This is a genomic window from Streptomyces sp. NPDC006655, from assembly GCF_040703965.1.
In the GTDB taxonomy this organism is placed as follows: domain Bacteria; phylum Actinomycetota; class Actinomycetes; order Streptomycetales; family Streptomycetaceae; genus Streptomyces.
Map to the genome: position 1 here is coordinate 1 of NZ_JBEYJU010000024.1, position 56,609 is coordinate 56,609.

At 72.9% G+C, this 56,609-nt stretch carries 49 protein-coding genes (1 of these 49 running past the window's edge); 26 read left to right on the forward strand and 23 right to left on the reverse strand.

Annotated elements, in window-relative coordinates; all coding sequences use genetic code 11:
• Window positions 1–68: 68 nt before the first annotated feature.
• Entirely contained in the window at window positions 69–1,097 is a 1,029-nt protein-coding gene (locus tag AB0958_RS16215) for an SDR family oxidoreductase (RefSeq protein WP_366891078.1), read from the forward strand.
• Window positions 1,098–1,337: 240 nt separating this feature from the next.
• Here the strand turns inward: AB0958_RS16215 and AB0958_RS16220 are convergent, their stop codons facing one another.
• From AB0958_RS16220 to AB0958_RS16230, 3 genes are all read right to left on the reverse strand, one after another.
• Entirely contained in the window at window positions 1,338–1,559 is a 222-nt protein-coding gene (locus tag AB0958_RS16220; protein ID WP_366891079.1) for a hypothetical protein, read from the reverse strand.
• Between the two features lie 73 nt (window positions 1,560–1,632).
• Window positions 1,633–2,922 carry an ROK family transcriptional regulator gene (locus AB0958_RS16225; protein ID WP_366891080.1) on the reverse strand — a complete coding sequence of 430 codons (1,290 nt, stop codon included), beginning with the start codon at window positions 2,920–2,922 and terminating at the stop codon, window positions 1,633–1,635.
• Window positions 2,923–3,129: 207 nt separating this feature from the next.
• Window positions 3,130–6,306 carry a cytochrome P450 gene (locus AB0958_RS16230; protein ID WP_366891081.1) on the reverse strand — a complete coding sequence of 1,059 codons (3,177 nt, stop codon included), beginning with the start codon at window positions 6,304–6,306 and terminating at the stop codon, window positions 3,130–3,132.
• A 190-nt stretch (window positions 6,307–6,496) separates the two neighbouring features.
• Between AB0958_RS16230 and AB0958_RS16235 the strand changes: the two genes are divergently transcribed.
• Complete coding sequence (locus AB0958_RS16235) at window positions 6,497–7,162, forward strand: PAS domain S-box protein (protein ID WP_366891082.1); 666 nt, start codon at window positions 6,497–6,499, stop codon at window positions 7,160–7,162.
• On the opposite strand, the gene AB0958_RS16240 is transcribed toward AB0958_RS16235, so the two are convergent.
• Window positions 7,072–8,025, reverse strand: a complete 954-nt coding sequence (locus AB0958_RS16240; RefSeq protein WP_366891160.1) for a DUF3626 domain-containing protein — start codon at window positions 8,023–8,025, stop codon at window positions 7,072–7,074. The two genes, AB0958_RS16235 and AB0958_RS16240, sit on opposite strands and share 91 nt — an antisense overlap.
• 231 nt (window positions 8,026–8,256) lie before the next feature.
• Between AB0958_RS16240 and AB0958_RS16245 the strand changes: the two genes are divergently transcribed.
• From AB0958_RS16245 to AB0958_RS16255, 3 genes are all read left to right on the forward strand, one after another.
• Window positions 8,257–9,513 (forward strand): FUSC family protein, encoded by a 1,257-nt coding sequence (locus AB0958_RS16245; RefSeq protein WP_366891083.1) that lies wholly within the window; start codon window positions 8,257–8,259, stop codon window positions 9,511–9,513.
• 164 nt (window positions 9,514–9,677) lie between these two features.
• Window positions 9,678–10,733, forward strand: a complete 1,056-nt coding sequence (locus tag AB0958_RS16250) for a hypothetical protein (RefSeq protein WP_366891084.1) — start codon at window positions 9,678–9,680, stop codon at window positions 10,731–10,733.
• Window positions 10,734–10,842: 109 nt separating this feature from the next.
• Window positions 10,843–12,045 carry a lactonase family protein gene (locus AB0958_RS16255; protein WP_366891085.1) on the forward strand — a complete coding sequence of 401 codons (1,203 nt, stop codon included), beginning with the start codon at window positions 10,843–10,845 and terminating at the stop codon, window positions 12,043–12,045.
• Here AB0958_RS16255 and AB0958_RS16260 read toward each other — a convergent pair.
• On the reverse strand, window positions 12,013–12,738 hold the full coding sequence (locus AB0958_RS16260) for a DUF2470 domain-containing protein (RefSeq protein ID WP_366891086.1): 726 nt from the start codon (window positions 12,736–12,738) through the stop codon (window positions 12,013–12,015). The genes AB0958_RS16255 and AB0958_RS16260 overlap by 33 nt on opposite strands.
• A gap of 87 nt (window positions 12,739–12,825) precedes the next feature.
• Window positions 12,826–13,431, reverse strand: coding sequence for a TetR/AcrR family transcriptional regulator (locus AB0958_RS16265; protein ID WP_366891087.1), 606 nt, complete (start codon window positions 13,429–13,431; stop codon window positions 12,826–12,828).
• 107 nt (window positions 13,432–13,538) lie between these two features.
• Here AB0958_RS16265 and AB0958_RS16270 point away from each other — a divergent pair, with 107 nt between their 5' ends.
• Entirely contained in the window at window positions 13,539–15,077 is a 1,539-nt protein-coding gene (locus tag AB0958_RS16270) for a cytochrome P450 (RefSeq protein ID WP_366891088.1), read from the forward strand.
• Here AB0958_RS16270 and AB0958_RS16275 read toward each other — a convergent pair.
• The 10 genes from AB0958_RS16275 to AB0958_RS16320 all read right to left on the reverse strand — a co-directional run bounded on the left by AB0958_RS16275 (window position 15,036) and on the right by AB0958_RS16320 (window position 26,017).
• Window positions 15,036–15,869 carry a pentapeptide repeat-containing protein gene (locus AB0958_RS16275; protein WP_366891089.1) on the reverse strand — a complete coding sequence of 278 codons (834 nt, stop codon included), beginning with the start codon at window positions 15,867–15,869 and terminating at the stop codon, window positions 15,036–15,038. The genes AB0958_RS16270 and AB0958_RS16275 overlap by 42 nt on opposite strands.
• An 84-nt stretch (window positions 15,870–15,953) precedes the next feature.
• Window positions 15,954–16,850, reverse strand: a complete 897-nt coding sequence (gene sigJ / locus AB0958_RS16280) for an RNA polymerase sigma factor SigJ (protein ID WP_366891090.1) — start codon at window positions 16,848–16,850, stop codon at window positions 15,954–15,956.
• 79 nt (window positions 16,851–16,929) lie between these two features.
• Entirely contained in the window at window positions 16,930–18,231 is a 1,302-nt protein-coding gene (locus AB0958_RS16285; protein ID WP_366891091.1) for an alpha/beta fold hydrolase, read from the reverse strand.
• Window positions 18,232–18,328: 97 nt separating this feature from the next.
• Window positions 18,329–19,354, reverse strand: a complete 1,026-nt coding sequence (locus AB0958_RS16290; RefSeq protein WP_366891092.1) for a LacI family DNA-binding transcriptional regulator — start codon at window positions 19,352–19,354, stop codon at window positions 18,329–18,331.
• A 111-nt stretch (window positions 19,355–19,465) separates the two neighbouring features.
• Entirely contained in the window at window positions 19,466–20,890 is a 1,425-nt protein-coding gene (locus AB0958_RS16295; protein ID WP_366891093.1) for a BNR repeat-containing protein, read from the reverse strand.
• A gap of 28 nt (window positions 20,891–20,918) precedes the next feature.
• The gene (locus AB0958_RS16300) at window positions 20,919–21,239 is read right to left on the reverse strand and encodes an L-rhamnose mutarotase (protein WP_366891094.1); all 321 of its coding nucleotides are present in this window, start codon (window positions 21,237–21,239) and stop codon (window positions 20,919–20,921) included.
• Window positions 21,240–21,256: 17 nt separating this feature from the next.
• The gene (gene rhaS / locus AB0958_RS16305) at window positions 21,257–22,339 is read right to left on the reverse strand and encodes a rhamnose ABC transporter substrate-binding protein (protein WP_366891095.1); all 1,083 of its coding nucleotides are present in this window, start codon (window positions 22,337–22,339) and stop codon (window positions 21,257–21,259) included.
• 120 nt (window positions 22,340–22,459) lie between these two features.
• Window positions 22,460–23,437, reverse strand: a complete 978-nt coding sequence (locus AB0958_RS16310) for an ABC transporter permease (RefSeq protein WP_366891096.1) — start codon at window positions 23,435–23,437, stop codon at window positions 22,460–22,462.
• On the reverse strand, window positions 23,430–24,503 hold the full coding sequence (locus AB0958_RS16315; RefSeq protein ID WP_366891097.1) for an ABC transporter permease: 1,074 nt from the start codon (window positions 24,501–24,503) through the stop codon (window positions 23,430–23,432). The genes AB0958_RS16310 and AB0958_RS16315 overlap by 8 nt, the downstream gene beginning before the upstream one ends.
• On the reverse strand, window positions 24,500–26,017 hold the full coding sequence (locus tag AB0958_RS16320; protein ID WP_366891098.1) for a sugar ABC transporter ATP-binding protein: 1,518 nt from the start codon (window positions 26,015–26,017) through the stop codon (window positions 24,500–24,502). The genes AB0958_RS16315 and AB0958_RS16320 overlap by 4 nt, the downstream gene beginning before the upstream one ends.
• Before the next feature lie 260 nt (window positions 26,018–26,277).
• Between AB0958_RS16320 and rhaI the strand changes: the two genes are divergently transcribed.
• The 7 genes from rhaI (at window position 26,278) to AB0958_RS16355 (ending at window position 35,224) form a co-directional block, all read left to right on the forward strand.
• Window positions 26,278–27,438: an L-rhamnose isomerase gene (gene rhaI / locus AB0958_RS16325; protein ID WP_366891099.1), complete on the forward strand. Its 1,161-nt coding sequence runs from the start codon at window positions 26,278–26,280 to the stop codon at window positions 27,436–27,438.
• Window positions 27,439–27,583: 145 nt separating this feature from the next.
• On the forward strand, window positions 27,584–29,623 hold the full coding sequence (locus AB0958_RS16330) for a bifunctional aldolase/short-chain dehydrogenase (RefSeq protein WP_366891100.1): 2,040 nt from the start codon (window positions 27,584–27,586) through the stop codon (window positions 29,621–29,623).
• On the forward strand, window positions 29,620–31,068 hold the full coding sequence (locus AB0958_RS16335; RefSeq protein ID WP_366891101.1) for a rhamnulokinase family protein: 1,449 nt from the start codon (window positions 29,620–29,622) through the stop codon (window positions 31,066–31,068). The genes AB0958_RS16330 and AB0958_RS16335 overlap by 4 nt, the downstream gene beginning before the upstream one ends.
• A gap of 71 nt (window positions 31,069–31,139) precedes the next feature.
• Window positions 31,140–31,895 carry a (Fe-S)-binding protein gene (locus tag AB0958_RS16340; protein ID WP_366891102.1) on the forward strand — a complete coding sequence of 252 codons (756 nt, stop codon included), beginning with the start codon at window positions 31,140–31,142 and terminating at the stop codon, window positions 31,893–31,895.
• The gene (locus AB0958_RS16345) at window positions 31,892–33,370 is read left to right on the forward strand and encodes a LutB/LldF family L-lactate oxidation iron-sulfur protein (RefSeq protein ID WP_366891103.1); all 1,479 of its coding nucleotides are present in this window, start codon (window positions 31,892–31,894) and stop codon (window positions 33,368–33,370) included. Before AB0958_RS16340 ends, AB0958_RS16345 begins: the two co-directional genes overlap by 4 nt.
• The gene (locus AB0958_RS16350; RefSeq protein WP_366891104.1) at window positions 33,367–34,065 is read left to right on the forward strand and encodes an LUD domain-containing protein; all 699 of its coding nucleotides are present in this window, start codon (window positions 33,367–33,369) and stop codon (window positions 34,063–34,065) included. Before AB0958_RS16345 ends, AB0958_RS16350 begins: the two co-directional genes overlap by 4 nt.
• A gap of 4 nt (window positions 34,066–34,069) precedes the next feature.
• Entirely contained in the window at window positions 34,070–35,224 is a 1,155-nt protein-coding gene (locus tag AB0958_RS16355) for a betaine/proline/choline family ABC transporter ATP-binding protein (protein ID WP_366891105.1), read from the forward strand.
• 20 nt (window positions 35,225–35,244) lie between these two features.
• On the opposite strand, the gene AB0958_RS16360 is transcribed toward AB0958_RS16355, so the two are convergent.
• Genes AB0958_RS16360 through AB0958_RS16375 form a run of 4 tightly spaced genes read right to left on the reverse strand, consistent with a single transcriptional unit; the run spans window position 35,245 to window position 38,180 of the window.
• The gene (locus AB0958_RS16360; RefSeq protein WP_366891106.1) at window positions 35,245–35,850 is read right to left on the reverse strand and encodes a hypothetical protein; all 606 of its coding nucleotides are present in this window, start codon (window positions 35,848–35,850) and stop codon (window positions 35,245–35,247) included.
• Between the two features lie 43 nt (window positions 35,851–35,893).
• A complete protein-coding gene (locus tag AB0958_RS16365; RefSeq protein WP_366891107.1) occupies window positions 35,894–36,835 on the reverse strand; it encodes an ABC transporter substrate-binding protein in 942 nt (313 codons plus the stop codon).
• Window positions 36,832–37,503, reverse strand: a complete 672-nt coding sequence (locus AB0958_RS16370) for an ABC transporter permease (RefSeq protein ID WP_366891108.1) — start codon at window positions 37,501–37,503, stop codon at window positions 36,832–36,834. Before AB0958_RS16370 ends, AB0958_RS16365 begins: the two co-directional genes overlap by 4 nt.
• Window positions 37,500–38,180: an ABC transporter permease gene (locus AB0958_RS16375; RefSeq protein WP_366891109.1), complete on the reverse strand. Its 681-nt coding sequence runs from the start codon at window positions 38,178–38,180 to the stop codon at window positions 37,500–37,502. The genes AB0958_RS16370 and AB0958_RS16375 overlap by 4 nt, the downstream gene beginning before the upstream one ends.
• 135 nt (window positions 38,181–38,315) lie before the next feature.
• Here AB0958_RS16375 and AB0958_RS16380 point away from each other — a divergent pair, with 135 nt between their 5' ends.
• Together AB0958_RS16380 and AB0958_RS16385 are read left to right on the forward strand one after the other, a co-directional pair.
• Window positions 38,316–39,173, forward strand: coding sequence for a MoxR family ATPase (locus AB0958_RS16380; RefSeq protein WP_366891110.1), 858 nt, complete (start codon window positions 38,316–38,318; stop codon window positions 39,171–39,173).
• Entirely contained in the window at window positions 39,170–40,552 is a 1,383-nt protein-coding gene (locus AB0958_RS16385; protein WP_366891111.1) for a VWA domain-containing protein, read from the forward strand. Before AB0958_RS16380 ends, AB0958_RS16385 begins: the two co-directional genes overlap by 4 nt.
• Before the next feature lie 55 nt (window positions 40,553–40,607).
• Here AB0958_RS16385 and AB0958_RS16390 read toward each other — a convergent pair whose 3' ends face one another.
• A complete protein-coding gene (locus tag AB0958_RS16390; RefSeq protein ID WP_366891112.1) occupies window positions 40,608–40,973 on the reverse strand; it encodes a cupin domain-containing protein in 366 nt (121 codons plus the stop codon).
• Window positions 40,974–41,175: 202 nt separating this feature from the next.
• Between AB0958_RS16390 and AB0958_RS16395 the strand changes: the two genes are divergently transcribed.
• The 6 genes from AB0958_RS16395 to AB0958_RS16420 are packed head-to-tail and all read left to right on the forward strand — an operon-like array spanning window position 41,176 to window position 46,748.
• A complete protein-coding gene (locus AB0958_RS16395) occupies window positions 41,176–42,327 on the forward strand; it encodes an FAD-binding oxidoreductase (RefSeq protein ID WP_366891113.1) in 1,152 nt (383 codons plus the stop codon).
• Entirely contained in the window at window positions 42,324–42,623 is a 300-nt protein-coding gene (locus tag AB0958_RS16400) for a (2Fe-2S)-binding protein (RefSeq protein ID WP_366891114.1), read from the forward strand. The genes AB0958_RS16395 and AB0958_RS16400 overlap by 4 nt, the downstream gene beginning before the upstream one ends.
• The gene (locus AB0958_RS16405) at window positions 42,616–44,037 is read left to right on the forward strand and encodes an FAD-dependent oxidoreductase (protein ID WP_366891115.1); all 1,422 of its coding nucleotides are present in this window, start codon (window positions 42,616–42,618) and stop codon (window positions 44,035–44,037) included. The genes AB0958_RS16400 and AB0958_RS16405 overlap by 8 nt, the downstream gene beginning before the upstream one ends.
• 33 nt (window positions 44,038–44,070) lie before the next feature.
• Complete coding sequence (locus AB0958_RS16410; protein ID WP_366891116.1) at window positions 44,071–44,970, forward strand: dihydrodipicolinate synthase family protein; 900 nt, start codon at window positions 44,071–44,073, stop codon at window positions 44,968–44,970.
• Between the two features lie 46 nt (window positions 44,971–45,016).
• Entirely contained in the window at window positions 45,017–46,018 is a 1,002-nt protein-coding gene (locus AB0958_RS16415; RefSeq protein ID WP_366891117.1) for a proline racemase family protein, read from the forward strand.
• A 31-nt stretch (window positions 46,019–46,049) separates the two neighbouring features.
• On the forward strand, window positions 46,050–46,748 hold the full coding sequence (locus AB0958_RS16420; protein WP_366891118.1) for a GntR family transcriptional regulator: 699 nt from the start codon (window positions 46,050–46,052) through the stop codon (window positions 46,746–46,748).
• Between the two features lie 27 nt (window positions 46,749–46,775).
• Here AB0958_RS16420 and AB0958_RS16425 read toward each other — a convergent pair whose 3' ends face one another.
• Complete coding sequence (locus tag AB0958_RS16425) at window positions 46,776–49,076, reverse strand: MFS transporter (protein ID WP_366891119.1); 2,301 nt, start codon at window positions 49,074–49,076, stop codon at window positions 46,776–46,778.
• Window positions 49,077–49,240: 164 nt separating this feature from the next.
• The gene (locus tag AB0958_RS16430) at window positions 49,241–50,263 is read right to left on the reverse strand and encodes a LacI family DNA-binding transcriptional regulator (RefSeq protein ID WP_366891120.1); all 1,023 of its coding nucleotides are present in this window, start codon (window positions 50,261–50,263) and stop codon (window positions 49,241–49,243) included.
• Window positions 50,264–50,549: 286 nt separating this feature from the next.
• Between AB0958_RS16430 and AB0958_RS16435 the strand changes: the two genes are divergently transcribed.
• The 5 genes in view from AB0958_RS16435 to AB0958_RS16455 are tightly spaced (at most 47 nt apart) and all read left to right on the forward strand, a layout consistent with a single transcriptional unit that may run on beyond the window.
• On the forward strand, window positions 50,550–52,478 hold the full coding sequence (locus AB0958_RS16435; RefSeq protein WP_366891121.1) for a beta-L-arabinofuranosidase domain-containing protein: 1,929 nt from the start codon (window positions 50,550–50,552) through the stop codon (window positions 52,476–52,478).
• 32 nt (window positions 52,479–52,510) lie between these two features.
• Complete coding sequence (locus AB0958_RS16440) at window positions 52,511–53,749, forward strand: extracellular solute-binding protein (protein WP_366891122.1); 1,239 nt, start codon at window positions 52,511–52,513, stop codon at window positions 53,747–53,749.
• A gap of 7 nt (window positions 53,750–53,756) precedes the next feature.
• A complete protein-coding gene (locus AB0958_RS16445; RefSeq protein ID WP_366891123.1) occupies window positions 53,757–54,716 on the forward strand; it encodes a sugar ABC transporter permease in 960 nt (319 codons plus the stop codon).
• A gap of 44 nt (window positions 54,717–54,760) precedes the next feature.
• Entirely contained in the window at window positions 54,761–55,522 is a 762-nt protein-coding gene (locus tag AB0958_RS16450) for a carbohydrate ABC transporter permease (RefSeq protein WP_366891161.1), read from the forward strand.
• Between the two features lie 47 nt (window positions 55,523–55,569).
• Window positions 55,570–56,609, forward strand: the 5' portion of a protein-coding gene (locus tag AB0958_RS16455; protein WP_366891124.1) for an RICIN domain-containing protein. The gene runs 694 nt beyond the window's last position; only the first 1,040 of its 1,734 coding nucleotides appear in the window; the start codon lies at window positions 55,570–55,572; its stop codon lies off the right edge, out of view.

Here is a 56,609-nt window from a genome sequence, read left to right on the forward strand (position 1 = left end):
ATACGCGGGAGCCGTCGGTCCGCGGGGTCACGAAGCGGGTTCGCTCCGGAACCGGAAAGGAGTGACAAGTGACCAGCTCAGCGGGGCGTCACATCGTCGTCACGGGGGCCACCGGCAACGTCGGCACGAGCGTGGTGAAGGCGCTGGCCGAGGATCCCGGCATCGGATCGATCACGGGGCTGGCCCGGCGGACGCCGGACTGGGCACCGCCGAAGACGCAGTGGGCGGCGGCCGACATCGGCGCCGGGCGGACCCAACTGGCCGACCTGTTCGCGGGCGCGGACGCGGTCGTCCATCTCGCCTGGGCCTTCCAGCCGACGCGCGATCCGGCGCGTACCTGGCGTACCAACGTGCTCGGCGGCATCCGGGTGTTCGAGGCGGTGGCGGCGGCCGGCGTGCCGGTGCTGGTGCACGCCTCCTCGGTCGGCGCCTACGCGCCCGGCCCCAAGGACCGGCCGGTGGACGAGTCCTGGCCGACGCACGGCTGGCCGGACGCCGCCTACTGCCGGGAGAAGGCCTACCTGGAGCGGGCCCTGGACATCTTCGAACGCGACCATCCGGAGATCCGCGTGGTGCGGATGCGGCCGGCCTTCCTGTTCAAGCGGGAGTCGGCGAGCGAACAGCGCCGGATCTTCGGCGGCCGGCTGCTGCCCGGTCCGCTGGCCCGGCCCGAGCTGCTGCACTTCCTGCCGGACGTGCCCGGCCTGCGGGTGCAGGCGCTGCACACCGACGACGCGGCCGAGGCGTACCGACTGGCCGTGGCGACCGGGGTCCGGGGCGCCTTCAACCTGGCCGCGGATCCGCCGCTGGACGCGGGTGTGCTGGCCGAGCGGTTCGGTGCGCGTCCGGTCCGGCTGCCGCGCACCGCGGCCCGGTCGGCGATCGCCGCGGCCTGGGGGCTGCACCTGCTGCCCGCCTCCCCGCACCTCTTCGACGCGGTGCTGCGGCTGCCCCTGATGGACTGCACCCGGGCCCACGAGGAACTGGGCTGGCGGGCGAGCCGTACGTCGACCGAGGTCCTCGACGAGTTCCTGGAGGGCATGCGCGAGGGCGCGGGAGCGGCGACGGAGCCGATGCGGGGCCGCAAGGTCGGCTGACCGCCACCCCGGGCCGGTGCGTCGAACCGGACGACACCGCGCCGCACCGGCCGGGACGGCGCCGTGGCGTGCGGCCCGGAGACGGCCGGATACGGAAGGCTCCCCCTTCACCGGTTCCCCTACGGCGGAGAACGCTTCCGGGCCGAGGGGCGGGCACTCGGCCGGGCCGGTGGCGGTGGGCCTGGGGCTCGTCCCGCTCGGAGCCTGCGCACGACCCGTTCAGGTGCGGCTCAGGCCCGGTCAGGCCGGTGGTTCGTCGGGGATCGGGGCCTCGGGGTGCACCGTTCCCGAGCGGGGTGCGCCCTGCGGGCCCGCGCCGGCCTCGTCGGGTTCGGGGACTTCGGCGTCCTCGCCGCGTCGGTCCGTGGGGCGCCCCTCGGCCGCGTCCCACGGATCCTGGCCGGCGCCGGCCTGCTGGTCCTGCATGTCCCGCGGGACGGGCCTGCCCTGCTTCTCGCCCATGGCGTACCTCCCTCACGACGTCGTTCCGGGGTCCGGCGGGTACCTCGCAGGGCACGGGCCAAACGAGGAGGGCTCAGCGAGGGGTGCGCTCCTCAAGGGCCGCGCGCCAGGCCGGGAGCCGGTCCTCGGCCGCCCGCTCCACGCGCCGACCACCGCGGCTGAAGAAATCGGCCAGGGGCAGGATCGCCGCGCCGACGGTGACCGCGTCCGGGCCGAGCCGGCCCAGGTCGATGGTGACCTGCTCGGCCGGGTGGCGCAGCGCGTACCTGGTCGCGTAGCGCCGTACGGCGGGCAGGAAGCGGGCGCCGAGCTGGAGGCCCGCCCAGCCGCCGATCAGGATCCGCTCGGGCTGGAAGAGGTTGATCAGGTCGGAGAGGCCCGCGCCCAGGTACTCGGCGGTCTCCTCGAGGACGGCGAGCGCGACCGGGTCGGGCGCGGTGCCCTCGGGCGGATAGGCGGCGGCGAGCATGGCGGTGAGCGCGGTCTCCTCGTCGAGCCCCTCGGCGGGCCGGCCGCCCTCCTCGCGCCAGCGGGCCAGCAGCGACTCCGCGCCGGCGTAGGCCTCCAGGCAGCCGAGCGCGCCGCAACGGCAGCGGCGGCCCCGCACCCGTACCGTCAGGTGCCCCCACTCCACGGCCCGCCCGTGCTCCACCTCCGCGGTGACCAGACAGGCGCCGACCCCGGAGCCGAACAGCACCACCACCGCGTTGTCCGCGCCCCGCCCGGCCCCGAACCACATCTCCGCCTGGCCCAGGGTCTTGGCGCCGTTGTCGATGAAGTACCGCACCGATTCGGGGAGTTGACTGCGGGAGCGGAGCAGCTCCTCCAGCGGGACGGCGTCCCAGCCGATGGTCTGGCCGTGCACGACGGCACCCCGGTCGCCGGTGTGCTCCACGATGCCCGGGACGCCCACGCCGACGCCGAGCAGCAGTTCGGGGTGGGCGCCTTCGGTGGCGAGGACCTCGGCGATGCCGTCCCGGATGTGACCGACGATCACCTCGACGTCGTAGCCCTGCTGCTCCAACGGCCTTTCGGCGCGCGCGAGTTCGGTGAGGGTGAGGTCGAACAGCTCGACGCGGACGCGGGTCTCGCCGACGTCCACGCCGATCATGTGGCCGCTGTGCGGGGCGACGCGCAGGAGGGTGCGCGGGCGTCCGCCGTCGGAGTCGACGCTGCCGGCCTCCTCCACCAGGCCGTCCGCGACCAGGTCGGCGACCACGTTGCTCACCGAGCCGGAGCTCAGGCCCGTGGCCGGACCGAGCTCGAAGCGGCTCAGGGGGCCGTCGAAGTAGAGCCGCTGCAAGACGGCCGTGCGGTTGGCCCGCCTGAGGTCGCGCACCGTGCGCCCGTTCCGCCCCGCCATGTGGCTACGCTCCCTTCACGAACCCTGCCCGACCTGCAACATACTCCTTCGGGGGACCAGAAAGCGATATTTCCACAACCCTTAGTTCACGATGTGAGCTAAGGGATGCGGGAACCGTGGGCACGGGCGGGGCGCGAGCCGTCGGCCGGTGGGGCCCGACGCGCAGTCCCCCGCGCCCCTTTCGAACGCTCCGACCGGCGGCACCGATCAGTTCGCCGCGTACACATCCTCCACGTAGCGGCCCTCCGCCACCAGGGAGTTCAGCCATTGCTCGGCGTCGCCTCCCGGCGTGCGGTCGCGGTACATCGTACGGAACGCCTCCCGGACGCCCGGCGCCATCCTGCCGCCGTCACCGCAGACGTACACCTTCGCGCCCGCTGCCAGCAGGGCCCACACCTCGTCGGCCTCGGCGGTGACGCGGTGCTGGACGAAGGTGCCCGACGTGCTGAAGGCCGGGCGCAGGGAGACGGCACCGGCGGCCTGTGCCGTGCGCAGCTCGCCCGCGTGCAGGAAGTCCGCGTCGGCCGCGTCGCAGCCGAAGTAGCAGAGGGCGGGCGGGAGTTCGGCGCCCGTGGCGCGGGCTGCCGCACGGTCGGCGACGGCGCCGCGGAACGGGGCCAGGCCGGTGCCCGCGGCGATCATGACCACCGGGACGGTGTGGTCGACGCGGAAGGCCTCCCGGCAGGACTGCACGCGGGCGAGCACGGTGTCGCCGGGGCGCAGCGACGTCAGGTGGCCGGAGCCGGTGCCCCGGTAGCGGCCCTTGCCGGACCTGGCCGGGGCCTCCAGGAGGGAGATCATCAGGTCGGCGTGGCGGGGGTCGGCGGCCGGGGACGACGAGATCGAGTAGTGGCGCGGCCTGAGCGGGGTCAGCAGGTCCAGCAGGCGGGGCCAGTCGAGGGCGCCGCGCAGCGCCGGGTGGTCCTCGACGACCTCGACCAGGGTGCGCGGGTCGTCGGCCAGGGTGCGCGGGTCGTCGGCCAGGGCGGCGAGCGCGGCCCTCTCCGGCGGGCAGGGGTTGGCCTCGGCCAGCAGGGACAGCTGCCCGGCGTTCGGGCGCTCCTGCAACTCGACGTGGTGGGCGAGGACCTCACGTACCGTCAGTGGGCGGTCGACCGCGAGTCCGGCGCGCCGGGGCCGGGCGGCGCGGATGTCGAGCACGGCGTCGGGGTCCACACCGAGGGCGGTGGCCGCGCGGGTGACCAGCGCCGGTGCGTTGACGGGGAGCACGGTCAGGTGGTCGGCGGTGCGGTAGGTGACGCCGTCCGGCAGCGCCACCCGCAGGAAGCGTTTGGTGCGGGGGTGGCCGGCGGCGGTGAGGTCGTACGCCTCGGTGACTGTCATCGGGACCAGACCGTGGCGTGCGGCGACGGCGTCGAGGGGGCCGCCGGTCAGGGTCCTGACCTGGTACGCGGTGGTGGGCTCCGGATCCGTCGAGGGGGCCGCGTCGGGGTCGCCGTACCGCTCCAGCAGGGCGGTGCGCAGCCGTGCGGTGAAGTCGCGGACCGTGCCGGGCAGGTCGCCGGAGGCGTCGGCGGTGCCGCGGTCGGTGAGTCGGCGGGCGCCCAGCTCGGCCAGGCGGGTGTCGATCCGGGTCGGGAAGTGCTGGTAGGTGGCGGCCCAGTTGCGGTCGCCGACGCCGAGCACCGCGTAGGTGACGCCGGTCAGGTCCGGGGCGCTGTCGAGCCAGGCCGCGAAGGCGGTGGCGTCATCGGTGGGGCGGCCGTTGTAGGAGGCGGCGGTGATGACGACGGGGCGGTTCGCCGGGAGACCGGTGGCGTACGCGTCCAGCGCCGCCACCTCGGTGTCGCAGCCGAGGTCGGCGGCCTCCTCGGCGAGCCGGGCGGTGAGGTCCCGGCAGGTGCCGTAGTTGCTGCCGTGCAGCAGGAGGGCGCCGGTGCCGGTGCGGACGCGGGCCGGGAGCGCGGCTGTCTCCCCCGGGTTCCGGTCGGCGGTCGGCGCGGTGCCGGGCAGCGCCGGGTGGACGCGGTCGGCGGGGGTGCGCGGGACGAGGGTCAGGGTGAAGCCCTCGGGCTTGAGGGTGAGGGTCTCCTTGACGGTGAGGGCGTACCGCGCGTGGTCCTGGATCCGGTAGCGGTGCACCAGCAGGGCCAGCAGCATGGTCGCCTCGTGCAGGGCGAACTGCCGTCCGATGCAGGCGCGTTCACCGGTGCCGAAGGGCTTGAAGGCGTGCACCGGGCGGGCCGCCTCGGCCTGGGGGGTGAACCGGGAGGGGTCGAAGCGCTCGGGGTTGTCGCCCCAGACCGGCTGCCGGTGCAGCATCGGGGCGAGCACGGTGACGGACTGCCCCGCCGTCAGCGGCACCCGTCCGCCGAGCAGGGTGTCGTCGAGGGCGTGCCGGCTGAACGCGGCGGCGGTCGGCCACAGCCGCAGTGCCTCGTTGAGCACCTGACGGGTGTAGGCGAGGCGGCCGACCTCGTCGTAGGTGGGCTCGGGGTCGGGCGTGTCGCCCCACAGGGCGTCCGCCTCGCGCTGTACCAGCCGGAGCGCGGTGGGGTGCTTGGCGAGGTAGTACAGGGCGAAGGACATCGCGCCGGAGGTGGTCTCGTGCCCGGCGATGAGGAAGGTGATGACCTGGTTGCGGATGTTGGCCCGGTCCAGGGTGGCGCCGTCGGCGGGGTGCCGGGCGGAGAGCATCAGGCCGAGCAGGTCCTCGGCCGTGCTCTGGTCGGTGCCGGTGCGGGAGGCGATGACGTCGTCCACGACCTGGGCGAGGTGGTCGGCGTCGTCCCGGAAGGCGGCGTCGGCGGCCGAGTGGTCGGTGCCGGGCGTGCGGGCCAGGCGGGTCATGCTCCACTCCAGGCAGCGGACCATGGACTCGACGAAGGGGTGGGGTTCGGTGCGTTCGAAGGAGCCGAAGTCGTAGCCGAACCCGGCGAGGCCGATGGTGTCGAGGGTCATCCGGGTCATGTCGTCCGGCACGTCGACCGGGCGGCCGTCGCGGGCGGCGCGGTCCCAGGACTCGATCAGGCGGCGGGCGACCGTGAGCATCACCGGGTGGTAGGTGCGCATCGAGCCGAGCGCGAAGGCGGGCATGAGGATGTCGTGCGCCCTGGCCCAGTTGGGCTCGTCGTTGTAGGCGGTGAACAGCCCGTCGGCGGCGAAGGCGCGGACGTTCTCCAGGGCGGGCCCGATGTGCTTGGCGAACCGCTGCTCGTCGGCGAGGTCCGCGACCAGGTCGGTGTCGGCGACGAACAGGGTGTCCCGTCCGTGCAGCCGTCGTACCAGGACCGGGCCGTGCTTCCGCATCAGGTTCATGACCTGCTGAACGGGGGTGCGGCCGGGTCCGGTGGCGGTGATGTCCACGACGGGGACGCCGGGGAGGGTGCCTGTGGTGTCGGGGTGCGGCGCGGTGGGGGGCATGGCGCGACAACTGCCTTTCGCGGTACGGAAGTCCTGCGATCCAGCCTGGTCCTCGGAGAGCGGGCCACGGGGCCGTGGCACTACACGAACGTGCAGTCGAAAGTCGCCTTCGGTTCTTGCGCGGAGCCGATGGAGTTGCCTCTGACCTCGGTGGCCGCCTTGGATGAGGGTGAGAGGAGCGGTGGTGGGCATGGCGACGGGCGGGCTCGACGGCGTGGTGTGGCGCAATCGCGCGCTGACGCTGTTCGACCGGGTGGCGGTGCCGGTGGCGGTGTGCGACGTGTACGGGCTGGTGGTGCTCGCCAACCCGGCGATGGCCGCCGAGTGCGGTACGGCTCCGGGGCGGCTGCGCGGCCGGGATGTGCTGGAGCTGTTCCGGCCGCAGGAGGAGGCCCAGGTGGAGCGGATCGCCGAGGCGCTGCGGCTGCGGCACCGCTCGCGCTACCAGGTGTCGGTGCGGTGGCGGGCGCCCCACGGGGCCGACCGGTACGGGGAGCTGACGGCGGACCCGGTGAGCGAGTCCGTGGGCGGGACGCCGTCGCTGCTGGTGATGCTGCGGGTGGACGGCGAGCGGGAGGCGCCCGAGACGGGGCCCGCGCGGGTCAGCCCGGTCGAGGGCCGGGTGCTGGCCCTGCTGGCCCGGGGTGCCACCACCGCCCAGGCCGCCCGTGAACTGGGGCTGACCAGGGACGGCGTCACCTACCATCTGCGCCGGCTGTCGGCCCGCTGGGACGCGGCCAACCGCACCGAACTGGTCGCGCGCGCCTATGCCTTGGGCGTGCTCAGGCCGGGTGCGTGGCCGCCGGCCCCGGCCGGGTCGCGGACCGCGGCCGGATTGGAGACCTCGGCCGAGTAGGCCGTGCCCGCGCCTTCCGGGGCGCCGAAGCGGGCCAGGGTGTGCCACACCATTTTGAGGTCCTGCACCTCGTACCTCTCGGTGCGGGCCGCGTCTCCGATGATCCGGGGGTCCACGACGCCCTTCTCCGCGATCCGGGCGCCCAGTTCGGCGTACTGAGCGCCCCGGTAGGGGGCGTGGCGGCGCAGCTCCGGCACGCTGAGCCGGTAGCCGGGGTGCCATTCGACCGGGAACGGCAGCGACCGGGCGGCCCGCTCCACGGGGGTGCCCCGGTAGCAGGCGTCCAGGACGAGGGCCTCCACGTCCCGGTCGAGCCGTACCCCGCCGTGCACCTGGGTCTCGATGTAGTCGTTCAGGGCGTCCTGCTCGTCGGCCTCGGCCAGGGCGATGAGGTGGGTACCGGCGGCCACTCCGAAATCCGTCGGCTCGGCCGCGCTGTCGGGGTAGCAGAAGGTGGCCCGGTGCAGTGCCGGACCGGTCAGCCGCAGGTGCGAGGAGCCGAACCGCGGGGCCGCGCCCACGACTTGGCGGCGGAAGTTCAGCGCCCCGTACACCGGACGCTCGGCGGGGTCGGCGTCGTCGTAGCTCCCGCCGAAGATCCGGCTCTCCCAGCGCCAGCGGTCGCCGCCGGGGTGCGCGGTGAGCCCGCCGTTGCCGGAGCCGGTGACGAACTGCGAGTGGTAGGCGCCGTCGCGGGCCAGCGCCCGCAGGATCGGCCGTCCGGCGGACAGCCGGTCGGGGTGGAAGTTGAGGGTGATCCGCAGACCGGGGTCGAGGGCCGGTCCGGAGGACAGCGCGGCCACATGCCGCAGCGCCGCCACGGCCCGCACCGATCCGAGGTCCGCGTAGTCCGCGAGTCCCATCCGCCACCCCCTGCGCTCCGCCCGAGGCGCGCTGCCCACGGCCCGCTCCCGGTGCCCGCCGACCGTATCCGATCACCCTCGTCCGGGGCACGGCGATTTCCGCGCGCGCCCCAGGGGACCCGGCCGCCGGGCACCCTCCGTAATCGGCTGTGGTCATCCGGGTACTAGCGCGCGTGAGTGATCTGTGGACAATACGTTCGACGTGCCGCGCGAAGGGGAACAGGCCAAGGGATGCAAGACGTACGGAAGTGGGCCGAGAGCCTGCCGCGGCTGTTGCGGCGGCATCGGGACCCGGTGGTCGTCCAGACGCTGCGATCGGCCACCGCGGCCACGATCGCCTACGTCGTCGCGCTCCGCCTGAGCCCTGAACCGGCGCCGCTCACCGCCCCGCTGACCGCGCTGCTGGTCGTGCAGGTGACCCTGTACGCCACATTGACCAACGGCTTCCGCCGGGTCAACGCGGTGGTGGCCGGTGTGCTGGTCGCCATCGCCTTCAGCCAGCTGGTGGGGCTGACCTGGTGGAGCCTGGCGCTGCTGATCGTGGCCTCGCTGGGGGTGGGGCACCTGGTGCGTGTCGACGAGTACATCCCCGAGGTGGCGATCAGCGCCATGCTGGTGCTCGGGGTCACCACGATCAGCAGTACGGCCTGGGCGCGGATCGTGGAGACCCTGATCGGCGCGGTGGTCGGCATGGCCTGCAATCTGCTGCTGCCGCCCCCGGTGTGGGTCGACGAGGCCGGCGAGTCCATCGAGGGGCTGGCCCGCCGGCTGCGCCAGCTGATGCTGCGCATGGGCGACGAGGCGGCGGAGCTCACCCCGTGGCAGCGGGCCGCCGAGCGGCTGCACGAGGCCCGCCAGCTCGATCACGCGATCGTCGAGGTGGACGCGGCGTTGCGGCAGGCCGAGGACAGCCTGCGGCTCAATCCGCGGGTCAGGGAGGGGCTGCTGCACCGGGTGGTGCTGCGCACCGGTCTGGACACGCTGGAGATCTGCACAGTCGTGCTGCGCGTGCTGGCCCGGACCTTCACCGACCTCGCCAAGGCCCGCGAACCCGAACCGATGTTCGCGTCCGACGCGGGGGCGGCCGTGGAGCAGCTGCTGTCCCAGATCGCCGACGCCGTGGTCAGCTTCGCGGTGCTGGTCACCACGAGCATCAGCGAGAACGCGGAGTCGGCCGAGGCCCGGCTGGCCGCCGAGCTGCACACCGCGACCGGTACCCGTGACAAGCTCGCCGAACTGCTCCAGGACGAGATCCGCCGCGACGACCGGAACTGGCAGCTGCTCGGTGCCGTACTGACCGAGGTCAACCGGATGATCGACGAGCTGGACACCGAGCACCGCACCCGCCGGCTGCTGGAGGAGCTGGACCGGGTCTCCAGCGAGCAGCGCGCCAAGCGGCCGCCGTGGCTGACCTGGCTGCGCGAGCGGATCGGGGTGCCGGAGCAGCTGCGGCGGAACCGGACGGGTGGCCCGGGGCGTTCTCTGTGAGGGACGCGGACGGACCGCGCGGGACGGGCGGCGGAGGCCGGACGGCGACGGCTGCGCACGGTGACGTCCCCGGCGGCGAGGTACGGCACGGTGCCGGACGGCACGGCCGGCTCCGCCCGGGCGGCACACACGACGGCGATGCGGGACGGGAAGGGGGCACGTCGATGACCGGAGCGGCGGTGCGGATCGACGGGAACACTCTGCGGCTGCCCGGCGGGGCGGCGGTGCGGTTCGTCCGCACGCTGCGGCTGCCGGAGTCGGGCACGCACCCGCTGCCGCCGGGGCTGGGCGAGTTCCCGGTCCGGCGGGTGGCCGACCATCCGGAGACGGTCCCGGCCGAGTGGCGGGCCCGGGGCGGCGTGATGCTGCCGGTGTACCTGCGTGAGGCGATGTGGCTGAGCTTCGCGGGTACGGCGCGGCCGGTGGCACTCCAGGTCGGCGTGGGCAAGGTGTGCGCGGTGTCCGGCGAGCCGTGGAGCGACCGGCTCTCGCAGCGGCCGCAGAACTATCTGGTCCTCCCCCGGCAGCCGTGGCTGGACGGCATCAACTCCGGCAGGGGCACGGTCCGCCAGTTCGTGTCCGTGCCGCTCGGCCTGGGTGCGACGGTGGAGGGGCAGGTCACCGGCGAGGAGGTGTGGGGCGGGGTGCAGCTCCGGTCCTTCCCGCTGTCCGAGGAGGCGCTCGCCGAGTACCACCGCCAGGAGCGGCGGCGGCGGGAGCGGCTGATCCGGCAGCGGACCCGCAGCTCACGCTCGGCCGGGGGCTTCGGCGCGGCCCTGCCCCTGGCGGCGGCCGCACCGGGAGCGGCTCCGGCGGCCCGGGGCCGGGTGCCGGCCCCGGCGGCGATGGGGCTGGGTGCCGGCGGCTCGATGCGCCAGGAGGTGTACCGGGACGACCGGCCGCTGCGGGACTGGTCCGAGTCCCCTGCGGGGCGCGTCTTCGTCCACCTGGTCACGCCCCCGCAGTGGCGTCGCATCACGGGGGAGGAACCCCCGCCGTCCCCGGTGGACCGGGCGGCCTACACCCGTGCGGGCCTGCCCTGGTACGACTACTACGACGAGGACGCTCGCGATCTCGCCCCCACGGACACCCTGCGAGCGGTGAAACCGGTCGGTGACTGGCTCGGCGACGACCTGGAGCCCTGGCAGCAGCCGTCCCCCGAGCAGGTGGTCCCGCTCAAGGACGCGGCGGACAAGCCGGTGGAGGACGGCGACTGGTGACCTTCGTTGCATGATGCGCAACGCGCGTTGCCCTTCTTGCGCTCGGCCGTGGACGCACGCCAAGGTTGCCGTGACGACCGGGGGGTGACCGACGACCTGAGGTGCGGGCATGGGCAGTGGTACGGAAGCGGCGCGCGGCGGCTGGAGCAGGCGCCGGTTCGTCGGCGCGACGGCGGGCGCCGCGGCGGTGGTGGCGGTCCCGGCACCGGCGGCGCCACCCGCCCGGGAACCGCGTGCCGCGCCCCGCCCGGTGGCGAAGTCCCCGGCGCAGCCGGCTTCCGGCCCGCGCCCGCTCTACCTCGGCACCTACACCTCCGTGACCGGCGGGGGCACCGGCATCGGCCTGGCCGACTACGACCCGGCGACCGGCGAGATCACCGGCACCGGCACGCTCACCGGCGTCACCGACCCGTCCTACCTGGCCGTCCACCCCGACGGCCGCACGCTGTACGCGGTGGACGAGCACGCGAACGGGAGCGTCACCGCCGTGCGCCTCGCGGACCGGAAGGTGCTCGGCAGCCGGAGCACGGGCGGGGCGGGGCCGTGTCACCTCTCGGTGCACCCCACCGGCCGCTGGCTGCTGAGCGCCAACTACACCTCGGGCAGCGTGGCCGTGCACCCGATCGACGCCACGGGCACCCTCGGCGAGCGCACGGCCCTGGTCACGCACTCCCGTCCGGCGCCCGGACCCGGCCAACAGGGCCCGCACGCACACCAGGTCCTCACCAGTCCGGACGGCGGGCACGTCCTCGCCGTCGACCTGGGCACGGACACCGTCTACGGCTACCGCCTCGACCTCGCGACGGGCACGCTCACCGAGGTCTCGCAGGCGCACACGAAGCCGGGGGCGGGCCCGCGCCATCTGACCTTCCATCCGGGCGGACGGTACGCGTACCTGGCCGACGAGGTGGCCGACACGGTCACGGTGTGCGGTTACGACCCGGCCGACGGGCGGCTCACGGTCGGCGAGCCGCAGTCCTCCGGCAGCAGGGCGGGCGCCACCAACTACCCGGCGCAGATCCTGGTCACGGCGGACGGCGGCTACGCCTATCTCGCCAACCGGGGCGACAACACGCTGGCGCGGTACGCGGTCGAGGCGGACGGGGCCCGGTTGCGGCTCCTCGACACCGTGCCGGTGCACGGGGACTTCCCCCGGCAGATCGCCTTCTCCCCCGACGGCCGGCTGCTGTTCGCGGCCAACCAGCGGTCCGGCACGGTGAGCGTCTTCACCGTCGACGCGGGCAGCGGTGCCCTCCGGCTCGCGGGCGCGCCGTTCGCGTCACCGGTCGCCGTCTGCGCGCTGCCGCTGTAGCGTCCGCGGGCAGGACGCGGCGGCTGCCTGGGCCAGCAGGACGTGTACGCGTTCGGTGAGTTGGGCGACGTCGTCGGCGGGCGCGTGGAAGGTGAGCCGTACGTCGCCGTGGCCCCGGGTGCGTTCGACGCGCAGGGTCAGCCCGTGCCGGTCCACGGCGAGGGGCCGGACGCGCGTCGCGGCGTGCAGGCTCTCCGGTGCGACGAGCCGGGTGAGCCGTTCGACGGCGTCCGGGTGGGCGTCGGCGAGGTGGGTCAGCAGTCGCGCTTCGGCACCGGCCAGCGGGTCGGGGCGCGCGGCGGCGAACTCGTCGAGGTCGACGGCCACCGGGCCGGAGGGCCGGCGCAGCACCACGCGGGTGGGATGGAAGACGAGGGGTCCGTCGGCGGGCACGAACCGGCCGGCCATCCGGAGCCGGGCCCGGATCCGGCCCCGTACCGGGACGGGTGCCACGTCGGCGAACTCCAGCACCGCGGACGGCTCGCCGCGCGGGGCGAGGACCGCCGCGAGCAGGACGCCGTCCTCGGGCACGCGCAGCAGCACCCGGCCGTCGTCGGCGACGGTGTGCGCACCGACGAGCTCCTCGCGTCCGCCGTCCGCGGTGACCGTGCACGACCACGCGACGGCCAGCAGGGAGCGGGCTCGCTCCGCCGCGCCGGGCCCGGCCGACCAGGCCGCCTGTTCGTCACCCATCCCGAACCTCCTTAGGTAAGCCTCACCTAACCTATCGGAGTTCGAGAGGTACGCCAACCGCGCCCCGGAGGCGGGCGGCACGGCACGTCAGGACAGGACACCCAGCAGGGCCCGGGCGCACAGGTCCCGCACCTGTTCGCGCGTCAGCTCCTCGGTGCGCAGCCACTCCAGGCAGACGTGCGTGGTGAAGGCGAGCCAGCCGCGCACCGCGAGGCGGGCGTCGGGGCGCCGCTCCAGGGCGGGACCGAACTCCGGGTCGGCGGCGAGGGCGGCGAGGATCTGCCGCTCCTGGGCGGTCTGGGCCTGCCGGTACACCCGGCGCACCGCCTGGTCGCCGGAGGCCTCGGCGCGGTGGAAGGCACGGAAGCCGTGGGCGTGGGCGCGGACGTAGTCGAGGTAGACGTCGAGCCCCGCGGTGAGCTGCTCCCGGGCGGGGACACCGGGCTCGGCCGCCGTCATCCGCAGCATCCGCTCGCTCTCCCGCTGCACCACCGCCGCGAAGAAGTCACGCTTGGTCGGAAAATAGTGGTACAGCAGACCGCGGGAGACCCCCGCGATCTCGGCGACCTGCTCGATCCACACGTCGTCGTACGGGCTCTCGGAGAAGAGCCGGGCCCCGACCGAGAGGAGTTGCTCACGGCGCTCCGCGGTGCTGAGTCTGCGGCGGCTGCGCTCACCCTGGTTCGCGACCATGTCGGCACTTTACTTGACGCGGGTTCAACAACGGGACGAGACTGAACCGCCTATTGAACCCACGTACAACTGGCTCAACCTGCCGCAGCACCGAGGGAGATCGCGTCATGGCGGAGACGGTCACGCAGCCGGGGACGGGCACCGGCGGCCCACTGCCCAAGGGGTTCCGGGGCGCCGAACAGGGCTGGCCCGAGCTGCACCGGATACCGCACCCGCCGCGCCGGCTGCCGTTCCTCGGTGACGTCCTCGGTGTCGACCGGCGCACCCCGGTCCAGGACTCGATGCGTCTGGCCGGTCAGCTGGGCCCGATCTTCCGGCGCAAGGCCTTCGGCAACGAGTTCGTGTTCGTGTGGGGCGCCCGGCTCGCCGCCGACATGGCCGACGAGTCACGTTTCGCCAAGCACGTCGGCCTGGGCGTCGCCAACCTGCGCCCGGTCGCCGGGGACGGCCTGTTCACGGCGTACAACCACGAGCCGAACTGGCAGCTCGCGCACGACGTCCTCGCCCCCGGTTTCAGCCGGGAGGCCATGGCGGGCTACCACGCCATGATGGTGTCGGTGGCGGGCCGGCTGACCGACCACTGGGACCGGGAGCAGGCCGCCGGGCACTGGGTCGACGTGCCCGGTGACATGACCAGGCTGACCCTGGAGACGATCGCGCGCACCGGGTTCGGGCACGACTTCGGCTCGTTCGAACGGGACCGTCCGCACCCCTTCGTGACCGCGATGATCGGCACGCTCAGTTACGCGCAGCGCCTCAACAGCGTGCCCTCCCCGCTGGCCCCGCTGCTGCTGCGGGAGGCCTCGCGGCGCAACGCGGCCGACATCGCCTTTCTCAACCGCACGGTCGACGGCCTGGTCGCCGAGCGGCGCCGGACCGGCCGCGGGCAGGGCGACCTGCTGGACCGGATGCTGGAGACGTCCCACCCGGAAACGGGCGAGCGGCTGTCCGCCGAGAACGTGCGCCGCCAGGTGATCACCTTCCTGGTGGCCGGCCACGAGACCACCTCCGGCGCGCTCTCCTTCGCCCTGCACTACCTCGCCCTGCACCCCGAGATCGCCGCCAGGGCCGCCGCCGAGGTGGACCGGGTCTGGGGCGACACCCCCGCGCCGGGCTACGACCAGGTCGCCAAGCTGCGCTATCTGCGCCGGGTCCTCGACGAGTCGCTGCGGCTGTGGCCCACTGCCCCCGCCTTCGCCCGCGAGGCCCGCCGGGACACCGTGCTCGCCGGGGAGCACCCGATGCGCCGGGGCGGCTGGGCGCTGGTCCTGACGCCGATGCTGCACCGGGACCCGGAGGTGTGGGGTCCGGACGCCGAGCGCTTCGACCCGGACCGTTTCGAGCCGAAGGCCGCGCGGGGCCGCGCCCCGCACACCTTCAAGCCGTTCGGTACCGGCGCCCGCGCCTGCATCGGGCGCCAGTTCGCGCTGCACGAGGCCACCCTGGTCCTCGGTCTGCTGCTGCGCCGCTACGAGCTGACGCCCGACCCCGGCTACCGGCTGAAGGTGACCGAGCGGCTGACGGTCATGCCGGAGCGGCTGCGGCTGCGGCTCGAACGGCGCCGCGCCGCCCCGGCGCCGGCGCCCGTGCCGGACACGGCCGCCTCAGCGGGCGGCGGCTGCCCAGTGCACGGGGCGGGTGACTGACTCCGGCAGCCGGGTCCCGGCGCTCCCCCGCGCCGCGTCGGTCTGCGGCTGGGTCAGGAAGAACGCACCCGTCAGGTCCGCGTCGGTGAGATCGGCGTCGCGCAGGTCGGCTCCGATCAGGTCCGTGTCGCGCAGATCCGCCCCGGTGAGGTCGGCCGCGATGAGGTAGGCCCCGCGCAGGCTCACACCCCGCAGGTCGGCTCCCTTGAGCCGGGCACCCATCAGATCCGCGCCCCGCCGGTCCTTCCGGCGCCCCCGGACCCCCGCGCGGGCCAGCTCACTGGCGCGCAGCAGCAGCACGTCGGCCTCCCGCCGGCGCGCGGCCACGTCCAGGGCGGCGAGTTCGCCGGGCGTCCCGAGGGCCAGTGCCTCGACGGTTTCCGACAGCACCCTCAGTTCGGCGTGGACGAGACGCGCGGCGGGCAGGTCGAGCGCGGCCGTGAGGTACCAGAGCAGTTCGTGCAGCTGTCGCACGACCGGGAAGGCGTCGAACATCCGGCGGGCCTGCTGCGCGGAGCCGGTGCGCCAGTCCTGGCCGCCGAAGGTCACCTGGGACACCCGCTGACCGGCGCCGAAGCAGTCGTAGACGGTGCAGCCGGGGAATCCCCGCTGCCGCAGCTCGGCGTGGATGCCGCAGCGGTGGTCGCCGCCGAGGTTCCGGCAGGGCGTCCCGGCGGGCTTGGACACCGCGAAGTCGGCGGAGGCGGTGAACGGCAGGGCGACACAGCACAGCCCGAAGCAGCGGGAGCAGTCCCCGCGCAGCCGCGACCGGTCGGACATCTGTTCTGGCATCGGCCCAGCTTACGGACCTGCGCGTCCGTCGTCTCCTACGTTTCTCGGCGCCACCGAGCGGCGCCCTGCCGCCCGAGGCGTCCGTCAGTCCTCCTTGCCGGTGAGCTCCAGGCGGTCCAGCCGCTCGGGGTCGGCGAGGATGTACATCCCGGTGATCCGGCCGTCCTCGACGGTGACCGCCATGACCGACCGCGGGCCGCCCTCCGGCGCGTTGACCAGGCCCACCGTGCCGTTGACCAGGGCGAGCCGGGCGGTGCCGGCGAACCGCCGGAAGGTGAAGGCCCCTTCGGCCACCGGCTGGGCCCCGCGCACCACCTTGGAGGCGGCCGCGCCGCGCACCAGGGCACCCGAGTCGACGCGCAGCACCACGTCCGGGTGGAGCAGGGCGACCAGTGCCTCGAAGTCACCGCCGCGGGAGGCGGCCAGGAAGGCCTCCAGGACCTGACGCTGCCGGCCCAGGTCGGGGTCGGCCGACGGGGCGGCGCCCTGCACCCGGCGGCGGGCCCGGCTGGCCAGCTGCCGGGTCGCCGCCGGGGTGCGTTCCACGATCGGCGCGATGTCGTCGAAGGGCACCGCGAACATGTCGTGCAGGACGAACGTCAGGCGCTCGGCGGGCTCCAGCGTCTCCAGGACGATCAGCAGCGCGAGCCCCACCGAGTCGGCCCGGAGCACCTCCTGTTCGGGGTCGACGCTCGTCAGCGGCCTGATCACCGGGTCCGGGACGAAGGTGTCGTCCATGGGCTGCTCGCGGCGCGCGGTGCGGGAGCGCAGCAGGTCGAGGCAGACCCGGCCGACCACCGTGGTCAGCCAGCCGCCCAGGTTCCGGATCTCGTCCGTGTCGGTGCGTCCGAGCCGGAACCACGCCTCCTGGACCGCGTCCTCGGCCTCGGCGAGCGAGCCGAGCATCCGGTAGGCCACCGCGCGCAGGTGGTCGCGGTGCTCCTCGAAGCGCTCGGCGAGTCGTTCCGTGTCCGTGGTCATGTCCCGGTGCCTCCCCTGTCGGCCGATCGGTCCATCCTGGCTCCTCGCGCGGTCACCCGCGCCCCTTCGGACGCGTGTTTCACGCCTCGTCGCGCGCCAGGGCCAGCAGCCGGTCCAGTACCCGCGGCGCTCCGGTGCGCAGTCCGTCGTGCTCGAACTCGTCGGTGACCCAGGTGCGCAGCCCCCGGACGGCGCGGGCGGTCCGCAGCGAGTGCCCGGCGTCGACGTACAGGTCGTCGTGGTAGACCGCGGCGGCGACCGGGACCTCGTTCACGGCGAGACGGGCCGGGTCGTACAGCGGCTGCCAGTCGGTGCGGGCGGCGAGCAGGTCCGCGGCCTCCTTCAGGGGGCGCAGCGACGGGTCGGTGTCGAACACCCAGGGGTGCACGGTCTCGCCGGTGAAGAGCACCGGGGTGGCGTCCGCGACCGCCTTGGCGGCGTCGAACTGCGGGAACTCGGCGCGGACCCGCTCGGCCGCCCAGGCGGTGGGGCGCGCGTCCTGGCCGTAGAGGGGCTCGTGCAGGAGGGCGTAGAGCGGGTTGCTCGCGTACGACAGGAGGCCCTGGACCTGCTCCTGGAAGGCGTCGGAGAGTTCGGCGCCGGCCGGGGTGCGGACGAAGGCGTCCTCCAGGAGGAAGTGGAGGCGGTGGCTGCCGTCGCTCATGCCGAGCATCAGGCCGAGGGACTGGAAGGCCTCGACGGTGAGCCGGTAGCCGTTCGGCAGCACCGTCTCGTGGTCGAGGAGGTGCTCGGCGATCCGGCGGGCCCGCTCGACGTCCATCGGGTAGCGCGCGTAGTGCGCGGTGACCTTGCGCTCCATGCGCGGGTAGGCGGCCCGGTAGACGTCGTCGGCGTGCGCGTCGAGGGCGGGCAGACCGCCGGTGATCACGGAGGTACTGAGCCCCTCGGGGAAGAACGACAGGTAGGTCAGGGTGCAGAAGCCGCCGAAGCTCTGGCCCAGGGTGGTCCACGGGGCACCGCCGGTGAGCTGCGGGCGGATCGCCTCGCAGTCCCGGACGATCGAGTCGGCACGGAAGCGGGCCAGGTGGTCGGCCTGGGCGGCCGGGCCGCCGCGCAGCGGGAGGGTCTGCCGGTTGACCGGGGTGGAGCGGCCGGTGCCGCGCTGGTCGAGCAGGAGGACGCGGTACTCCTTCAGGGCCCGGTCGAGCCAGGCCTGCCGCCCGACGAAACGATTCGCCCCGAAACCGGGTCCACCCTGGAGGTACAGCAGCCAGGGCAGTTCCCGGTCCGCCTTGTCACTGGCGACCGCCTCCCGCGCATACAGCTCGATGGTCTCGCCGCCGGGGTCGGCGTGGTCCAGCGGCACGGTGAAGTGGCGGTCGGTGAGGACGACGCCGGGCTGACGGTAGCTGAGGCTCAACGGTTCTCCCGGGACGGTCGGACGGACGCGTCCCAGTTCAGCACATGTCAGGCGGTGGCCCGCCCCCGGGATCATGCAATCGTTACTGAATCTCCGATCAGCGGGCCGCGAGGCTGGAGCGGCGGACCACGAGTTCCGGCTGGAGCACCACCCGGCGGTGCTCGTGGGGTCGCGGTCCGTCGTGTTCCTCGGTCTCCTCCAGGAGGAGGTCCGCGGCCATGGCGCCCATGGTGACGGCGGGTTGGCGCACGGAGGTGAGGGGGACGGCGGCGGCCGCGGCGAACTCGATGTCGTCGTAGCCCACGATGGCCAGGTCGTCGGGGACGACCACGCCGGCCGCGTACATCGCCTGGAGGACGCCGAGGGCGAGCAGGTCGTTGGCGCAGAAGACCGCGGTGGGCCGGTCGGAGAGGCCGAGCAGCCGGGCCCCCGCGTCCCGGCCCGCGGCCACGTCGAGCCGCTCGGTGGGCAGCTCGCGCAGCGCGTCGGGACTGAGCCCGGCCTCGGCCAGGGCGTTCAGCGCGCCGGTGCGTCGGTCGCGCACCTGGTTGAACCCGGGCGGTCCGCTGACGTACGCGATGGAGCGGTGACCGGCGTCCACGAGGTGCCGGACGGCCAGCGCGCCGCCCGCGACGTCGTCGACGCTGACCGAGCACTCGGTGGTGCCCTCGGCGACCCGGTCGACCAGCACGAAGGGGATGCCGTGCCGGCGGAACGTCTCGATGTTGCGGCCGGTGGCGTCCGCCGGGGTGAGCAGGACGCCGCGCACCCGCTGCTCGGCGAAGAGCGCGAGGTACTCGGCCTCCTCACCTGCGCTCTGCGCGCTGTTGCAGACCATCACGCCGAGTCCGGCGTCGCGTGCCGCCCGCTCGGCGCCCCGGGCGACGTCCACGAAGAAGGGGTTGCCCATGTCGAGGACGAGCAGCCCCATGATCCGGCTGCGGCCCGCGCGCAGCTGCCGCGCGGACTCGCTGCGGACGTAGCCGAGCCGGTCTATCGCCGACTGCACCCGTGCCCGCGTCTCACTGGCGACCGTGTCCGGGCGGTTGATGACGTTGGAGACCGTGCCCACCGACACTCCGGCGGCGCGGGCGACGTCCTTGATACCCACCGACTGGGCCATCGGGCGGAGACCTCCAGGAAGACGCGGGCGGCGGGAAGACCTTCACAGTCGGGCGGCGAGTCCGCCCCGGGAAGGGCTTCACATTACGACATGACTGGCATACGGAGCCGGTCAGACGGGCAGGGCGAAGTCGACGACATGGAGCGCCGAGGGGGTCGTACCGCTCGACGTCTCCTGGTACATGAACGACAGCACGTTGTCCGCCGTGACCCGCAGCTCGTCGATCACCACCTCGCCGAAGGCGTTCAGGTCGCTCCCGTCGTACAGCAGCGCCCAGTCGGTGTACCCGGAGGACCTCGACGCGCCGGCGATCCGGCCGAAGGGGAGGACGGCGTAGGCGTTGTCGTACCTGTCCAGGACCAGCTTGGTGCGCTGGCTGGAGTTCAGCGCGACAGGGATCTCGGTCTTCTGCCAGGCGCCGGCGGAGTTCTTGCGGACGTGGAAGGCGCGGCCGTGGGCGGTGCGGTCGGCGACGTAGTTCGTCGTGCACTGCCCGAAGCGGCCGGGGACGTAGCTGATGATCGCGTGCGGAAGGCCGGCGGAGTCCGTCCACTGGCTCTCCTGGTTCATCAGGGAGTGGTCGGGGTCGAGGGGGTCGACGACCAGACCGGAGTCGGTGACGGCGACGGTGTCCGAGGTGCCGGTGGTGGCGACCAGGGTGCCGGCGTCGTCGCGCCAGGTGCGGCCGCGGTCGGTGGAGTAGACGTAGCCGGTGTCGTGGTTGGTGATGCCGCCGCTGTTGCACATCACGGCCGCCGACTGCTCGCGCCAGGTGAAGAAGGCGTGCAGCCGCCCGTCGACGTCGTAGTCGATGCCGTGCAGGTACATGTTCCGGGCGGTGCTGGAGCCGTGCGTGCTGGTGTAGGTCCCGGTGGAACTGCTCCATTCCCCCAGCGCGGTCCAGCTCGAACCGTCGTACTCCGCGAGGGCGTTGCGGCCGTTGCCGGAGATCCCCACCCGGTAGCTGAGCTGTAGCTTCCCCTCGGGTGTGGCGATGAACTGCGGATAGGTGAACTGCGAGGTCAGCGGCACCCCGTCGAGGGTGGTCCGGACGGCGCCGAAGACCGCCGGGGTCCACGCCGTGGAGCCGGGGTCGTCGAGCAGCCCGGCGACCGACTTCACGTAGAAGAAGCCGTCGCTGTGGGAGTCCATGGTGATGTGGAGCCGGCCGTCGACCTGCGAGACGCCCATCGAGATGACGTTGTGCGAGTCGCTGGACTTCAGCTGGTGGGAGAGGGTGACCGTCGCCCAGGAGGAGCCGCCGAGCACCCGGCGGCCGATCACCGCGGAGCCGGTCGAGGTGTACCAGGCGGCGTACTGGTGGCCCTTGTAGGTGAACAGGCCGTTCTTCTGGAAGGAGTTGTTGTTGACCAGCCCGTCGTAGGAGACGAAGAAGATCGCCCGGGCGTCGAGCAGTGTGCTCTGCTTCTTGTGCACCGACGGTCCGGGGCCGGCCGCGCGGGCCGTGCCGGCGGCGAGGGCGGGGGCGGCCACGGCACCGAGGAGGGTGGCACCGAGCACGGTACGTCTTTTCACGAGCGGCTCCTGAGGGGACGGACGGGCGTCAGGCGAGGTGGAACACTTCGGTGAGCGGTTTCATCGCCTCGTCGGGGCGGGCGCCGTCGAGGGACTCGAAGAAGGGGCCCATCTCGGCCTGCCAGCGGGCGTTGACCTCGGTGGCCTCCATGCCGGCGACGGCGGCCTCGAAGTCCTCGGTCTCCAGGTAGCCCACGAGCAGGCCGTCGTCGCGCAGGAAGAGCGAGTAGTTGTGCCAGCCGGTGGCGGAGAGCGCCTCACGCATCTCCGGCCACACGGCGGCGTGGCGTTCGCGGTACTCGGCGATGCGGTCCTGCCGGACCTTGAGGAGGAAACAGACGCGCTGCATGAAGTACCGCTCCTGCTCTAGAAGTTGAACTGGTCGATGTTCTTGGCGTCGAACACGGTGGGCTTGCCGAGGTTGATCACGCCGTCCTTGCCGATGGTGTACGTGGTGTCGCCGGCCTTGAAGGTCTCGCCCTCCTTGCCGGTGATCTGCCCGGAGGCGAGCGCGACGGCGGTACGGGCGGCGAGGTCGCCGAGCTTGGCCGGGTCCCACAGCTCGAAGGCGTCGACGGTGCCGTTCTTGACGTACTGGCGCATGTCGTCGGGCGTGCCCAGACCGGTCAGCTTGACCTTGCCCTTGTACTTGGAGCCGGACAGGTACTGGGCGGCGGCCTTGATGCCGACGGTGGTCGGGGAGATGATCCCCTTCAGGTTCGGGTACTGCTGGAGCAGGCCCTGGGTCTGCTGGAAGGAGGCCTGGGCGTCGTCGTTGCCGTAGGCGATCTTGACGAGCTTGACGTTCTTGTACTTGGGGTCCTTCAGCTCGTCCTTCATGAACCCGATCCAGGTGTTCTGGTTCGTGGCGGTCTGCGCGGCGGACAGGATCGCGATCTCGCCCTTGTAGCCGATCTGCTGGGCGAGCAGCTGCACCTCGGTACGGCCCAGGTCCTCGGCGCCGGCCTGCGAGACGAAGGCGTTGCGGCAGCCGACGTTGGTGTCGGAGTCGTAGGTGACGACCTTGATGCCGTTGCTCATGGCCTGCTTGAGCGCGGTGCACAGGGCACCCGGGTCCTGCGCCGACACGGCCATCGCGTTCACCTGCTGCTGGGTGAGGGTGTTGACGTACGACACCTGCCCGGAGGTGTCGGTGGCGCTGGACGGGCCGACCTCCTTGTACTTGTTGCCCAGCTCGGTGAGCGCCTTCTCGCCGCCCTTGTCGGCGGAGGTGAAGTAGGGGTTGTTGACCTGCTTGGGCAGGAATCCGACGGTGAGCCCCTTCTTGAGCGCGGCGTTCGGGTCGGCCTTGGCGGTGGAGCCGGCCGCCGCCGACTCGTCACCGCCGGAGTTGTTCTTGGTGGTACCGCCGCAGGCGGTGGCGGCGAGGGCGAGGGAGGACACGGCGGCGAGGGCCACAGCGGCACGCCGGAGGGAGGACTTGCGCATGACGGGTTCCTTTTTTGAGTAACGGCTGTGGAAGCGCCCTTTTCTTGGGGGCGCTGGGGGTACCCCCGGCCGAAGGCTGGGGGAGGAACTGCGCGACCAGCCACGGACGGCCGGCAGTGTTCAGACGGCCTTGGCGGCCCTCTGCCGAGCCAACGAAACCTGGCGGGCCACGCGAGGCCCGAGCACCGAGACGACGAGCAACACACCGGTCACGACGATCTGCGACTGCGCGGACACGTTCACCAGGCTCATCACGTTCTGGAGCGCCCCCAGCAGGAACACCCCCGCGATCGCGCCGCCGAGCGTCCCCTTGCCCCCGTCGAAGTCGATGCCTCCGAGCAGCACCGCTGCGATCACGCTCAGTTCGAGCCCGGTCGCGTTGTCGTACCGCGCACTGGCGTAGTGCAGGGCCCAGAAGATCCCGGTGAGCGAGGCCATGAAGCCCGTGGCGACGAACAGGATCAGCTTGTTGCGCTTCACGCGGATCCCGGCGAACCGGGCCGCCTCCTCGCTGGCCCCGACGGCGAACAACGACCGTCCGAACGGCGTGGCGTGCAGTGTCACCACGGCGATCACCAGCAGCACCAGGAACGGGAGGAAGGCCTGCGGCAGGAAGGTGTCACCGAGCCGGCCCGCCGCGAAGTTCAGGTACTGCGTCGGGAAGTCGGTCACCGCGTCGGAGCCGAGCACGATCTGGGCGATGCCCCGGTAGGCCGCGAGCGTGCCGATGGTGACGGCCAGCGACGGCAGGCCGAGCCGGGTCACCAGCAGTCCGTTGACCAGCCCGCAGACCACCCCCAGCAGCAGGCAGAGCGGGATGATCGTCTCGATCGCCATGCCCTCGTTCCAGAGCTTGCCCATGACCGCCCCCGACAGGCCGGCGGTCGAGGCGACCGAGAGGTCGATCTCCCCCGCGACCACCAGCAGGGTCATCGGCAGGGCGATCAGTGCGATCGGCAGCGTGTTGCCGATCAGGAAGGACAGGTTCAGGGAGTTCCCGAAGCCGTCCACGAAGCCGAAGGAGAACAGCAGCAGGAGGATCAGCAGCGCGCCGACGACGGTGTCCCAGCGGACCGCGCGCGTCGGGGACTCAGGCATGGCTGGTGTTCTCCTTGCTGGTCGCGGTCCGCTTCAGGGCCGACTTCTTCTTCAGCGCCGCCGCCACCCGCAGCGCGACGATCCGGTCCACGGCGATGGCGAGCAGCAGAAGCAGGCCGTTGATGGCGAGGACCCATACCGAGCTGACGCCGAGGGCGGGCAGGACGCTGTTGATGGAGGTGAGCAGGAGCGCGCCGAGGGCGGCGCCGTAGACGCTTCCGGAGCCGCCGGTGAAGACGACGCCACCGACGACGACGGCGCTGACGACGGTGAGTTCGTAGCCGTTGCCGGTGCTGGAGTCGACGTTTCCGAACCGGGCCAGATACATCGCCCCGGCGAGACCGGTGAGGGCGCCGCAGACGGTGTAGGCGGCGATGATCCGCTTGCGTACCGGGATGCCGGCGAGGCGGGCCGCTTCGGGGTTGGAGCCGAGGGCGTACAGCTCCCGGCCGCTGCCGAAGTGCTTGAGGTAGTAGGCGGTGGCGACCAGGACCGCGAGAGCGATCAGGGCCAGCCAGGGGATCGCGGACAGCCCGCCGGAGCCGAAGTCGTTGAAGCCGCCGGGCAGGTCGGCCGCGGTGATCTGCCGGGAGCCCACCCAGATGGAGTCGACGCCCCGGATGATGTAGAGGGTGCCGAGGGTGACGACGAGGGCGGGGACCTGGCCGAAGCTGACCAGGGTGCCGTTGAGCAGCCCGCAGCCGATGCCGAGCAGTACGGCCAGCGCGATCGCGACGACCGGACTGCCGCCGGCGTGCAGGTGGTCGCCGGCGGCGAAGGCGGTGATGCCGAGGGTGGAGCCGACGGACAGGTCCACGTTCCTGGTGATCACCACCAGGGACTGCCCGGTGGCGACCAGCACCAGGATGGTCGCGTTGAGCAGCAGGTCCTTGATGCCCTGCTCGGAGAGGAACTCGCTGTTGCCGGCCTGGGTGACGGCGATCATCACCAGGAAGACGACCAGGATGGCGAGTTCGCGCATCTTGAACACGCGGTCGACGAGCCGGGTCCCGCTGGACCCGGGCGCCTCGGCGACGGGGGTGTGTTCGGAGGCGGTGGCGGTCATGCGGCCGCCCTCCCGGTGGCTGCGGCCATCACGGTTTCCTCGGTGGCGTCGGAGCGGGGGATCTCGGCGGTGATCCGGCCCTCGTGCATCACCAGCACGCGGTCGGCCATGCCGAGGATCTCGGGCAGGTCGGAGGAGATCATCAGCACGGCGACCCCGTCGGCGGCCAGCTCGCTGAGCAGCCGGTGCACCTCGGCCTTGGTGCCGACGTCGATGCCTCGGGTGGGCTCGTCCACGATCAGCACCTTGGGACCGGTCGCCAGCCATTTGGCGAGGACGACCTTCTGCTGGTTGCCGCCGGACAGGGTGGAGACGGCGTCGGCGATCCGGGCGTACTTCACCTGGAGCTTCACCGCCCAGTCGAGGGAACGGCTGCGTTCGGCGCCGCGGTCGACGAGGCCCGCCTTCACGCTCGTACGCAGTCCGGTCAGGCCGATGTTCCGCTCGATGGACATGTCCATCACCAGGCCCTGGGCGCGCCGGTCCTCGGGGACCAGGGCGAGGCCCGCGGACATCGCGACGGACGGCGCGCCGCTGGTCAGCTTCCGTCCTCTGACCTCGACCTCGCCGGCGTCCCACCGGTCGACGCCGAACACGGCCCGGGCGACCTCGGTCCGCCCGGCGCCGACCAGTCCGGCCAGTCCGACGATCTCACCGGAGCGCACCTCGAAGGAGACGTCGGTGAAGACGCCCTCACGGGTCAGCCGCCGTACGCTGAGCGCGACCTCGCCGGGGGTGACGTCCTGCTTGGGGTACAGCTCGTCCAGGTCGCGGCCGACCATCCGGCGTACGAGGTCGTCCTCGGTCATGCCGTCGACCGGCTCGCTGGCGATCCAGGCACCGTCCCGGAGGGTGGTGACCCGTCGGCAGATCTGGAAGATCTCCTCCAGGCGGTGCGAGATGAACAGCACGGCGGCGCCCTGCTCGCGCAGCGCCCGGACGACCCCGAAGAGACGGGCCACCTCGCTGCCGGTCAGGGCCGCGGTCGGCTCGTCCATGATCAGGACCCGGGCGTCGAAGGAGAGCGCCTTGGCGATCTCCACGATCTGCTGGTCCGCGATGGACAGGCCGCGGGCGGGGCGGTCGGGGTCGAGGGCGACGCCGAGCCGCTTCATCAGGGCGGCGGTGGCCGCGCGGGTGGCCTTGTGGTCGATCCTGCCGAGCGCGCGCCGGGGCTGCCGGCCCATGAAGATGTTCTCGGCGATCGACAGGTCGGGGAAGAGCGTGGGCTCCTGGTAGATCACGGCGATTCCGGCGTCGCGGGCGTCGCCGGGGCCGTGGAAGACGACGGGCTCGCCGTCGAGCAGCACCTGGCCGGCGTCCGGCCGGTGCACTCCGGCGAGGGTCTTGATCAGCGTCGACTTGCCCGCGCCGTTCTCTCCGGCGAGGGCGTGCACCTCGCCGGGGAACAGCTCCAGGGAGACGTCCCGCAGGGCGCGGACGGCGCCGAAGGACTTGGAGACGTCCTTCAGCGCCAGCACCGGGGCCGGTCCCGTGTCGGACGGGTGGGTCATGGAGGCTCCTCGACGACACCGGGCGGAAGGTGCTCCGACCCACCCCACGGCGTCGTGAAAGGTTTCAACTGGATTGCCCGGACCGTAGGCACCACGGGCATGTCACGTCAATGGGTCCGTGTCGAAAAAATTTCGATAGTCGAAGGTCACGGCGAAGTCACGGAGAACGGGGTCGGTCGGATCGCTTGACACCCCCGCACGGGCCTCATACTTTGCCGTTCTGAATCGTTTCATCATTCACACCCCACGGGAGCCCCGAAGTGACCGACTCCGCCGCGGTGAAGGCCGCGCTGAAGACCCAGGCCGTCGAGACGCCGTCGTGGGCGTACGGAAACTCGGGGACCCGCTTCAAGGTGTTCGCCCAGGAGGGCGTGCCGCGCTCTCCGAAGGAGAAGCTGGACGACGCGGCGCAGGTCCACGCGGTGACGGGGGTGGCGCCGACGGTGGCGCTGCACATCCCGTGGGACAAGGTGGACGACTATGCCGACCTGGCCGAGCACGCCGAGAAGCGGGGGGTGAAGCTGGGCGCGATCAACTCCAACACCTTCCAGGACGACGACTACCGGCTGGGCAGCATCTGCCACCCGGACGCGGCGGTGCGCAGGAAGGCCGTGGACCATCTGCTGGAGTGCGTCGACATCATGGACGCGACGGGGTCCGGCGACCTGAAGCTCTGGTTCGCGGACGGGACGAACTACCCCGGGCAGGACGACATCCGGGGACGGCAGGACCGGCTCGCGGAGGGGCTGGCCGAGGTGTACGAGCGCCTCGGCGAGGGGCAGCGGATGCTGCTGGAGTACAAATTCTTCGAGCCGTCGTTCTACACCACCGACGTGCCGGACTGGGGGACGGCCTACGCCCACTGTCTGAAGCTCGGCCCGAAGGCGCAGGTCGTGGTGGACACGGGCCACCATGCGCCGGGCACCAACATCGAGTTCATCGTCGCCACGCTGCTGCGCGAGGGGAAACTCGGCGGGTTCGACTTCAACTCCCGGTTCTACGCGGACGACGACCTCATGGTCGGGGCCGCGGATCCGTTCCAGCTGTTCCGGATCATGTACGAGGTGATCCGGGGCGGCGGCTTCACTCCCGACGTGGCCTTCATGCTCGACCAGTGCCACAACATCGAGGCGAAGATCCCGGCGATCATCCGGTCCGTGATGAACGTGCAGGAGGCCACCGCCAAGGCGCTGCTCGTCGACCGTGACGCGCTGGCCGCGGCCCAGCGGGCCGGGGACGTGCTGGAGGCGAACGCGGTGCTGATGGACGCCTACAACACGGACGTGCGGCCGTTGCTGGCCGAGGTACGGGAGGAGATGGGGCTGGACGCCGATCCGATCGCGGCGTACCGGCGGTCGGGGTGGGCCGAGAAGATCGTCGCGGAGCGGGTGGGCGGGGAGCAGGCGGGGTGGGGTGCGTAAGCGTCTGCCTTGATCTGTTTCGTCGCGGGCTGCGGGCCGGGTGTGGCTGGTCGCGCCCGCGCGGCGGTAGCCGCATATCGAATAGAGCCCCGCGCCCCTAAAGGGGCGCATTGCAGTCCCGCTCCTTCAATGAATGGGAAGTCTGATGACCACGCACCCCGAAGCCGCCGCTCTCCTCTCCCGGTCCCATCGACTCGGGGCCGATCCTCGTAACACCAACTACGCCGGCGGGAACACCTCCGCCAAGGGCACCGCCACCGATCCCGTCACCGGTGGGGACGTCGAGCTGATGTGGGTGAAGGGGTCCGGCGGGGACCTCGGCACCCTCACCGAAGGCGGGCTGGCGGTGTTGCGGCTGGACCGGCTGCGGGCGCTGACCGGGGTCTATCCGGGCGTCGAGCGCGAGGACGAAATGGTCGCCGCCTTCGACTACTGCCTGCACGGCAAGGGCGGCGCCGCGCCCTCCATCGACACCGCGATGCACGGGCTGGTGGACGCCGCGCACGTCGATCACCTGCACCCCGACTCCGGCATCGCGCTCGCCTGCGCCGCCGACGGGGAGAAGCTGACCGCGGAGTGCTTCGGGGACCGTGTGGTGTGGGTGCCCTGGCGGCGGCCCGGATTCCAGCTCGGCCTGGACATCGCCGCCGTCAAGGCCGCCAACCCGCAGGCGATCGGCTGCGTCCTCGGCGGCCACGGGATCACCGCCTGGGGCGACAGCTCCGAGGAGTGCGAGGCCAACTCGCTGCACATCATCCGCACCGCCGAGGCCTTCCTCGCCGAGCACGGCAAGGCGGAGCCCTTCGGCCCGGCGATCGAGGGGTACGGCGCGCTCCCCGAGGCCGAGCGGCGGGAGCGGGCCGCGGCCCTGGCACCGCACATCCGCGGGCTCGCCTCGCGGGACCGGGCCCAGGTCGGGCACTTCACCGACTCGGAGGTGGTGCTCGACTTCCTGGCCCGCGCGGAGCATCCGCGGCTCGCGGCGCTGGGCACCTCCTGCCCCGACCACTTCCTGCGCACGAAGGTACGGCCGCTCGTGCTCGACCTCCCGCCGACCGCCCCGGTGGACGAGGCGGTCGCCCGGCTGACGGAGCTGCACGCCGCCTACCGCGAGGAGTACGCCGCCTACTACGAGCGGCACGCCCTGCCCGACTCCCCCGCCATGCGCGGCGCCGACCCGGCGATCGTGCTGGTCCCGGGCGTGGGCATGTTCTCCTTCGGCAAGGACAAGCAGACCGCACGGGTCGCGGGCGAGTTCTACGTCAACGCGATCAACGTGATGCGGGGCGCCGAGGCGGTGTCGGCGTATGCGCCGATCGAGGAGTCCGAGAAGTTCCGCATCGAGTACTGGGCGCTGGAGGAGGCCAAGCTCCAGCGGATGCCGAAGCCCAAGCCACTGGCGACCCGGGTGGCGCTGGTGACGGGGGCCGGCAGCGGGATCGGGAAAGCGATCGCCGAGCGGCTGGTCGGTGAGGGCGCCTGTGTCGTAGTCGCCGATCTGAACGCCGAGAACGCGGCCGCCGTGGCCGAGGAGCTGGGCGGCTCGGACAAGGCCGTCGCCGTGACCGTCGACGTGACCTCCGAGGAGCAGATCGCCGACGCCTTCAGGTCCGCCGTGCTCGCCTTCGGCGGGGTCGACCTGGTCGTGAACAACGCCGGCATCTCCATCTCCAAACCACTCCTGGAGACCACCGCGCGTGACTGGGACCTCCAGCACGACATCATGGCCCGCGGCTCCTTCCTGGTCTCGCGGGAGGCGGCCCGGGTGATGACCGCGCAGGGCATCGGGGGCGACATCGTCTACATCGCCTCCAAGAACGCCGTGTTCGCCGGGCCCAACAACATCGCCTACTCGGCCACCAAGGCCGACCAGGCCCACCAGGTGCGGCTGCTCGCCGCCGAGCTGGGTGAGCACGGGATCCGCGTCAACGGGGTCAACCCGGACGGCGTGGTGCGCGGTTCCGGGATCTTCGCCGGCGGCTGGGGCGCTCAGCGGGCCGCGACCTACGGGATCGAGGAGGAGAAGCTGGGCGAGTTCTACGCGCAGCGGACCATCCTCAAGCGTGAGGTGCTGCCCGAGCACGTCGCGAACGCCGTGTTCGCGCTGACGGGCGGGGAGCTCACCCACACGACCGGACTGCACGTCCCCGTCGACGCGGGTGTGGCGGCCGCGTTCCTGCGATGAGCGGCCCGAGGTCCTACGCCGCGGTCGACCTGGGCGCGTCCAGCGGACGGGTCATGGTCGGCCGGGTGGGCACGGACTCGCTGGAGCTGACCGAGGCGCACCGGTTCGCCAACCGGCCGGTGCGGGTGCCCGAGGGGCTGCGGTGGGACGTGCTCGCCCTGTACGCGGGGGTGCTCGAGGGGCTGCGGGCGGCCGGTCAGGTCGATTCGGTCGGCCTGGACAGCTGGGCCGTGGACTACGGCCTGCTGGACGCCGACGGGGCTCTGCTCGGCAACCCGGTGCACTATCGGGACGCCCGCACCGAAGGGGTCGCCGAGAAGGTGTGGGCGACCCTGCCGGCGGCGGAGCTGTACGGCCGCACCGGGCTCCAGTACGCACCCTTCAACACCCTCTACCAGCTGGTGGCGGCGCGTTCGACCGCCCAGTTCAAGCAGGCCGGGCGGCTGTTGCTGATCCCCGACCTGCTGTCGTACTGGCTGACCGGCGAGCAGGGCACCGAGCTGACCAACGCCTCCACCACCCAGCTGATCGATCCCCGCACCCGCGACTGGTCGTACGAGGTCGCGGACCGGCTGGGGATCGACCTCGGGCTGTTCGCGCCGCTGCGGCGGCCCGGGGACCCGGCCGGGCTGCTGCGGCCCGAGGTGCTGGAGGAGACCGGACTGACGGGACCGGTCCCGGTGACCGCGGTCGGTTCGCACGACACCGCCTCCGCGGTGGCCGCCGTACCGGCGGTGGCCGGTGAACGGTTCGCCTACATCTGCACCGGTACCTGGTCGCTGGCCGGACTCGAACTCGACGCCCCGGTACTGACCGAGGAGAGCCGGGCCGCCAACTTCACCAACGAACTGGGGCTCGACGGCACGGTCCGCTACCTGCGCAACATCATGGGCCTGTGGCTGCTCCAGGAGTGCGTACGCGCCTGGGGCGACCCGGATCTGGGCGGGCTGCTGCGGGCGGCGGCCACCGTGCCGGCCCTGCGGTCGGTGGTGGACGCGCAGGACGCCGCGTTCCTGGCGCCGGGCCGGATGCCGGAGCGGATCGCCGAGGCGTGCCGGGCGTCGGGGCAGCCGGTGCCCGGGACGCCGGGTGAGATCACCCGGTGCATCCTCGACTCCCTCGCGCTCGCCCACTGGCGGGCCGTCGCGGACGCCCGGCGGCTCGCCGACCACCCGGTGGACACGGTGTACGTCGTCGGCGGCGGCACCCGCAACGCACTGCTGTGCCAGCTGACCGCCGACGCCTGCGGGCTGCCGGTGGTGGCGGGCCCGACGGAGGCGGCGGCCCTGGGGAACGTGCTGGTTCAGGCCCGTACCCACGGCCTCGTCGGCGATCTCGCCGGTCTGCGGGGGCTGCTCACCCGCACCCAGCCGCTGACCCGGTACACCCCCCGTGGCGACGCCGCGCGGTGGGCGGCGGCCGAGGCCCGACTCGCCGCGGGGTGACCGGGGTCTCCCGCCGACCGAACCGGCCCACTACTCTGCACTCATCCGATGATCGACCTCTAGGAGCCGCGATGCGTGTCGCCCTGTTCCTGACCTGTGTAAACGACACGCTGTATCCGGACACCGGTCGTGCCGTGGTGAAACTCCTGACCAGACTGGGCGTCGAGGTCGACTTCCCGATGGCGCAGACGTGCTGCGGGCAGGCCCACTACAACACCGGCTATCGCCATGAGACGGAGCCACTGGCCCGGCATTTCTCCGATGTATTCGGGGAGTACGAGGCGATCGTGACGCCGTCGGGATCGTGCGGGGCGATGGTGCGGGAGCTGTATCCGCGGATGGGTGAGCGGGCGCGGGCGGAGGGACGCGGCGGCGGCCTCGCGGCGGCGCTGGCACCGGTGGTGCCGAAGACGTACGAACTGACCGAGTTCCTGGTGGACGTGCTGGGGGTGACGGACGTCGGGGCCTACTACCCGCACCGGGTCACGTACCACCCGACCTGCCACGGGCTGCGCGGCCTGGGGCTCGGCGACCGGCCGCGCCGGCTGCTCCACGCCGTGCAGGGCCTGGAGTTGGTGGAGCTGCCCGGCGCGGAGGAGTGCTGCGGTTTCGGCGGCACGTTCGCGCTGAAGAACTCCGACGTCTCGGCGGCGATGGGCACCGACAAGGTGCGCAACGCCGAGTCGACGGGTGCCGAGGTGCTGTGCGCGGCCGACAACTCCTGCCTGATGCACATCGGCGGCACCATGACCCGGCTCGGCAGCGGGATGCGGCCGGTGCACATCGCGGAGATCCTGGCGAGCACGGAGGAGGAGCCGGCCGCATGAGCGGAACATTCGTCGGCATGCCGGCCTTTCCGAAGGCCGCGCACGAGGCCGTCAACAACCCGACCCTGCGCGGCAATCTGCGCCATGCCACGCACACCATCCGCGCCAAGCGGGCCGGCGCCGTCGCCGAGGTGTCCGACTGGGCGGAGCTCCGCGAGGCGGGCAAGCGGATCAAGGACCAGACGCTCCGTCACCTCGACCGCCACCTGGTCCAGTTGGAGGAGTCCGTGACGGCCGCGGGCGGTACGGTCCACTGGGCCGCGGACGCCGACGAGGCCAACCGGATCGTCGCCGACCTGGTCAGGGCCACCGGCGAGACGGAGGTCGTGAAGGTCAAGTCGATGGCCACCCAGGAGATCGGGCTGAACGAGGCCCTGGAAGCCGAGGGCATCCGGGCCTACGAGACCGATCTGGCCGAACTGATCGTCCAGTTGGGCAAGGACCGCCCCTCGCACATCCTGGTCCCGGCGATCCACCGCAACCGCGGTGAGATCAGGGACATCTTCCGCCGCGAGATGGGCGAGTGGGGGCGCCCGGCCCCGGAAGGCCTGAGCGACACGCCCGCCGAGCTCGCCGAGGCGGCCCGGCTGCACCTGCGGGAGAAGTTCCTGCGCGCCAAGGTCGGCGTCTCCGGCGCCAACTTCATGGTCGCCGAGACCGGCACCATGGTCGTGGTCGAGTCCGAGGGCAACGGGCGGATGTGCCTGACCCTTCCCGAGACGCTGATCTCCGTCGTCGGCATCGAGAAGATCGTGCCGACCTGGCAGGACCTGGAGGTGTTCCTCCAGACGCTCCCCCGGTCCTCGACCGCCGAACGCATGAACCCGTACACGTCGACCTGGACCGGCACCACCGACGGCGACGGCCCGCGCGCCTTCCACCTGGTGCTGCTCGACAACGGCCGCACCGACACCCTCGCCGACGAGGTCGGCCGCCAGGCCCTGCGCTGCATCCGCTGCTCGGCCTGCCTCAACGTCTGCCCGGTGTACGAACGGGCCGGCGGCCACGCCTACGGCTCCGTCTACCCGGGTCCGATCGGCGCCATCCTCAGCCCCCAACTGCGGGGCACGGCCAGCGAGATCGACGCCTCGCTCCCCTACGCCTCCTCCCTGTGCGGGGCCTGCTACGAGGTCTGTCCGGTCGCCATCGACATCCCCGAGGTGCTGGTGCACCTGCGGGAGCGGGTGGTGGAGGGCGGCGAGGCGGTCCGGAGCGGCAACAAGGTGGTGCTCAAGCCGGCCAAGGGGCACGCGGCCGAACGGGCGGCGATGCGGGCGGCCCGCTGGGCGTTCTCGCACCCGGCCGCGCTGCGCACCGGCCAGCGGCTCGCCTCCCGCAGCCGCCGCCTGCATCCCCGTACGCTGCCGGGCCCCGGCCGGGCGTGGAGCGGGACCCGGGACCTGCCCGCCGTACCGGCGGAGCCGTTCCGGGACTGGTGGCAGCGGACGGGCGGCGGAAAGGGGGACGCCAAGTGAGCAGCAGGGAACGGATCCTGGGCCGGGTACGGCGGGCCCTGGCCGACGTGCACGGCGAGGACACGCCCGTCGAGCGGGCGTACCTGCGCGAGCACGGGGCGCGGAGCGTCGAGGAGACGGTGGAACTGCTCGCCGAGAACCTGGCGGACTACCGGGCCGTCGTGCACCGCTGCGCCCAGGGCGAACTGGCCGCCGTGATCGGGCGACTGCTCGCCGAGCGGGGTTCGACGCGGGTGCTGGTGCCACCGGGGCTGGACCAGGGGTGGCTCGCGGCGACCGACGCCGAACAGGTCACGGACCGCGCCGACAGCACCCCGTACGAGCTCGACCGGATCGGGAGCGTGGTCACCGGGTGCGCGGTGGCCGTCGCCGAGACCGGCACCCTCGTGCTGGACGGCGCCCCGGACCAGGGCCGCCGCCGGATCACGCTGATCCCCGACCACCACATCTGCGTCGTCCGCGTCCCGGGCCAGGTCGTCTCCTCGGTGCCGCAGGCACTCGGGCGCCTCGACCCGGCCCGCCCGCTGACCTGGATCTCCGGGCCGTCGGCGACCAGCGACATCGAGCTGGACCGGGTCGAGGGGGTGCACGGCCCCCGCACCCTGGAGGTGGTGCTGGTCACCGGCGGCCGGCCGAGTGCCGAGGCCGATCAGGGGACGGGCGCGCGCGGCCAGGACGGGTCGCGGCTAACGTGAGGGAATGATCCGGTTCGAGCAGGTCACCAAGCGGTATCCGGACGGTACGACCGCCGTGGACGGCCTCTCCTTCGAGGTGGCCGAGGGTGAGCTCGTGACGCTGGTCGGCCCGTCCGGCTGCGGCAAGACCACGACCATGATGATGGTCAACCGGCTCATCGAACCGACGTCGGGCCGGATCCTCGTCGACGGTCAGGACATCGCCGAGGCCGATCCGGTGCGGCTGCGGCGCCGGATCGGCTATGTCATCCAGCAGGTGGGCCTGTTTCCGCACCGCACGGTCCTCGACAACACCGCGACCGTCCCGGCTCTGCTCGGCTGGAAGCGGGCGAAGGCCCGGGCGCGGGCCGCCGAGTTGCTGGAGCTGGTGGGTCTGGACCCCGGCACCTACGGGCCGCGCTATCCGGACCAGCTCTCCGGCGGTCAGCGGCAGCGGGTCGGCGTGGCGCGGGCGCTGGCCGCCGACCCGCCGGTGCTGCTGATGGACGAGCCGTTCGGCGCCGTCGACCCGGTGGTGCGGGAGCAGTTGCAGGACGAGTTCCTGAGGATGCAGGCCGCCGTGCGCAAGACGGTGCTGCTGGTCACGCACGACATCGAGGAGGCGGTCCGGCTCGGCGACCGGATCGCGGTGTACGGGCAGGGGCGCATCGAACAGTTCGACACGCCAGGCGCGGTGCTGGGTGCGCCCGCCACCGCGTACGTCGCCGGGTTCGTGGGCGCCGACCGGGGGCTGAAACGGCTGTCCGTCACCGATGTCGAGGCGGACGACCTGGAGCAGCCGCCGGTCGTGCGGCTGGACGAGCCGGCCGAGGGCGCCGTCGCACGGATGCGGGGCGAGGGTGCCCGGTGGGCCGTGGTCCTGGACGCGCGCGGCGATCTGCACGGCTGGGTCGGCCTGGACGAGTTGGCGGCGGGCGGCCGGGTGAGCGAGCGCGTCCACCGGATGACCGCCTGGGTACCGGTGGGCGCCCCGCTGAAGCAGGCGTTCGGTGTGATGCTCCAGCACGACGCCGGTTGGGTCGCGGTCCTGGACGGCTCGCGTTTCCTCGGGGTGCTGACCCCGGCCGGGCTGCACGAGGCGTTGCGCCGCTCGGTGGACGCGGACGCCCGCGGGATCCCGCGGGGCCAGGTGCCGTTCGACTCGGTGTCCGAGGCCTGACCGGCGGCGGCCGGCGGGCGTCAGCAGTACGTCATCGGGCAGCCGCGGCGCACGGAGTGCTGGGCGGCCCGCAGGTACAGCGCGACGTAGAAGGCGGCGTCCAGGTCCTCGGCCCACGGCCCGGGACGGGCGGTGGCCGCTCTCTCGGCCGCGCCCTCCAGGAACCACATGGTCAGATCGAGGTTGTCACAGGCCTCGGGTATCACGTCGACGGGAAGCCGGATCGCCGCCGCCATCCGCTCGGCGAGCGCGAGCACCTGGGGTGCGCCGGCGACCGTCGTCTCGTCGGCGTACGCGTTCTCCACGGGCAGCCGGATCTCCTCGTCGAGGGAGAGCGGCACCAGCACCGACCAGCTCAGCAGCAGCCCCGCCTCCCGCTCCGACAGGTGCTCACGGCACAGCTCGCCGAACCCGTCCATGGGCGGTACGAGCTTCTCCTCGAACGACTGCCCGGAGCCCCGCACGAGGCCGGTCCGCTCGGGCACGGACGTGTACGGCGCGCGACCGCGGCGCCGCAACTCCGCGTCGAGGGCCGCGGCGACGGCACCGTGGCCGCCCTCGTCGTCCTCGTCGCCGGCACCGCCGAACCAGTCCTCCGCACCGACGCTCACCAGGTAGATCCCCATGCCCGGCAACGTACCGCCCGGCACTGACAACGGCCCTCGGCCCTCACTTCACCAGGCCCTTGTCCCTGAGCCAGGTCCGGGTGACGTCCGAGGCGAGCCGCCGCCAGCTGTCGACCTGCTGGTTCATGGCGGCCAGATCGGCGGTCGTCAGGACGTCGTTGAGTCGGCCGAGCGCCCTGATCACCCGTTCGCCGCCCGCCCGCGACCGGTTGACGACCGGGACGACGTAGTCGGCGTTCTGCAGGTGCCGGTCGTCGGCGAGGAGGACCAGGCCGAACTGGCCGAGGGTGGCGTCGGTGGTCGTGGTCAGCACCATCTGGTCCTGACCGTTCTGCACGGCCCGCTTGGCCTGCGTGGTTCCGACGCCCTTGGGGTCGACGGCGGTGATGTCGATGCCGTAGACCTTCTTCAGCCCGGGCTCGCAGTACGGCCGTTGCACGCACTCGTCGCCCGCGGCGAGCCGCACCGGCAGTCCCGCGGCCCCGAGGTCGCTCAGCGTCCTGAGATGATGCCGGCGGGCGTAGGCGGCGGTCACCGCGAAGGCGTTCTGGTCGACGGCCCGGCCCGGGTCGAGGACGGTGAGGCCGCGGGGGGTCGCCAGGCGGCGCAGCGCCTTCATCGTGGTGGCGAGGTCCGGGGAGCCGACGGGCGGTGCGCCGGGGCCGTTGGCTTTCGCGTCGAGCCAGTCGGCGAAGGTGGCCGCGTACTCGGGGACGACGTCGATCTGCCCGGACTCCAGGGCCGGTTCGTAGATCTCCCGGTTGGCGACGGTGAGGAGCGAGGTCCGGTAGCCGGCCTGGTCGAGCAACTGGGCGTACAGCTGGGCGAGCAGGTCGCTCTCGGTGAATCCGGCGGAGCCGACGGTCAGGTGCCGGCTGTCGCCCGGGGGTGCGGTGACCTCGCCGCGGTGCTCCAGGGACGGTCCTGTGGTGCAGGCGGCGAGGGCGAGCAGCAGCGCGGCCGCGGCCGCCGTGCGGCACCTCACCGCGAGCCCCGCGTCCACACCGGGGCGAGCCGTTCGGCGGCCTCGAAGACGCCCTCGACGACCAGCGCGAACGCGGCGACCAGGATCGCCCCGGCGACCACCATGGGCGTGCTGGCCAGGTTGAAGCCGGCCGTGATGATCCGGCCCAGTCCGCCGCCGCCGGCGAGGGCGGCGATGGTGGCGGTGGCGACGAGCTGGACGGCGGCGATCCGCACCCCCGTGAGGACCATGGGAAAAGCGAGCGGGAGTTCCACCCGGAAGAGCGTCTGCCGCCCGGTCATCCCCATCCCCCGTGCCACCCGCACGACGCTCCGGTCCACCTCGCGCATGCCGACGTAGGCGTTGGTGAGCAGGGGCGGTACGGCGAACAGCACGAGCGCCACCACCGTGGGGCCCTCGCCCCAGCGTCCGACCGGGGTGAGCAGCAGCAGGACCAGGACGGCGAAGGTGGGGACGGCCCGGCCGACGTTGGAGATGTTGACGGCGAGCGCGCCGCCCCTGCCGAGGTGGCCGAGGACCAGGGCGACCGGGAGGGCGATCAGGCAGCTGACGACCAGGCAGACGACGGTCAGGACGAGGTGCTGGAGCAGCCGGTTGCCGATGCCGTCGGCGCCCGCCCAGTGCGCGGCGTCGGTGAGCCAGGCCCAGGCGTCGGCGAGCGTCCTCATGCGCGGGCCGCCCGGGCCCACGGGGTGATCAGCCACTGGACGCCGAGCAGCAGCAGGTCGGCCAGGACGGCGATGACCACGCACAGCACGGACGCGGTGAGCACCTGGGCCTTGAAGTAGGTGTTCATACCTGCGTAGATCAGGTTGCCGAGTCCGCCGAAGCCGACGATCGCCCCGATGGTGACCAGGGAGACCGCGGAGACGGTGGCGATGCGCAGCCCGGCCATCGCGGCGGGCAGGGCGAGGGGCAGTTCCACGGTGAGCAGGAGGCGGACCGGGCCGTAGCCGAGACCGCGGGCGGCCTGCCGGGTCTCCTCGGGGACGGCGCGCAGGCCCGCGAGGATGTTGCGGACCAGCAGTGTGAGCGAGTAGAGCACCAGGCCGGCGACGACGAGGGTGGCCGAGAGTCCGTAGAGGGGCAGGAGCAGGGAGAACATCGCCAGGGAGGGGATGGTGTAGAGGACCGTCGTCACCCCGAGGACGGGTCCGGACGCCCAGCGCCAGCGGCGGGCGAGCACGGCCAGCGGCACGGCGACGACCAGCCCGACGGCCACCGAGACGACGGTGAGCCGGAGGTGCTGGCCGACGGCGTCGAGCAGGATCTGCCGGCGGCTGGAGAGGTAGGCGCCGCAGATCCACTCGTTGCGCGCGAGGCAGTCGTTCGGGGGCGCGGTCACGCGTCCATTGCATCGGAGGGGCGAGCGGCTCGGCGCGTTGTGGTGATCCGTCCGGGGTCGCCGAGGGTGGCACGCGAGCTGAACAAGCGCTTAGATAGCTGGGTCAGAGTTACGCCCCCCAGGTCGGAGGCCCCGTTGTTCACTTCCGTCGACGACGTCTCCGCGCGCCTCGCGGAGACCGGCTACCTCGCCTCCCCCGCGGTCGCCACCACCGTCTTCCTGGCCGACCGGCTGGGCAAACCGCTGCTCGTCGAGGGACCCGCCGGGGTCGGCAAGACCGAGCTGGCGAAGGCCGTCGCCGAGGTCGCCGGAGCCAGGCTGGTCCGGTTGCAGTGCTACGAGGGCGTGGACGAGTCCCGGGCGCTGTACGAGTGGAACCACGCCAAGCAGCTGCTGCGGATCAGCGCGGGCCGCGACGAGAGCTGGGACGAGGCCCGGACCGACATCTTCAGCGAGGAGTTCCTGCTCCCCCGTCCGCTGCTCACCGCGATCCGCGGCGACGACCCCAAGGTCCTGCTGATCGACGAGACCGACAAGGCCGACGTCGAGGTGGAGGGCCTGCTCCTGGAGGTGCTCAGCGACTTCCAGGTGACCGTCCCCGAGCTGGGCACGGTCACCGCGACCCGCCGCCCCTTCGTGGTGCTCACCTCCAACGCCAGCCGTGAGCTGTCCGAGGCGCTGCGCCGCCGCTGCCTGTTCCTGCACATCGGGTTCCCGGACGAGGAACTGGAGCGGCGGATCGTACGGCTGAAGGTGCCGGGCCTGACCGCGTCGCTGACCGAGTCCGTCGTACGGGTGGTCGGGGCACTGCGCGCGATGGACCTGCGCAAGGTGCCGTCGGTCGCGGAGACGATCGACTGGGCGCGCACCCTGCTGGCGCTGGGCGCCGACACGCTGGACGAGCAGGTCGTCCGGGACTCCCTGGGCGTGATCCTCAAGCACCAGGACGACATCCAGAAGGCGGCCGCCAAGCTGGACCTGGACGCGTTGTGAGCGCGGGGGCGGACGCCCGGGCCGACTCCGCCGACCTCGCCGGCCGGCTCACGGGGCTGGTCGGGGCGCTGCGGGCGCACGGGGTGCGGGTCGGGACCGGGGAGACCGTGGACGCGGGGCGGGCGGTCGAGGCGCTGGGCCTGGCCGAACGGGAGCCGCTGCGGGAGGGGCTGGCCGCGACGCTGCTGCACGGCACCGGGCAACGGGCCGTGTTCGACCAGGTCTTCGACCTCTACTTCCCGCGCGGGGTGGGCGGTCCCGGTGCCGGGGGCGCCGACCGGGACGAGCTGCGGGAAGAGCTCGCCGCCGCGCTCGCCGACGACGACACCGCACGGCTCGGGCAGTTGGCGGCGCGGGCCGTGGACGGCTTCGGCGGGTACGGGAGTTCGCCGGGCTCGGACGGCTGGTCGTCGTACCAGACGCTGGACCGGGTGCGGCCGCAGACGCTGCTGGCGCGGGTGCGGGCGGACGTCCGGGCCCGGGACGGGAACGCCGCGGGGTTCGCGGACCGGCTGCTCGACGACGAGATCAGGCGGCGGATCGAGGCGTTCAGGGGCATGGTCGCGGCCGAGGCCAGGCGCCGGGTGGCGGAGCGGCGCGGGCGGGACGAGATCGCCCGGCGGGCGGTGCCACCGAGCGCCGACCGGGTGGACTTCCTGTTCGCCGGACGCGACCAACTCACCGAGCTGCGCAGGGCGGTGCAGCCGCTGGCACGGAAGCTGGCGACCCGGCTGGCCGCGCGCCGCCGCCGGGCCGCGCGGGGCACGATCGACCTGCGGCGCACCCTGCGCGGCTCACTGTCCACCGGCGGGGTGCCGATGCGGCCGGTGCTGCGCCGCCGCCGGCCGGTCCGCCCCGAGCTGGTCCTGCTGTGTGACGTCTCCGGCTCGGTGTCCGGGTTCTCCGACTTCACGATGCTGCTGGTGCAGGCGCTGCACGACCAGTTCAGCAAGGTACGGGTGTTCGCCTTCGTCAACCGGATCGACGAGGTGACCGGGCTGCTGGAACACGGCCGGGCCGATCCGGAGGGGCTCGGCGCCCGGATCCGCGCCGAGGCGACGCTCACCGGCTGGCACGGCAGCAGCGACTACGGCATGGCGCTGGGCGAGTTCGCGGAGCGGTACGGCGCCGCGGTGGGGCCGCGCACCACCGTGTTCGTGCTGGGGGACGCGCGCACCAACAACCTCGACCCCAACCTGGGCGCCGTCCGCGGGATCGCCCGGCAGGCACGGCGCGTCTACTGGCTGAATCCGGAGCAGCGCTCGCTGTGGGGCACCGGTGACTCGGCGGCGCCCGAGTACGCGGCGCTGGTGGAGATGCACGAGTGCCGCACGGCCCGCCAGCTCAGCGCGCTGATCGGGCGCCTGCTGCCGGTGTAGCGGACAGACAAGGGTGCCGTCGCCCCACAGGGTGACGGCACCCGTTCGCCGGCTCTCAGCCCTCCTTCGCCTTCGCGTAGTCGGTCGCCATACCGCCGGCGAAGTCGTAGAGGATGACCTGTTCGTCGCCCACGACCCAGGCCTCGTGCCCCGGCGGGCAGACGAAGACGTCGCCGGGGCCGATCTCGCCCTCGCCGCCGTCGTCCATGACCAGGTGCATCCGGCCCTGCACCACGTATCCGTTGTGGTGGACCATGCAGGTCCCGGTGCCCGCGATCGGTCCCACCGACTCCGTCCAGCGCCAGCCAGGCTCGAAGGTGGCAATGGCGAAGTCCAGGCCGGTCATGTGCACGGCTTCGAGATGGCCGCGGGGGAAGTCACGCCGCTCGTCCGGCTTGTCGACCGTCTTGATCTCCAGCATGCCGGTGTCCTCCCTTCCGGCCGCTCACCGCAGCCGGGGCCGGTCTCCGCCGCCCGGAGGCCGCGGCCCCACCACTCCATCGTCGTCCTGTCAAGCGGAGAGCGCCATTCGGGGGGAGGGCCCTTCGACGGAACCCCAGCCGTGCGGAGACCCGGTGTCAGGGGGTGTTCCGCCAGATCATGCTATGTGACATATTACTGTCGTGAGCATGCGACTGACCTGGGATGTCGTGGTCGTCGGGGCCGGCATGGTGGGCGCGGCGTGCGCGTGGTACGCGTCCCGGGCGGGGCTCGACGTGGTCGTGGTGGACCGCGGCCCGGTGGCCGGCGGCACGACGGGTGCCGGCGAGGGCAACCTGCTCGTCTCCGACAAGGAACCGGGGCCCGAGCTCGAACTCGCCCTGCTGTCCGGCCGGCTGTGGGCCGACCTGGCCGCCGATCTGGGCGACCGGATCGAGTACGAGGCCAAGGGCGGGCTGGTCGTGGCCGCGTCGCCCGCGGAACTGACCGCGCTGGAGCTGCTCGCGGCCGGACAACGGGCCGCCGGCGTACGGGCCGAGGCCGTCGGCGCGGACCGGCTCCCCGACCTGGAGCCGTACCTGGCACCCGGCCTGGTGGGCGCGGTGCACTACCCGCAGGACGCCCAGGTGATGCCGGCGCTGGCCGCCGCCCACCTGCTCCGGGCCTCGGGCGCCCGGCTGGCGGCCGGCCGGACCGTGACCGGGGTGCTGCGCGGCGCCGACGGCACCGTGCGCGGCGTCCGCACCGACCACGGCGACCTGCACGCCCCGGCCGTGGTGAACGCGGCCGGCACCTGGGGCGGCGAACTGGCCGCGCTCGCCGGTGTGCACCTGCCCGTGCTGCCCCGGCGCGGCTTCGTGCTGGTCACCGAACCGCTGCCGCGCCGGGTGCGGCACAAGGTGTACGCCGCCGCCTACGTGGCCGACGTGGCCAGCGGCTCGGCGGGCCTGCACACCTCGCCGGTCGTCGAGGGCACCGCGGCCGGGCCGGTCCTGATCGGTGCGAGCCGCGAACGCGTCGGTTTCGACCGGTCGTTCGCCCTTCCCGTGCTCCGGGCGCTGGCGACCGGCGCCACCCGGCTGTTCCCCTTCCTGTCCGAAGTCCGGGCCGTGCGCGGCTACCTGGGCTTCCGCCCTTACCTGCCGGACCACCTCCCCGCCATCGGCCCCGATCCCCGTGCCCCCGGCCTCTTCCACGCCTGCGGACACGAGGGCGCCGGCATCGGACTCGCCACCGGCACCGGGCAGGTGCTCGCCCAGGTCCTGAGCGGTACGTCTCCCGCGCTGGACCTGACCCCGTTCCGTCCCGAGCGTTTCGCCGAGGAGGCCGCGTGAACCCCCTGAAGCTGGTACGGGCCCGGCCGGGTCCCGCCTTCACCGTCACCTTCGACGGCCGGGAGATCGAGGCGCTGCCCGGCCAGACGGTCGCGGCGGCACTCTGGGCGTCGGGGGTCACGTCCTGGCGGTCCACCCGCGGCGCGGGACGGCCACGGGGCGTCTTCTGCGGGATCGGGATGTGCTTCGACTGCCTGGTCGTCGTCAACGACCGCCCCAACCAACGGGCTTGTCTGGCGCCGTTGCGTCCGGGCGACGTGATCCGCACCCAGCAGGGCACCGGACACGATGACTGAGCGCCGGCACCTCGCCGTGATCGGGGCGGGCCCGGCCGGTCTCGCCGCCACCCTGGCCGCCGCCCGGCACGGTCTGCGCGTCACCCTGGTCGACGCGGCACCCGAAGCGGGCGGCCAGTTCCACCGACAGCCCGCCCCCGGGCTGGGGGCGCGCCGTCCGCGGGCGCTGCACCACCGGTGGCGCACATGGCAGCGCCTGCGCGAGGGGCTCGACCGGTACCTCGCGGCCGGACACGTGACCCATCTCCGGGAGCACGACGTGTGGTTCGTGGAGCGGCGGCAGCGGGGCTTCACGGTCCACGCGCTCCTCGGCCCGGCACAGGAGCGGGCCGTCGAGGTGCGGGCGGACGCGGTACTGCTCGCCACCGGCGGCCACGAGCAGGTGCTGCCCTTCCCCGGCTGGACGCTCCCCGGGGTCGTCACGGCCGGCGGGGCGCAGGCCATGCTCAAGGGCGGCCTGGTGCTGCCCGGCCGTACCGTCGTCGTCGCCGGCACCGGGCCGCTGCTGCTGCCCGTCGCGACCGGGCTCGCGGCGGCGGGCGCCCGGGTGGCGGCATTGGTGGAGTCCGCGGACCCGCGGGCCCTGCTGCGACGGCCCGCGGTCCTGACCGCCCAGCCGGCGAAGCTCGCCGAAGCCGCCGGGTACGCGGCCGAATTGCTACGGCACCGGGTCCGCACCCTGGTCCGCGCCACCGTGGTCGAGGCACACGGAGACGAGCGGCTGACCGCCGTGACCGTCGCGGCGCTGGACACCGAGGGCCGCGTGCGGCCGGGCACCCGGCGGCGCATCGACTGCGACACCCTGGCCGTCGGGCACGGCATGCTGCCGGGCACCGATCTGGCCCAGGGCCTCGGCTGCCGCGTCGAGGGCGTCGCCGTGCACGTGGACGACGAGCAGCGCACCGACGTGCCGGGGGTGTGGGCGGCGGGCGAGGCGACCGGCGTCGGGGGCGCGGCCCTCGCCCTCGCTGAGGGCCACATCGCGGGACGGTCGGCCGCCGCACGGCTGTCGGGTGCGGTGCCCGACCCCCGCGGCTGGGCCGGGGCCGCCCGGAGCAGGGCGGGACTGCGCAGGTTCGGCGCGGCGCTGGACGAGGTCTGCGCACCGCCCGCGCACTGGGCCGAACTGGTCACGGACGACACGGTGGTGTGCCGGTGCGAGGAGGTCACCGGCGGCGCGGTCCGGCGGGCCGTGACCGAGTTGGGCGCGGCGGACGTACGGACCGTCAAGCTGCTCACGCGGGCCGGGATGGGCTGGTGCCAGGGCCGGATGTGCGGGACGGCCGTCGCCGGGCTCGCCCGGTGCCCCCGGACCGCGTCAGGCGGACCGTTCGCGCGGCCGGTACCGCTCGGCGTGCTCGCGCGGGCCGGTCAGGACGACGAACAGCAGGGCCGACAGCACGACATGAAGTGACCTGTTCCCTTTCCTTTCCATCCGAGGAGCCCGATGACCCCCACCCCGCGGACCCGCCCCTGGCGCGGTGTCCTCGTCGCCACCGCCCTCCCCTTCCGCGACGACCTCTCCGTCGACCACGAGCGGTACGCCGAGCACTGCGCCTGGCTGGTCGGCAACGGCTGCGACGGTGTCGTGCCGAACGGCTCGCTCGGCGAGTACCAGGTGCTCACCCCCGAGGAGCGCGCGCAGGTCGTGGCGACCGCCGTGGCCGCGGTCGGCGGGGCCCGGGTCGTGCCCGGAGTCGCCGCCTACGGCTCAGCCGAGGCCCGCCGCTGGGCGGAGCAGGCCCGGGACGCGGGCTGCCATGCCGTGATGCTGCTGCCGCCCAACGCCTACCGGGCCGACGAGCGTTCGGTCCTCGCGCACTACGCGGAGGTCGCGCAGGCCGGCCTGCCGGTCGTGGCGTACAACAATCCCGTCGACACCAAGGTGGACCTCGTCCCGGAGCTCCTCGCCACGTTGCACGGCGAGGGGTACATCCACGCCGTCAAGGAGTTCTCCGGTGACGTCAGGCGCGCCTGGCGGCTCGCCGAACTCGCCCCGGAACTGGACCTGCTGGTCGGCGCCGACGACGTCCTGCTGGAGCTGGCGGTGGCGGGGGCCAAGGGCTGGGTGGCCGGCTACCCCAACGCGCTGCCGGCGGCGACGGTCGAGCTGTACCGGGCGGCGGTGCGCGGGGACCTGGACACGGCCAAGCGGCTGTACGGGCAGCTGCATCCGCTGCTGCGCTGGGATTCCCGGGTCGAGTTCGTGCAGGCCATCAAGGTGTCGATGGACGTCGTCGGCCGGCACGGCGGCCCCTGCCGGCCGCCGCGGGTGCCGCTGCTGCCCAAGCAGGAGGCCGCCGTCCGCGCGGCCACCGAGAAGGCCGTGGCGGCCGGCCTTTCGTAACCCCTCGAAGCGGCCCGTAGCGTCCGCAGCGACCACCAGGAGCGTCATGCGCAGCACACTCGTCCTGCACGCCGTCGACTCGCACACCGAGGGCATGCCCACCCGCGTGATCACCGGCGGGATCGGGACCATTCCCGGCGCGACCATGAACGAGCGGCGGCTGTACTTCCGGGAACACCGCGACGACGTCAAGCAGTTGCTGATGAACGAGCCGCGCGGGCACGCGGCGATGAGCGGGGCGATCCTGCAGCCGCCCACCCGGCCGGACTGCGACTGGGGCGTGGTCTACATCGAGGTCTCCGGCTACCTGCCGATGTGCGGGCACGGCACGATCGGGGTGGCGACCGTGCTCGTGGAGACCGGGATGGTGGAGGTGGTCGAGCCGGTCACCACCATCCGGCTCGACACCCCGGCCGGTCTCGTCGTCGCGGAGGTGGCGGTGACGGACGGCGCCGCGACGAACGTCACCCTCAGGAACGTGCCGTCCTTCGCCGTCGGACTCGACCGCAGGATCACCCTCCCGGACGGGCGGACGGTGACCTACGACCTGGCCTACGGCGGGAACTTCTACGCCATCCTCCCGCTGGACGAGTTCGGCCTGCCCTTCGACCGGGCCCGCAAGGACGACATCCTGGCCGCCGGCCTGTCGCTGATGGCGGCGATCAACGCCGAGGCGGAGCCGGTGCACCCCGAGGACCCGTCGATCCGCGGCTGCCACCACGTCCACCTGACCGCCCCCGGGGCCACGGCCCGCCACTCCCGGCACGCGATGGCCATCCACCCGGGCTGGTTCGACCGTTCCCCCTGCGGCACCGGCACCAGCGCGCGCATGGCCCAGCTGCACGCGCGCGGCGAACTCCCCCTGGACACCGAGTTCGTGAACGAGTCGTTCATCGGCACCCGGTTCACCGGCCGGCTCCTCGGCACCACCGAGGTGGCCGGAATCCCCGCCGTCCTGCCCACCTTCACCGGCCGGGCCTGGATCACCGGCACCGCGCAGTACCTGCTGGACCCGACCGACCCGTTCCCGGCCGGCTTCGTACTCTGATGTCCCCCGCACCGCCACCAGGAGTTCCACCATGACCGACCGGCCCGCCAGCTCTGCCGCCCCCGCCCTGCCCTCCCTGGGCGGCCGGCGCCCCAACTACCGGGAACGGGTCGTGGACGTCCTGCGCGCCGCGCTGATCGCGGGTGAACTGCGGCCCGGCGAGGTGTACTCGGCGCCGGGCCTCGCCCCGCGGCTGGGCGTCTCGGCGACGCCGGTCCGGGAGGCCATGCTGGAGCTGGTGAAGGAGGGCATGGTCGAGATCGTCCCCAACAAGGGGTTCCGGGTCACCGCCGTCTCCGAGAAACAGCTGGACGAGTACACCCACGTCCGGTCCCTGATCGAGATCCCGACCACCGCGGGCCTGGCGGCCACCGCGGACCCCGCCGACCTGGAGGCGCTGCGCCCGGTCGCCCAGGAGATCGTCGGCTCGGCGCTGAAGGGCGACCTGATCGCCTATGTCGAGGCCGACCTGACGTTCCACCTGGGGCTGCTGGCCCTGGCGGGCAACGACCATCTGGTGGAGGTCGTACGGGACCTGCGGCGCCGCTCGCGGCTGTTCGGCCTGACGGCCCTGGTGCGGGCCGGCCGGCTGACCGCCTCCGCCGAGGAGCACCTGGAACTCCTCGACGCCCTGCTGGCCCGCGACGAGGAGGCCGTGCGCGAGGTGATGACCCGTCACCTCGGGCACGTCCGCGGGCTGTGGGCGGCCCGGCGGCCCACGGACGGCTGACCACGGGCGGCCGACCATGCCGCTGGATCAGGCGCCGGGGTGGGCGAGTTCGATGTCGTGGTCCTGAAAGTCGCGGCCGCCGACGCGCACCGTGGTGGCCTGGGGCGGGTAGCCGGTGGCGATGACCGTGTACGGGCCGGTGTCCAGGTCGGAGAAGGCGTAGGCGCCGTCGTCCCCGGTGGTGGTCGTGGCGACGACGTTGCCCGCGGCGTCGACCAGCGTGACCCGGGCGCCGCCCAGCGGCCCGACCGCTCCGCGCACCGTGCCGCACACCCGGGCGCCGGGCCGCAACTCGACCTCGATCCCGGTGAGTCCGGTCCCGGACACCTCGACCGGCAGCGCGAGCGGCCGGTGCTCGGGCGAGCTGACCGCGACGGTCGCGGCGCCCGGTGCCAGGTCGCCGATCGTGAACGCGCCGCGCCCGTCGGTCCGCTGGGTGGCGAGGACGTCGCCGCGCACGTCGGTCACGACCACCACCGCCCCGGCGACCGGCGCCCCGCCGTCCGCGGCCCGCACCTGTCCGGCCAGCCCGCCGGTGCCCGTGAGCAGCACGTCGTACGCGACCGGTTCGGCGCTCACCACCAGGGTGGCGGCCCGCGGCCGGCGGCCCTCGGCGGCGGCGATCAGGACGTACGTCCCCTCGCCGGGCGCCGCGACCCGGTAGCCGCCCTCGTGGTCCGCCACCGTACGGCCCAGCTGGTGGCCGCCGAGGGAGACGAGCGTGACGGCGGCGTGGCCGACGCCGGTTCCGTCGGCGCCGCGCACCCGACCGTGCACCGGGATGCCGTCGTCGGTGCCGGGAGTGACCTGTACGGGTACGACCGGTTCGTCGGCCGCGTCCGCCGCCGTGGTGGTGGGGCCGGCCGTGGCGACAGCCTGCCCGGCCGTCGCGGTCGCCGGGTCGGCGGCGCCCGGCCTGCGGCGCGGGATGAACGCGGCCACCAGCAGCGCCAGGACGGCCGCGCCCGAGCCGACCGCCATGACCACCTTGAAGCCGTTCTCGGAGGGCACGGAGGCACCGCCGAAGGGGGTGGTCAGGTGGGCCAGGAGCACCCCGGCGACGGCGCTCGCCGTCGAGGTGCCGATGGATCGCATCAGGGTGTTGAGGCTGTTCGCGGCGGCCGTCTCGTGCGGGTCGACGGCGCCCATGATGAGCGCGGGCATCGCGCCGTAGGCGAAGCCGATGCCCGCGCCGACGACGCACGAGACGAGCACCAGCTGCCAGACGGCGTCCATGAGCACGATGTTGAGCCCGTACCCGGCGGCGACGACGACCGCGCCGCACATCAGGGTGATCTTCGGGCCGAAGCTCTTGGAGACGAGGGCCGAGAGCGGCGCCGTCGCCATCATCACCAGGCCGGTCGGGGCCATCACCAGGCCGGCGTCGAGGAGCGACTTGCCGAGGCCGTAGCCGGTCGCCTGAGGCAACTGCAGGAGCTGGGGAAGCACCAGGGACATCGCGAACATCGAGAAGCCGAAGGCGACCGAGGCGAGGTTGGTGACCAGGACCTGACGGCGGGCGGTGGTGCGCAGGTCGACCAGGGGCTCCCCGGTGCGCAGTTCGTACCGGCCCCAGCCGAGCAGGACCACGACCGCGGCGGCGAACAGCCCGAGCGTGGTGCCGCTGCCCCAGCCCCAGTCGGCGCCCTTGGAGATGCCGAGCAGCAGACAGACCAGACCGGCCGCCATGCCGAGGGCGCCGGGCAGGTCGAACCGGCCGCCGGTGCGCACCTTGGACTCCGGCACCAGAATCAGCACGAGCAGCGCGGCGACGACCCCCAGGACGGCCGAGGTCCAGAACAGGACGTGCCAGTCGAAGTGGTCGGCGATCAGCGCGGCGGCGGGCAGGCCGAGGGCGCCGCCGACCCCGAGGGAGGCGCTCATCAACGCGGTGGCGGAGCCGAGCCGTTCGGCGGGGAGTTCGTCGCGCATGATGCTGATGCCGAGCGGGATCACCCCGGAGGCCAGACCCTGGAGGGCGCGGCCGACGATCATCGGTACCAGGGAGTCGCTCAGCGCGGCCGTGACCGATCCGGCGACCAGCATGAGGAGGCTGGTGAGCAGCATCAGCCGCTTGCCGTACATGTCGCCGAGCCGCCCCATGACGGGGGTGGCCACGGCGGCGGCGAGCAGGGTGGCGGTGACGGCCCAGGCGGCGTCGGACGGCGAGGCGTCGAGCAGTTTCGGCAGCTCGGGGACGATCGGGATCACCAAGGTCTGCATGAGCGAGACCACGATCCCGCCGAAGGCCAGCACCGCGACCACGACGTTCGTCCGCGGCGCGGCGGACTCCCCGGCCTCCACCGGCCGGGGCTGTGCAGGGGACATGGTCGAGCCTCCGTAGGGCCACTCGGTTCCGCGCGACCCTCCTGAATGTAGGTCACTTGATTGACTTACTCAAGTACAGGCCGACACCGTGGTGGGACGTGAATTCCCCAGTCCCGGCCGGGACCACGCGCCGCCCGCACCCGCGCGTCCGCGACCGCCCGGCCTCAGCTGGACTCCCGGACCACCAGCCGGCACGGCACCGTGTGCACACCCGGCTCCGGTTCGGCGTCGATGGCCTGGAGCAGCCGCAGCGCGGCGATCCGGCCGATCTCGGCCAGGTTCATGTCGACGGTGGTCAGCGGCGGACGGCAGGCGAGCGCCATGGTGTCCCAGTTGTCGTACCCCACGACGGCGATGTCCCCCGGCACATCCCTGCCGCGCTCGCGCAGGGCGTCCGCGACCCCCCGGGCGATCTGGTCGTTCCCGCAGAAGACGGCGTCCACGTCGGGCGCCGTGCGCAGCACCACGTCGGCGGCCCGCCGCCCCCAGGCCTCGCTCCACTCCCCGAAGTGCGCGCGTCCGCCGGCGAGCCGGAGACCGGACCCGGCCAGATGCGCCACGGCGTGCCGGGCGCGGTCCCGGGCGGCCTGGTGGTGCTCGGGGCCGGTGACGTGGGCGATCCAGGTCCGGCCGGTGGCGAGCAGGTGCTCCACGGCGAGATGGGCGCCGCCGCGGTCGTCGGTGACGACGGAGGTGTCCTCGGGGTCCGTCGACGGGGAGAGCGCGTAGACGACGGGGATCGCCGGGTCGATTCCGGTCAGGGGCGGCCGGGGGTCGGTACGGCGGCCGGTGACGATGACGCCGTCCACCCGCCGGTCGGTGAGGTTGCGCAGGTGGTGCCGCTCGCGGATGGCGTCGCCGCGGGTGTCGCACAGCAGCACCGAGATCTTCCCGGCGCCGAGCGCGTCCTCGGCGCCCAGCAGCACCGGGGTGCTGAAGCGGCCGATGCCGTCCGTCGTCATCAGGCCGACGGTCCAACTCCGGCCGCTGTGCAGGCTCTGCGCGTGCTGGTTGGGGCGGAACCCGAGCGCCTCCACCGCGTCCAGCACCCGCTGCCGGGTCTCCGGGCGCATCCGGCCGGCGCCGTTCAGCGCCTTGGAGGCCGTGCCCACACTGACACCGGCGAGGGCGGCGACATCGGCGAGCCTGGCCCGGCCGGTGGGCGGGGAGTCGGAAGCTGGGGTCACGGGCAAACCTTTTCCTCGGCGGTTTCTCGCTCACGCCGTCGAGGCGACGACGGCAGAGCCGCCCCACATGCTCGCAGCCGCCCACGGCAAGCGCCAGTCCTTCACGGCCATGCGAAAAACCTCTGCCGGGCGTCTTGACCCCTCTCTCCGACTGCCCTGTACTTCTCGGCGAGAAAACGGTTGCGCAAGGTGGTCCGGCGCCGCACCAAGTCCCATGCACCGGACGTCGTTCGGCATGTCGAACGCACCCACGCCCCGGCCCAGTCCCTCCCGACCTCGGAGAGCCATGCCCCGCACCCCCACTGCCCCGTCCTCCCCCACCGGCCCGATCCGTCTGACGCAGGACGCCCGCACCGCGCTGCGCCCGGCGGCCGCCGTCATCGACGGCGGCTTCTGGCACGACCGGCGCGCGGTCAACGCCCGGGTCTCCCTTCCCCAGGGCCCGGACCTGCTGGAGTCCGCGGGAAACCTGCACAACCTGCGGCTGGCGGCGGGCTTGGCCGAGGGCGAGTTCCAGGGCGCGTACCCGTTCGTCGACACCGACGTCTACAAGTGGCTGGAGGCGGCCGCCTGGCAGCTCGCCCAGGGCGCCGACGAACCGCTGCCGGCCGACGTCGAACGGATCATCGCCCTGGTGGCCGCGGCCCAGCAGCCCGACGGGTACCTCAACACCTGGTTCCAGCTGGTCAAGGGCGGGGTGCGGTACGAGGACCTGCGCTGGGGCCACGAGCTGTACTGCGCGGGCCACCTGATCCAGGCGGCCGTGGCGCACCACCGCGCCACCGGCCGCCCGGAACTCCTCGACGTGGCGCGGCGGTTCGCCGACCACATCGACTCGGTGTTCGGACTCCCCGGCAGCGGCAGGCCCATCGACGGCGTCGACGGCCACCCGGAGGTGGAGACCGCCCTGGTGGAGCTGTACCGGGAGACCGGCGAGCGCCGCTACCTGGACCTGGCCGGCTACTTCGTGGACCGGCACGGCCACGGACTGCTCGGCGGCGCGGCCTACTGCCAGGACCGCGTCCCGCTGCGCGAGGCGACGAACGTCGAGGGTCACGCCGTACGGCAGTTGTACCTGCTGGCGGCTGCCGCGGACCTGGCGGCGGAGACCGGCGACGACGAACTTCGTTCGGCCGGGGAGCGGTTGTGGCAGGCCATGACGGCCACCAAGACGCACCTCACCGGCGGTCTGGGCGCCCACCACGACCAGGAGGACTTCGGCGACCCCTACGAACTCCCCAACGAGCGCGCCTACTGCGAGACCTGTGCGGCGATCGCCTCGGTGCAGTGGAGCTGGCGGCTGGCCCTGCTCACCGGCGAGGCCCGCTACTCCGACCTGATCGAGCGCACCCTCTTCAACGGCTTCCTCGCCGGGGTCTCGCTGGACGGCGAGCGTTGGCTGTACGTCAACCCGCTCCAGGTCCGTGACGGCCACACCGACACCGGAGGCGACCAGTCGGCCCGCCGCACCCGCTGGTTCCGCTGCGCCTGCTGCCCGCCCAACGTGATGCGGCTGCTGGCGAGCCTGGAGCACTATCTGGCGTCCGGTGACGAACAGGGCCTGCAAGTACACCAGTTCGTCACCGGGACGTACGCGACCGGACAGCTCCGGGTACGCGCCGAGACCGACTACCCCTGGCACGGCACGGTCGCGTTCACCGTCGAGGAGACCCCCGCCGACGGCCCCTGGACGCTGTCGCTGCGCATCCCGCAGTGGTGCCGCGAGTTCCGGGTGCGCTGCGGCTCCGACTCCTACGACCAGTTCGACGCCCCGCTCGCGAACGGCTGGTTGCGGCTCACCCGCGACTGGACGCCGGGTGACCGGGTCGTCCTCGAACTCGGTCTCGAACCCCGGCTCACCGCCGCCGACCCGCGCGTGGACGCGGTGCGCGGCTGTGTGGCGATCGAGCGCGGGCCGCTGGTGCACTGCCTGGAGCAGGCCGACCACCCCGGCGGCGGACTGGACGACATCGTTCTCGACCCCTCCCGTCCGCTCGCCGTCAAGCACCGCCCGGACCTGCTCGGTGGTGTCACCACCGTGGTCGCCGCGGGCCGCCGGCGCCGTGTCCCGGACCGCGGCTGGTGGCCGTACGCCGCCGTGACCGACACCGAGCCCGAGAGCGACGGCGAGCCGGTCGAGTTGACCGCGGTCCCGTACCACGTGTGGGCCAACCGCGAGGACGGCAGCATGCGCGTCTGGCTCCCCACCTCCTGAGACACCCCGTCCTACGACAACGAGGTCACCCCGTGATACCCACCCGCCGTACCCTCCTGGCCGTCACCGTGGCCGCCCTGCTCCCCCTCACCGCCTGTGGTGGCGGTTCCGGCTCCTCGGGATCGTCGTCCTCGGCCGGTGGCACGTACACCTTCTGGGACCCGTACCCGCAATTCGACGCCTCCTCGGACTGGGGCAAGCGGGTCGCCGCGTGCGGCACCGCGGCCGGGGTGAAGCTCAAGCGGACCGCGTACGACACCACCGACCTGGGCAACAAGGCACTCCTGGCGGCGCAGCAGGGCAACGCTCCGGACGTGATGCTGGTCGACAACCCGGTCGTCTCCACCCTGGTGGAGGCCGGGATCCTCACCAAGACCAGTGATCTCGGACTCGACACCGCGTCGATCCAGAAGAACATCATCGGTGCCGGCACCATCGACGGCGCCTCCTACGGCGTCCCGATCGGCGCCAACACCCTCGCCCTCTACTACAACAAGAAGGTGCTCTCCGCCGCCGGTGTCGACCCGGCCTCGGTCAAGGACTGGGCGTCGCTGACGGCCGCGCTGAAGAAGGTCAAGGCGGCCGGGAAGAAGGGGATCACCTTCTCCGCCATCAACACGGAGGAGGGCAGCTTCCAGTTCCTGCCCTGGTTCTGGGGCGCGGGCGGCGATCTGACGAAGCTCGACTCCGCCCAGGGGGTGGCGGCGCTGACGCTGTGGAAGCAGTGGGTGGACGCGGGGTACGCCCCCAAGGACGTGCTCCAGAACACCCAGACCACCAGCTGGCAGGAGTTCGCCACCGGGGACTACGCCTTCAGCGAGAACGGCACCTGGCAGCTCGGCAACGCCGACAAGGCCGGATTCCCGTACGGCGTCGTCAACATCCCCGGTCAGAACGGCGGTTCGGCGCCGGTGCCGACGGGCGGCGAGTTCGTCACCGTACCCGTGCAGAAGGACACCTCGCGCCACGACGTCAGCAAGAAGATCGTCACCTGTCTCACCAGCCCCACCAACCTGCTGGCCACCGACACCACGCTCATGTACGTGGCACCCACCGCCGCCGTACAGGCCGAACAGGTCGCGAAGAACGTCGAGTTGAAGCCGTGGGTGGCGGCGGTCGGGGCGGCCCGGGGCCGGACCAGCGGCGGTCTGGGCACCAAGTACCCGACGATCTCGCAGCCGATGTGGACCGCCGTACAGGCGGCGCTGTCCGGCAGCAAGAGCCCACAGGACGCCCTGGCCACGGCCCAGTCGAGCGCGCGGAAGGGCTAGGACCGGCATGACCATCGCCCGGGTCGACCGTCCGCGGCGGGCACCGGCCGCCGCGGCGGGGGCCGGTGGCACCGGCGCCCGCTCCGTGCGGCGCAGGCGGCGGCTGACCGCACTCGCCTTCGTGACGCCCCTGCTCGCCTACCTCGCCGCCTTCTACGTCTATCCGCTCTACCGCAACCTCGACCTGAGCCTGCGCGACTACACCGTCCGCTCCTTCGTGGCCGGCGACGCGCCCTTCTCCGGCTGGGACAACTTCCGTACCGTGCTGGATGATCCGGCGTTCGGACCGGCGATGCGGCACACACTGGTCTTCACCTTCGTGTCGATCGTCTTCCAGTACGCCGGCGGCCTCGCCCTCGCCGTCTTCTTCAACCGGCACTTCAGGCTGTCGACCGTACTGCGGGCGCTGTTCCTGATCCCCTGGCTGCTGCCGCTGATCGTGTCGGCGTCGACCTGGTCGTGGATGTTCAACAGCGAGTCAGGAGTGGTGAACTACTTCCTGCACTTCGCCGGGATCGACCCGGTCGGCTGGCTGACCTCGCCGGACTGGGCGCTGACGGCGGTGATCGTCGCCAACATCTGGATCGGCATCCCCTTCAACCTGGTCATCCTCTACAGCGGACTGCAGAACATCCCCGGTGAGCTGTACGAGGCGGCGGCCCTGGACGGGGCGGGCGCCTGGCAGCAGTTCCGGCGGATCACCTTCCCGCTGCTGCGCCCGGTGTCGGCGATCACCCTGCTGCTCGGGCTGGTCTACACCCTCAAGGTGTTCGACCTGATCTGGATCATGACCAAGGGCGGTCCGGGCGACGCCTCCTCGACCCTGGCGACCTGGTCGTACCAGCTGGGCTTCGGCACGCTGCTGCCGAAGTTCGGGCCCGGCGCCGCCGTCGGCGACATCCTGATCCTCATCGCGCTCGTCTTCGGGCTCCTGTACATCCGCGTCCAGAGGAGGCAGGAAGCGTGAAGTCACGCGGTCACACCCTGATCGGCCTCCTCCTCACCGCGTTGATGCTGTTCCCGGTGTACTGGATGGTCAACGTCTCCCTGACCCCGCAGCAGGACATGCGCAAGGACCCGCCGGACCTGTTCCCGCTGCACCCCACCTTCGAGGGCTACCGGGCCGTCCTGGACGACCAACTGCCCTATCTGGGAACCAGCTTGCTGATCGGCCTGGGCACGGTGGCCCTGACCCTGCTCATCGCCGCCCCGGCCGGCTACTCGCTGGCGAAGCTGCGCCCGTGCGGCGGCGGCGCGCTCGGCCTGGCGCTGCTCATCGCGCAGATGATCCCGGGGATCGTGATGGCGATGGGCTTCTACGGCGTCTTCCTGGACCTCGGTCTGCTCAACTCCTGGTGGGGGCTGATCGTCGCGGACTCCACCATCGCCGTGCCGTTCGGCGTCATGATTTTCACCGCGTTCATGTCGGGCATCCCCGGCGAACTGATCTCGGCCGCCCGGATCGACGGCGCCGGCACCTGGCGCACCTTCCGCTCGGTCGTCCTCCCGCTGAGCCGCAACGCGATCGTCACTGTCTCGCTGTTCGGCTTCCTGTGGGCCTGGTCCGACTTCGTCTTCGCCAACACCCTCGACGGCGGCGGCGGTTGGAAACCGATCACGCTCGGCATCTACAAGTACATCGGCAACAACAACCAGGAGTGGAACGCGATCATGGCCACCGCCGTGGTCGCGTCCGTCCCCGCGGCCGTGCTCCTGGTCCTCGCCCAGCGCTACGTGGCCGCGGGCGTCACCGCGGGCGCGGTGAAGGACTGATCACCGCCCCCTCCGACCCCCCGTACTCCGCAAGGGAGACCCATGTCATGAGCCGCACCTCCCGCAGAGCCGCACTGGGCGTCGTGGCCCTCACCGCGGCCGCCCTCGGCACCACGGCCCCCGCCCAGGCCGCGCCGACGTCCTCGACCACCCTGGTGGTGAACGCGAACCAGACCCTGCGCCCCGTCACCCATGTGGCTTCGGGCAGCCTGTACGGCCTGGACACCGCGAGCGTCCCGGCCGACAGCCTGGTCGAGCCGCTCAGGCCCAACACCTTCGTGCAGATGGCGCCCGGCGGCAGCCAGCTCCCCAACGGCGAGCCGGCCCCCGGCGGTGACGCCCTGTCCGTCGCTCCCGAGGCGGCCAGGGCGGGTGCGAAGGTCGTCGTACGCATGCCGGACTGGTATCCGAACTTCCCGTACAAGTGGGTCAGTTGGAGTGACTGGTTGGCCGCCGTGGACAAGCAGGTGGCCTCGGTGAAGTCCTCCGGGGCCACGAACATCGCCGCCTACGAGCTGTGGAACGAGCCGGACTGGACCTGGGACACCTCGGCGGCCGGCAGCTTCGACTCCGGCTGGACGAGGACCTACCGGGAGGTCCGGGTCAAGAACGCCACCACCCCGATCCAGGGCCCGAGTTACTCGGCCTGGAACCAGAGCTCGATGACCACGTTCCTCACCGACGCGAAGGCCGCCGGCACGGTCCCGGACATCGTCTCCTGGCACGAGTTGCAGGGCTCGCAGAACGTCGCCGCCCATGTCGCCGCCTACCGCGCCCTGGAGACCAGCCTCGGCATCAGCCCCCGCCCGATCGCCATCGAGGAGTACGGCACCACGAGCGAGGTCGGCGTCCCCGGACCGCTCGCGGGCTACGTGGCCAAGTTCGAGCGGGCCGGAGTCCACGACGCCGAGCTGGCCTTCTGGAACCACTACGGCACCCTCGGCGACACCCTCACCGACACCGGCGGCTCACCGAACGGGGCGTACTGGCTCTACAAGTGGTACGGCGACATGTCCGGGAACATGCTGGTCACCACGCCTCCGGCGCAGACGGGCATCGACGGCTTCGCGGCCCGCAACGCCGCGGG

Coding starts and splice junctions, on each gene's coding strand:
- AB0958_RS16240 (WP_366891160.1), bottom strand. CDS start 8,025: ATGGGACTCGCGGACTACGCGGACCTCGGATCGGTGCGGGCCGTGGCG.
- AB0958_RS16250 (WP_366891084.1), top strand. CDS start 9,678: ATGACCGGAGCGGCGGTGCGGATCGACGGGAACACTCTGCGGCTGCCC.
- AB0958_RS16270 (WP_366891088.1), top strand. CDS start 13,539: ATGGCGGAGACGGTCACGCAGCCGGGGACGGGCACCGGCGGCCCACTG.
- AB0958_RS16230 (WP_366891081.1), bottom strand. CDS start 6,306: ATGCCCCCCACCGCGCCGCACCCCGACACCACAGGCACCCTCCCCGGC.
- AB0958_RS16300 (WP_366891094.1), bottom strand. CDS start 21,239: ATGCAGCGCGTCTGTTTCCTCCTCAAGGTCCGGCAGGACCGCATCGCC.
- AB0958_RS16340 (WP_366891102.1), top strand. CDS start 31,140: ATGCGTGTCGCCCTGTTCCTGACCTGTGTAAACGACACGCTGTATCCG.
- AB0958_RS16315 (WP_366891097.1), bottom strand. CDS start 24,503: ATGACCGCCACCGCCTCCGAACACACCCCCGTCGCCGAGGCGCCCGGG.
- AB0958_RS16330 (WP_366891100.1), top strand. CDS start 27,584: ATGACCACGCACCCCGAAGCCGCCGCTCTCCTCTCCCGGTCCCATCGA.
- AB0958_RS16290 (WP_366891092.1), bottom strand. CDS start 19,354: ATGGCCCAGTCGGTGGGTATCAAGGACGTCGCCCGCGCCGCCGGAGTG.
- sigJ (WP_366891090.1), bottom strand. CDS start 16,850: ATGACCACGGACACGGAACGACTCGCCGAGCGCTTCGAGGAGCACCGC.
- AB0958_RS16420 (WP_366891118.1), top strand. CDS start 46,050: ATGACCGACCGGCCCGCCAGCTCTGCCGCCCCCGCCCTGCCCTCCCTG.
- AB0958_RS16225 (WP_366891080.1), bottom strand. CDS start 2,922: ATGGCGGGGCGGAACGGGCGCACGGTGCGCGACCTCAGGCGGGCCAAC.
- AB0958_RS16235 (WP_366891082.1), top strand. CDS start 6,497: ATGGCGACGGGCGGGCTCGACGGCGTGGTGTGGCGCAATCGCGCGCTG.
- AB0958_RS16320 (WP_366891098.1), bottom strand. CDS start 26,017: ATGACCCACCCGTCCGACACGGGACCGGCCCCGGTGCTGGCGCTGAAG.
- AB0958_RS16275 (WP_366891089.1), bottom strand. CDS start 15,869: ATGCCAGAACAGATGTCCGACCGGTCGCGGCTGCGCGGGGACTGCTCC.
- AB0958_RS16410 (WP_366891116.1), top strand. CDS start 44,071: ATGACCCCCACCCCGCGGACCCGCCCCTGGCGCGGTGTCCTCGTCGCC.
- AB0958_RS16405 (WP_366891115.1), top strand. CDS start 42,616: ATGACTGAGCGCCGGCACCTCGCCGTGATCGGGGCGGGCCCGGCCGGT.
- AB0958_RS16370 (WP_366891108.1), bottom strand. CDS start 37,503: ATGAGGACGCTCGCCGACGCCTGGGCCTGGCTCACCGACGCCGCGCAC.
- AB0958_RS16425 (WP_366891119.1), bottom strand. CDS start 49,076: ATGTCCCCTGCACAGCCCCGGCCGGTGGAGGCCGGGGAGTCCGCCGCG.
- AB0958_RS16390 (WP_366891112.1), bottom strand. CDS start 40,973: ATGCTGGAGATCAAGACGGTCGACAAGCCGGACGAGCGGCGTGACTTC.
- AB0958_RS16310 (WP_366891096.1), bottom strand. CDS start 23,437: ATGCCTGAGTCCCCGACGCGCGCGGTCCGCTGGGACACCGTCGTCGGC.
- AB0958_RS16450 (WP_366891161.1), top strand. CDS start 54,761: ATGCTGTTCCCGGTGTACTGGATGGTCAACGTCTCCCTGACCCCGCAG.
- AB0958_RS16355 (WP_366891105.1), top strand. CDS start 34,070: ATGATCCGGTTCGAGCAGGTCACCAAGCGGTATCCGGACGGTACGACC.
- AB0958_RS16345 (WP_366891103.1), top strand. CDS start 31,892: ATGAGCGGAACATTCGTCGGCATGCCGGCCTTTCCGAAGGCCGCGCAC.
- AB0958_RS16360 (WP_366891106.1), bottom strand. CDS start 35,850: ATGGGGATCTACCTGGTGAGCGTCGGTGCGGAGGACTGGTTCGGCGGT.
- AB0958_RS16415 (WP_366891117.1), top strand. CDS start 45,017: ATGCGCAGCACACTCGTCCTGCACGCCGTCGACTCGCACACCGAGGGC.
- AB0958_RS16265 (WP_366891087.1), bottom strand. CDS start 13,431: ATGGTCGCGAACCAGGGTGAGCGCAGCCGCCGCAGACTCAGCACCGCG.
- AB0958_RS16260 (WP_366891086.1), bottom strand. CDS start 12,738: ATGGGTGACGAACAGGCGGCCTGGTCGGCCGGGCCCGGCGCGGCGGAG.
- AB0958_RS16245 (WP_366891083.1), top strand. CDS start 8,257: ATGCAAGACGTACGGAAGTGGGCCGAGAGCCTGCCGCGGCTGTTGCGG.
- rhaS (WP_366891095.1), bottom strand. CDS start 22,339: ATGCGCAAGTCCTCCCTCCGGCGTGCCGCTGTGGCCCTCGCCGCCGTG.
- AB0958_RS16445 (WP_366891123.1), top strand. CDS start 53,757: ATGACCATCGCCCGGGTCGACCGTCCGCGGCGGGCACCGGCCGCCGCG.
- AB0958_RS16335 (WP_366891101.1), top strand. CDS start 29,620: ATGAGCGGCCCGAGGTCCTACGCCGCGGTCGACCTGGGCGCGTCCAGC.
- AB0958_RS16255 (WP_366891085.1), top strand. CDS start 10,843: ATGGGCAGTGGTACGGAAGCGGCGCGCGGCGGCTGGAGCAGGCGCCGG.
- AB0958_RS16220 (WP_366891079.1), bottom strand. CDS start 1,559: ATGGGCGAGAAGCAGGGCAGGCCCGTCCCGCGGGACATGCAGGACCAG.
- AB0958_RS16435 (WP_366891121.1), top strand. CDS start 50,550: ATGCCCCGCACCCCCACTGCCCCGTCCTCCCCCACCGGCCCGATCCGT.